This window comes from Kitasatospora sp. NPDC047058, from assembly GCF_040643935.1.
Lineage (GTDB): Bacteria > Actinomycetota > Actinomycetes > Streptomycetales > Streptomycetaceae > Kitasatospora.
Window position 1 is genome coordinate 1 of sequence record NZ_JBEYVJ010000016.1, and the last position, 53,787, is coordinate 53,787.

Annotated in this window: 45 protein-coding genes, 1 rRNA gene and 1 pseudogene; 29 read left to right on the forward strand and 18 right to left on the reverse strand. The window is 73.8% G+C overall.

The features are described 5' to 3' along the window. The coding region (gene manA / locus ABZ885_RS04040; protein WP_360183105.1) for a mannose-6-phosphate isomerase, class I at positions 1 to 1,137 on the forward strand (1,137 nt) is incomplete at its 5' end. A 53-nt stretch (positions 1,138 to 1,190) separates the two neighbouring features. Here the strand turns inward: manA and ABZ885_RS04045 are convergent. Then, a complete protein-coding gene (locus ABZ885_RS04045; protein WP_360183186.1) occupies positions 1,191 to 1,547 on the reverse strand; it encodes a helix-turn-helix domain-containing protein in 357 nt (118 codons plus the stop codon). A gap of 140 nt (positions 1,548 to 1,687) precedes the next feature. Between ABZ885_RS04045 and ABZ885_RS04050 the strand changes: the two genes are divergently transcribed. Further along, positions 1,688 to 2,356 carry an NAD(P)-binding domain-containing protein gene (locus ABZ885_RS04050; RefSeq protein WP_360183107.1) on the forward strand — a complete coding sequence of 223 codons (669 nt, stop codon included), beginning with the start codon at positions 1,688 to 1,690 and terminating at the stop codon, positions 2,354 to 2,356. A gap of 225 nt (positions 2,357 to 2,581) precedes the next feature. On the opposite strand, the gene ABZ885_RS04055 is transcribed toward ABZ885_RS04050, so the two are convergent. From ABZ885_RS04055 to ABZ885_RS04070, 4 genes are all read right to left on the reverse strand, one after another. Continuing rightward, positions 2,582 to 3,115, reverse strand: coding sequence for a thioesterase family protein (locus ABZ885_RS04055; protein WP_360183109.1), 534 nt, complete (start codon positions 3,113 to 3,115; stop codon positions 2,582 to 2,584). Further along, on the reverse strand, positions 3,112 to 3,405 hold the full coding sequence (locus ABZ885_RS04060; RefSeq protein ID WP_360183111.1) for a hypothetical protein: 294 nt from the start codon (positions 3,403 to 3,405) through the stop codon (positions 3,112 to 3,114). Before ABZ885_RS04060 ends, ABZ885_RS04055 begins: the two co-directional genes overlap by 4 nt. 199 nt (positions 3,406 to 3,604) lie before the next feature. Next, a complete protein-coding gene (locus tag ABZ885_RS04065; RefSeq protein WP_360183113.1) occupies positions 3,605 to 3,922 on the reverse strand; it encodes a hypothetical protein in 318 nt (105 codons plus the stop codon). Positions 3,923 to 4,008: 86 nt separating this feature from the next. Next, positions 4,009 to 4,905: a LysR family transcriptional regulator gene (locus tag ABZ885_RS04070; RefSeq protein WP_360183188.1), complete on the reverse strand. Its 897-nt coding sequence runs from the start codon at positions 4,903 to 4,905 to the stop codon at positions 4,009 to 4,011. 159 nt (positions 4,906 to 5,064) lie between these two features. On the opposite strand from ABZ885_RS04070, the gene ABZ885_RS04075 reads away from it, so the two are divergent. Then, positions 5,065 to 5,823, forward strand: a complete 759-nt coding sequence (locus ABZ885_RS04075) for a flavodoxin family protein (protein ID WP_360183115.1) — start codon at positions 5,065 to 5,067, stop codon at positions 5,821 to 5,823. Positions 5,824 to 5,989: 166 nt separating this feature from the next. Here the strand turns inward: ABZ885_RS04075 and ABZ885_RS04080 are convergent, their stop codons facing one another. Together ABZ885_RS04080 and ABZ885_RS04085 are read right to left on the reverse strand one after the other, a co-directional pair. Then, positions 5,990 to 7,405, reverse strand: coding sequence for an FAD-binding oxidoreductase (locus ABZ885_RS04080; protein WP_360183117.1), 1,416 nt, complete (start codon positions 7,403 to 7,405; stop codon positions 5,990 to 5,992). A gap of 243 nt (positions 7,406 to 7,648) precedes the next feature. Further along, complete coding sequence (locus tag ABZ885_RS04085) at positions 7,649 to 8,104, reverse strand: cysteine/serine endopeptidase inhibitor (RefSeq protein WP_360183119.1); 456 nt, start codon at positions 8,102 to 8,104, stop codon at positions 7,649 to 7,651. 385 nt (positions 8,105 to 8,489) lie between these two features. Between ABZ885_RS04085 and ABZ885_RS04090 the strand changes: the two genes are divergently transcribed. From ABZ885_RS04090 to ABZ885_RS04110, 5 genes are all read left to right on the forward strand, one after another. After that, positions 8,490 to 8,687, forward strand: coding sequence for a hypothetical protein (locus ABZ885_RS04090; RefSeq protein WP_360183121.1), 198 nt, complete (start codon positions 8,490 to 8,492; stop codon positions 8,685 to 8,687). 206 nt (positions 8,688 to 8,893) lie between these two features. Continuing rightward, the gene (locus tag ABZ885_RS04095; protein ID WP_360183123.1) at positions 8,894 to 9,205 is read left to right on the forward strand and encodes a type VII secretion target; all 312 of its coding nucleotides are present in this window, start codon (positions 8,894 to 8,896) and stop codon (positions 9,203 to 9,205) included. A 3-nt stretch (positions 9,206 to 9,208) separates the two neighbouring features. Next, a complete protein-coding gene (locus ABZ885_RS04100; RefSeq protein ID WP_360183124.1) occupies positions 9,209 to 10,792 on the forward strand; it encodes a peptidoglycan-binding protein in 1,584 nt (527 codons plus the stop codon). A gap of 25 nt (positions 10,793 to 10,817) precedes the next feature. Further along, complete coding sequence (locus ABZ885_RS04105) at positions 10,818 to 11,189, forward strand: hypothetical protein (protein WP_360183126.1); 372 nt, start codon at positions 10,818 to 10,820, stop codon at positions 11,187 to 11,189. Beyond that, entirely contained in the window at positions 11,186 to 11,650 is a 465-nt protein-coding gene (locus ABZ885_RS04110) for a protease inhibitor I42 family protein (protein WP_360183128.1), read from the forward strand. Before ABZ885_RS04105 ends, ABZ885_RS04110 begins: the two co-directional genes overlap by 4 nt. Before the next feature lie 128 nt (positions 11,651 to 11,778). On the opposite strand, the gene ABZ885_RS04115 is transcribed toward ABZ885_RS04110, so the two are convergent. After that, complete coding sequence (locus tag ABZ885_RS04115) at positions 11,779 to 12,750, reverse strand: polysaccharide deacetylase family protein (RefSeq protein WP_360183130.1); 972 nt, start codon at positions 12,748 to 12,750, stop codon at positions 11,779 to 11,781. Between the two features lie 112 nt (positions 12,751 to 12,862). Between ABZ885_RS04115 and ABZ885_RS04120 the strand changes: the two genes are divergently transcribed. The 3 genes from ABZ885_RS04120 (at position 12,863) to ABZ885_RS04130 (ending at position 16,191) form a co-directional block, all read left to right on the forward strand. Then, positions 12,863 to 13,732: an SMP-30/gluconolactonase/LRE family protein gene (locus ABZ885_RS04120; RefSeq protein ID WP_360183132.1), complete on the forward strand. Its 870-nt coding sequence runs from the start codon at positions 12,863 to 12,865 to the stop codon at positions 13,730 to 13,732. A gap of 137 nt (positions 13,733 to 13,869) precedes the next feature. Further along, positions 13,870 to 15,528: a CehA/McbA family metallohydrolase gene (locus tag ABZ885_RS04125; RefSeq protein WP_360183134.1), complete on the forward strand. Its 1,659-nt coding sequence runs from the start codon at positions 13,870 to 13,872 to the stop codon at positions 15,526 to 15,528. A gap of 141 nt (positions 15,529 to 15,669) precedes the next feature. Then, positions 15,670 to 16,191, forward strand: a complete 522-nt coding sequence (locus ABZ885_RS04130) for an ATP-binding protein (RefSeq protein WP_360183136.1) — start codon at positions 15,670 to 15,672, stop codon at positions 16,189 to 16,191. 159 nt (positions 16,192 to 16,350) lie between these two features. On the opposite strand, the gene ABZ885_RS04135 is transcribed toward ABZ885_RS04130, so the two are convergent. Then, positions 16,351 to 16,857 carry a DinB family protein gene (locus ABZ885_RS04135; RefSeq protein ID WP_360183138.1) on the reverse strand — a complete coding sequence of 169 codons (507 nt, stop codon included), beginning with the start codon at positions 16,855 to 16,857 and terminating at the stop codon, positions 16,351 to 16,353. A gap of 130 nt (positions 16,858 to 16,987) precedes the next feature. Between ABZ885_RS04135 and ABZ885_RS04140 the strand changes: the two genes are divergently transcribed. Beyond that, positions 16,988 to 21,631, forward strand: a complete 4,644-nt coding sequence (locus ABZ885_RS04140; RefSeq protein ID WP_360183140.1) for a P-loop NTPase fold protein — start codon at positions 16,988 to 16,990, stop codon at positions 21,629 to 21,631. Positions 21,632 to 21,663: 32 nt separating this feature from the next. Here the strand turns inward: ABZ885_RS04140 and ABZ885_RS04145 are convergent, their stop codons facing one another. Together ABZ885_RS04145 and ABZ885_RS04150 are read right to left on the reverse strand one after the other, a co-directional pair. Next, positions 21,664 to 23,112 (reverse strand): DUF692 family multinuclear iron-containing protein, encoded by a 1,449-nt coding sequence (locus tag ABZ885_RS04145; protein ID WP_360183142.1) that lies wholly within the window; start codon positions 23,110 to 23,112, stop codon positions 21,664 to 21,666. Positions 23,113 to 23,124: 12 nt separating this feature from the next. Then, positions 23,125 to 23,382 (reverse strand): hypothetical protein, encoded by a 258-nt coding sequence (locus ABZ885_RS04150; protein WP_360183144.1) that lies wholly within the window; start codon positions 23,380 to 23,382, stop codon positions 23,125 to 23,127. Between the two features lie 264 nt (positions 23,383 to 23,646). On the opposite strand from ABZ885_RS04150, the gene ABZ885_RS04155 reads away from it, so the two are divergent. The 3 genes from ABZ885_RS04155 to ABZ885_RS04165 all read left to right on the forward strand — a co-directional run bounded on the left by ABZ885_RS04155 (position 23,647) and on the right by ABZ885_RS04165 (position 26,252). Next, a complete protein-coding gene (locus ABZ885_RS04155) occupies positions 23,647 to 24,261 on the forward strand; it encodes a nucleoside-triphosphatase (protein ID WP_360183146.1) in 615 nt (204 codons plus the stop codon). A gap of 30 nt (positions 24,262 to 24,291) precedes the next feature. Beyond that, the gene (locus ABZ885_RS04160) at positions 24,292 to 24,687 is read left to right on the forward strand and encodes a hypothetical protein (protein ID WP_360183148.1); all 396 of its coding nucleotides are present in this window, start codon (positions 24,292 to 24,294) and stop codon (positions 24,685 to 24,687) included. 158 nt (positions 24,688 to 24,845) lie between these two features. Next, entirely contained in the window at positions 24,846 to 26,252 is a 1,407-nt protein-coding gene (locus ABZ885_RS04165) for a cytochrome P450 (RefSeq protein WP_360183150.1), read from the forward strand. Between the two features lie 114 nt (positions 26,253 to 26,366). Here ABZ885_RS04165 and ABZ885_RS04170 read toward each other — a convergent pair whose 3' ends face one another. Further along, positions 26,367 to 27,050, reverse strand: coding sequence for a Tat pathway signal sequence domain protein (locus tag ABZ885_RS04170; RefSeq protein WP_360183151.1), 684 nt, complete (start codon positions 27,048 to 27,050; stop codon positions 26,367 to 26,369). A gap of 432 nt (positions 27,051 to 27,482) precedes the next feature. On the opposite strand from ABZ885_RS04170, the gene ABZ885_RS04175 reads away from it, so the two are divergent. The 6 genes from ABZ885_RS04175 to ABZ885_RS04200 all read left to right on the forward strand — a co-directional run bounded on the left by ABZ885_RS04175 (position 27,483) and on the right by ABZ885_RS04200 (position 35,141). Further along, positions 27,483 to 27,791 carry a hypothetical protein gene (locus tag ABZ885_RS04175; protein WP_360183152.1) on the forward strand — a complete coding sequence of 103 codons (309 nt, stop codon included), beginning with the start codon at positions 27,483 to 27,485 and terminating at the stop codon, positions 27,789 to 27,791. Between the two features lie 123 nt (positions 27,792 to 27,914). Then, complete coding sequence (locus ABZ885_RS04180; RefSeq protein WP_360183153.1) at positions 27,915 to 28,727, forward strand: class I SAM-dependent methyltransferase; 813 nt, start codon at positions 27,915 to 27,917, stop codon at positions 28,725 to 28,727. A gap of 1,045 nt (positions 28,728 to 29,772) precedes the next feature. Then, positions 29,773 to 30,534, forward strand: a complete 762-nt coding sequence (locus ABZ885_RS04185; RefSeq protein ID WP_360183155.1) for a sigma-70 family RNA polymerase sigma factor — start codon at positions 29,773 to 29,775, stop codon at positions 30,532 to 30,534. A 369-nt stretch (positions 30,535 to 30,903) separates the two neighbouring features. Continuing rightward, a complete protein-coding gene (locus ABZ885_RS04190; RefSeq protein ID WP_360183157.1) occupies positions 30,904 to 31,632 on the forward strand; it encodes a response regulator transcription factor in 729 nt (242 codons plus the stop codon). Further along, positions 31,629 to 33,053 carry a HAMP domain-containing sensor histidine kinase gene (locus tag ABZ885_RS04195; RefSeq protein WP_360183158.1) on the forward strand — a complete coding sequence of 475 codons (1,425 nt, stop codon included), beginning with the start codon at positions 31,629 to 31,631 and terminating at the stop codon, positions 33,051 to 33,053. Before ABZ885_RS04190 ends, ABZ885_RS04195 begins: the two co-directional genes overlap by 4 nt. Before the next feature lie 375 nt (positions 33,054 to 33,428). After that, a complete protein-coding gene (locus tag ABZ885_RS04200; RefSeq protein WP_360183160.1) occupies positions 33,429 to 35,141 on the forward strand; it encodes an RICIN domain-containing protein in 1,713 nt (570 codons plus the stop codon). 30 nt (positions 35,142 to 35,171) lie between these two features. Here ABZ885_RS04200 and ABZ885_RS04205 read toward each other — a convergent pair. After that, positions 35,172 to 35,312: pseudogene (locus ABZ885_RS04205) on the reverse strand (NPCBM/NEW2 domain-containing protein); the annotation flags it as partial. Positions 35,313 to 35,448: 136 nt separating this feature from the next. On the opposite strand from ABZ885_RS04205, the gene ABZ885_RS04210 reads away from it, so the two are divergent. From ABZ885_RS04210 to ABZ885_RS04240, 7 genes are all read left to right on the forward strand, one after another. After that, positions 35,449 to 36,645: a M6 family metalloprotease domain-containing protein gene (locus tag ABZ885_RS04210; protein WP_360183162.1), complete on the forward strand. Its 1,197-nt coding sequence runs from the start codon at positions 35,449 to 35,451 to the stop codon at positions 36,643 to 36,645. Between the two features lie 117 nt (positions 36,646 to 36,762). Continuing rightward, a complete protein-coding gene (locus ABZ885_RS04215; RefSeq protein WP_360183164.1) occupies positions 36,763 to 37,608 on the forward strand; it encodes an RICIN domain-containing protein in 846 nt (281 codons plus the stop codon). Positions 37,609 to 38,088: 480 nt separating this feature from the next. Then, positions 38,089 to 38,367, forward strand: a complete 279-nt coding sequence (locus ABZ885_RS04220; protein ID WP_360183166.1) for a hypothetical protein — start codon at positions 38,089 to 38,091, stop codon at positions 38,365 to 38,367. Between the two features lie 240 nt (positions 38,368 to 38,607). Next, a complete protein-coding gene (locus ABZ885_RS04225; RefSeq protein WP_360183168.1) occupies positions 38,608 to 40,863 on the forward strand; it encodes an RICIN domain-containing protein in 2,256 nt (751 codons plus the stop codon). 150 nt (positions 40,864 to 41,013) lie between these two features. Then, positions 41,014 to 41,751: a hypothetical protein gene (locus ABZ885_RS04230; RefSeq protein WP_360183170.1), complete on the forward strand. Its 738-nt coding sequence runs from the start codon at positions 41,014 to 41,016 to the stop codon at positions 41,749 to 41,751. Positions 41,752 to 42,191: 440 nt separating this feature from the next. Next, a complete protein-coding gene (locus ABZ885_RS04235; protein ID WP_360183172.1) occupies positions 42,192 to 42,668 on the forward strand; it encodes a hypothetical protein in 477 nt (158 codons plus the stop codon). A gap of 132 nt (positions 42,669 to 42,800) precedes the next feature. Then, a complete protein-coding gene (locus ABZ885_RS04240) occupies positions 42,801 to 43,706 on the forward strand; it encodes an arginase family protein (RefSeq protein WP_360183174.1) in 906 nt (301 codons plus the stop codon). Positions 43,707 to 43,754: 48 nt separating this feature from the next. Here the strand turns inward: ABZ885_RS04240 and ABZ885_RS04245 are convergent, their stop codons facing one another. From ABZ885_RS04245 to ABZ885_RS04255, 3 genes are all read right to left on the reverse strand, one after another. Next, positions 43,755 to 44,486 carry a flavodoxin family protein gene (locus ABZ885_RS04245; protein WP_360183176.1) on the reverse strand — a complete coding sequence of 244 codons (732 nt, stop codon included), beginning with the start codon at positions 44,484 to 44,486 and terminating at the stop codon, positions 43,755 to 43,757. 154 nt (positions 44,487 to 44,640) lie between these two features. After that, complete coding sequence (locus ABZ885_RS04250; protein ID WP_360183178.1) at positions 44,641 to 45,381, reverse strand: DUF5995 family protein; 741 nt, start codon at positions 45,379 to 45,381, stop codon at positions 44,641 to 44,643. Between the two features lie 252 nt (positions 45,382 to 45,633). Next, on the reverse strand, positions 45,634 to 47,298 hold the full coding sequence (locus tag ABZ885_RS04255) for a peptide-N4-asparagine amidase (protein ID WP_360183180.1): 1,665 nt from the start codon (positions 47,296 to 47,298) through the stop codon (positions 45,634 to 45,636). 287 nt (positions 47,299 to 47,585) lie between these two features. On the opposite strand from ABZ885_RS04255, the gene ABZ885_RS04260 reads away from it, so the two are divergent. Further along, the gene (locus ABZ885_RS04260; RefSeq protein WP_360183182.1) at positions 47,586 to 51,689 is read left to right on the forward strand and encodes an AAA family ATPase; all 4,104 of its coding nucleotides are present in this window, start codon (positions 47,586 to 47,588) and stop codon (positions 51,687 to 51,689) included. An 83-nt stretch (positions 51,690 to 51,772) separates the two neighbouring features. On the opposite strand, the gene ABZ885_RS04265 is transcribed toward ABZ885_RS04260, so the two are convergent. Together ABZ885_RS04265 and rrf are read right to left on the reverse strand one after the other, a co-directional pair. Beyond that, positions 51,773 to 53,215 carry a glyceraldehyde-3-phosphate dehydrogenase gene (locus tag ABZ885_RS04265; protein WP_360183184.1) on the reverse strand — a complete coding sequence of 481 codons (1,443 nt, stop codon included), beginning with the start codon at positions 53,213 to 53,215 and terminating at the stop codon, positions 51,773 to 51,775. Between the two features lie 334 nt (positions 53,216 to 53,549). Beyond that, positions 53,550 to 53,666 (reverse strand): 5S ribosomal RNA (rrf, locus tag ABZ885_RS04270). Between the last annotated feature and the right edge of the window lie 121 nt (positions 53,667 to 53,787).

Sequence of the window (53,787 nt, forward strand, 5' to 3'; positions counted from 1 at the left end):
CGTCCCCGTCCGCGGGGGGCGGCCCCGCCGGGGCGGCGCGCCCGCCCCCCCCCCCCCGCCCCCCCCGACGCCGGGCCGCTCCCGCTGGACGGGCTGATCGCCGCGGATCCGGAAGGCCTGCTCGGGGCCGCCACCGTGCGGCGGTTCGGGCCGCAACTCCCCTTCCTGTTCAAGGTGCTGGCCGCCGACCGGGCGCTCTCCATCCAGGTCCACCCGACCCGCGCACAGGCGGAGGCCGGCTACGCCGCCGAGGAGGCCCGCGGCATCCCGCTCGACGCCCCGCACCGGACCTACCGCGACCGCGGCCACAAGCCCGAACTGCTCTGTGCTCTCGGCGACTTCGAGGCTCTCTGCGGCTTCCGCCCGGTCGCCGGGACGGCCGCCCTGCTCGACGGACTGGCCGTCCCGCTGCTCGCCCCCTGGGCCCGCGCGCTGCGCCACCGGCCCGCCGAGGAGGTACTCCCCGCACTGCTGCGACACATGCTGGCCGACGTCCGCCCCGGCCCCGCCGACCTCGCCGCCGTCGCCGAGGCCCTGCGCCGGGCCGCCTCCGCCGACGGGCCGTTCACCGCGGCCTGCGTCGCCTACGCCCGGATCGCCCGGGACTACCCCGGCGACCCGGGCCTGGTCGCGGCGCTGCTGCTCAACCACGTCCGGCTCCGCCCCGGCCAGGCCCTCGCCCTCGACGCGGGCGTGCCGCACGCCTATCTGCACGGCACCGGCGTCGAGTTGATGGCCAACTCGGACAACGTGCTGCGCGGCGGCCTCACCGCCAAACACCTCGACGTGGACGGCCTGCTGGCCGTGACGTCGTTCCGCACCGGCGAACCCGGCGTCCTCACCCCCGGACGGGCCCCCGGCGCCGACCCGGCCGAGGAGCACTTCCCCTCCCCCGCCGCGGAGTTCCGGCTCTCCCGGCTGCGCCCGACCGCCACTCCCGTCCGGATCGACCGCCCCGACGCCCCGCAGATCCTGCTCTGCACCGCCGGCCACGCCGGCCTCGGCACGCCCGACGGCCACCACCTCCCCCTGCCCCCGGGCCACGCCGCCTACCTCCGCCCCACCCCCACCCCCGTCCACCTCACCGGCCTCCCCGACCCCCGCACCGAGCTCTACCGCGCCACCACCGCCACCTGACCCGCCTCCCCCTCGTCCACGTTCCACCCCCGGGGCAGGTCCGCCGGCCGGCGCTACGGGCGGTCGAAGCGGTCCTGGGCGGCGAGGACGGCGTCGGCGTGGGTGGCGGCCCAGGTGCCGAGGGCGCGGATCGGGGTGAGGAGGGCGGTACCGGCCTCGGTCAGGGTGTAGTCGACCCGGGGCGGGGCCTCGGCGTAGCGGTGGCGCTCGACCAGGCCGTTGTACTCCAGGCGGCGCAGGGCCTCGTTGAGCACCTTGGGACTGATCCCGCCGATCCGGACCCGCATCGCCCGCGGCCGCATCGGGCCCTGCTCCCCGAGGATGTAGACCACCACGCTGTCCCAGCGGTTGGCCAGCACCTCGAAGGCGATCCGGGCACGGCAGTCCGCCGCGAACACGTCCCCGCCCATCCCGTCGGTCTCCTCCGCCTCTTCCACAGGGCCATCCTGCCGTGCCGATGCCTACCGGGCGGTGTGTTTCGGCCCGCCTACCGTCCTGGCTGCGGCGGTTCGCCGTTCACGACGTGACACGACTTCATGGGGAGCAGACGATGCGGATCGGCATTCTCGGCAACGGGGCGATGGCCGTGGCCCTGGGCGGGGCCTGGCTGCGGGCCGGGCACGAGGTCCTGGTGGGCGGCCGCGATCCCGGGGCGGCGGCCCGGGCCGCGGTGGCGGCCGGCGGGGCGCGCAGCGGCGGGCTGGTGGACGCGGCCGGGTTCGGCGAGGCCGTCCTGGTGGCCGTGCCCGCCGGCGTCGCGGCCGGGCTGGTGGGAAGCCTGGCCGCGGAGCTGGCCGGGCGGACGGTCCTGGACTGCACGGTGCCGATGGCGCCCGGCCCGGACGGGCCGGTCCTGAGCACAACCGGCGGGCGGGATTCCGGTGCGGCCCGGCTCGCCGCGGCGGCGCCGGGGGCGCGGGTGGTGAAGGTGTTCGGCGTCTGCCACGAGAGCATCTGGACCCTGCCGCAGCCGGTGTTCGGGGGCGCACCGCTCGCCGTCCCGTTCTGCACCGACGATCCCGGGGCGGCGGCCCTGGTGGCGGAGCTCGTCACGTCGATGGGCGGTTCGCCGCTCCCCTGTGGCGGCCTGGACCGGGCGGGGCTGCTGGAGGCGGCGGCCGTGTTCGCGATCGGCGTCTGGTGGTCGGGCGCCGAGGCGCGCCACGTCTTCCCGGCCCCCGCACTCGCCCCCGGCGCCGTGGACGACGACCACCTCTGACGTCCACGGCCGGGCCGGGAGGACGACGGGGCTCCGTGGGGCTCCGCCGGGACGGGCGGAGCCCCGGTGCCGACGCGCCGGGGCCGGCGGCTCCGTTGCCGCCGTCGGCGCGACCGACTCCTCTCTCTGTCCCTGCTGATCGGGTTACCGCTGGGTGTCGGGGGGGTTCCGGTCGGAGCGTTGATGCCGGCAGCGTCGTCGGTGCCGGCATCGTCACCGCCTCCGTCAGTGCGCCGAGGCGCGGCAGCGTCTCCGGGTGCGGTGGGCCGGGACGGCGGCGCGCGGGTCCTTCACCGGCACCCGCTGCGGCGTCGGGGGCAGCAGCTCGGCCGGGGCCCCGCCCGGCGCGAACGCCTCCAGGAACCGCCGCTCGGACTGGCTGAGCCGGCGGGAGCGCCCGGATTCCCGGTCCCGGGCGACCACCACGGTGCGTGCCCGCATATAGGTGAGCGGATCGCGGCAGACATTCACCTCGACGTGGGCGGAACTGCGGCCCAGCCGTTCCACGGTCAGCCGCACCACCAATGGTTCCGGCCGGTGGTGGAGCTGCTCCAGGTAATCGATCTCGTGCCGGGCGATGATGAATCCGGACGGGAAAAGGGATTCCCGGACGGCGACCGCGTGGTGGCGGAACAGGTCGTAGATCCCCTCCTGGACGTACGAGACCAGCCGGACGTTGTTGATGTGCCCGTTCTCGTCGACGTCGCTCCACCGGGTGGGGCAGGTCAGGACATGCGCGTTGGGGACCGGCGCGCTCACTGCTTCTTCAGCCCGGCGTCGCCCCGGCCGGCGGCCGCGGAGGGCAGCAGCGCCCGCTGCAACCTGGCGTAGTAGACGGCGTGTTCGGTGGCCATCCGGGCCGCGGTCCACCCTTCCTCGGCGGCTTCGGCGGCGGCCTGGACGACCAGGCTGTCGAGCACCCCGTCGACGGCGCGGCAGAGCTCGGCCACCGCCGCCAGTCGCTCGGGGACGTCGACGCCGTCGATGCCCGCCCCGCCCCGGGCCGGGAACGCCGCGAACGAGTCCACCGCGAGCCGCAGGCCGTCCACTCCACCGGGCCGGGTTTCCGAAAGGCAATTACGCAAGGTTTCTCCCGAATAGGATACGGCGTTGTCTGATGCGTTCGGATTCACCGGAGCGGTTCGGACGCTGATCGCGCACCCCCCGGCGCCAAGGACGCTATCCCAGCCCGGCACGGCATTCGCCGGTTTACGCGGGCGGACGGGAAACTGCCCACCATTGGAGTAGTTAGGCGGGGCATAAAATCTGCCGCATCAGCCGAATGCGCCCGGCGCGGCGCCACGGGCACCGGCCGGCGACACCCGATCGGCCGCACGCGGTCAGCGGACTCCGGCGGATCTCGCCGGACAGAACCCAGCCCGCCGCGGACAGGACGTAGGCCATCCCGACCAGTGCGCCCAGGACCACCACCACGGCCGCGGCCAGCACGAAGCCGAGCAGCCCGGTCGCCGCCGCGATCGACGCCCACCCGACCCGCTCCGCGACCACGGCCCGCTGCACCGCGTCCGCGTACCCGCTGTCGTCGTCCCAGCCGCCCGCGCCCACCGCGCCCCTCCGCCCCTTCGTTCGCTACGCCCCCGGCCGGGGGCCTACCGACCGGGTCCGGCGCGCCGGACCGCCCCCTCCCCTGCTCAGTGACCGGTGGCGGGCGGCTCCGCCGAGGCGTGCAGCAGCAGGTCGCGCAGGGCCGTGGCGGTGTCCGACGGCTCGGCGGCGGTGAGGACGACCTGGTCGGCGGTGGTCGAAGGGCCGGTGAGCGGGATGATCCGGAGGCCGGGCGGCCGGTGGTCGAGTGCGGATTCGACGGTGATGCCGATGCCGGTGCCCGCCGCGACGTGCGCGGCGATGGCGTGCACGCTGCCGGCGGTCCTGATGATGCGCAGGTCCGCTCCGCCGATGTGGAAGGCGGACAGGAGGCGGTCGCAGAGACCGCTGTTGATCTGGTGCGGCCAGGTGAGCAGACCGGTGGCGGACAGCTCGGACGCACTCAACTCGGCGTGGCCGGCGAGGGGGTGGGCGGCGGGCACGAGCGCGACGAACCGCTCGGTGGACAGCACCCTCGTACGGACGCCGGTCAGGTCGTCGGTCGCCCAGCCGATGCCCAGCCCGATCGCCCCGGCCCGCAGGGCGGTGAGCTGGGCCGTGGTCGGCATGGCCTCCGGAACGATCGTCACATCCGGGTACTGGTCGCGTAGTTGCGGCAGACAGCGCAGCAGCAGCCGGTGACCGGTGTACTCGGCGTGGGCGACGACGAGGGTGCTGCGGGCCCGGTCGCCGGCGGCCAGGGAGCGTCCGCGCTGCTGGAACCGGCGCAGCTGGGCCAGGGCGGCGTGGGCGTCGGGCAGCAGCGCCTCGCCGAGACCGGTCAGTGACACCCGGCGGCTGGTGCGGTGGAACAGCCGCCCGCCCAGGCTGCTCTCCAGCCGTCTCACCGCGTCGCTGACGGTGGGCTGCCCCCGGTGCAGGCGCGCGGCGGCGCGGCCGAAGTGCAGCTCTTCGGCGACCGCGACGAAGGCTTCGAGTTCCATCCTGTCCACGGATCCAGGCTAGCGCGATCGATCGGTGGGACCGATCGCTGCGTGCCGAAGTCCGGCGTTGATGCCGTGCCGTAGGCGGGGTGTGATGACTGGGCAAGCAGGGCCCCACGGCAACGAGCAGGGCCCCACGACCGGAAGCAGTGAACAGACATGACCGACCATGAGATCGACATCGCCATCGACACCGACGTCGCCCGTGAGCCCGGTGCGCCGGCGGTCACGGTGACGGTGGTCCACCACTCGGTGCACGGGCACACCCGGGTCCTCGCCGAGCACCTCGCCGACGGGGCGCGGCTGGTGCCGGGCGCCCGGGTGCACCTCGTCGAGATCCGGCCCGAGGACGTCACCGCGGGCCGGTGGCACGATGCCGAGGTGCTGGCGCTGCTCGACCGCTCCGATGCGATCGTCCTCGGCTGCCCGACGCTGATGGGCAGCGTGTCGGCGGTGTTCAAGGCCTTCATGGAGGCGGCGTTCACGCCGTTCACGACGCAGGCGTGGAAGGACAAGCTGGCCGGAGGGTTCACCATGTCCGCCTCGCAGAGCGGCGACAAGCTGGCGGTCCTGGAGCAACTGGCGGTCTTCGCGGCGCAGTTGGGCATGCAGTGGATCGGTGTGGGCGACATGCCGGGCAACAACTGGAGCGGCGGCACCCGCGACGACGTGAACCGGCTGGGCTCGTGGCTGGGTCTGATGAGCCAGAGCCACGCCGACCTCGGGCCGGAGCAGGCCGGATCGCGCGGCGACCTGGTCACCGCGGAGCGGTACGGCGAGCGGATCGCCCGGCTGACCCAGCGGTGGGTCAACGCGGTGCCGTACGAGACCCCCCGGATGACCGAGCACGAGGCGCGCGCCCTGTCGGCCTCCCTCCGCGAGGCGGGCGGGGCACCGGCGGCACTGACCGGCGCCTGACCTGCACCTCACCCGCGCCCGGCCACCGCCCGACCACCGCCTCACCCCGCGCCCAACCGCCTGGCCGGCGCCTCACCCCGTGCCCAACCGCCTGGCCGGCGCCTCACCCCGTGCCCGACCGCCGCCCGACCGGCGCCCGAGCGCGGCCCGCCCCCGGGCCCGTGCCTCAGTGCCGCCCCGAAACCAGGTCCGCGAGCCGGGCGATGGGCGAGGTGGTGGGCCGGCCGGCGGACTCCTGGTGGTCGGCGGCGTGGTACGCGGCGTACAGGGCGTGCACGCCGAGCCAGCGGAGCGGCTCCGGCTCCCAGCGCCGGACGGTGTGGCCGACCCAGGGCAGCCGGGTGAGTCCGGTGTCGTGGCCGAGGACGAGGTCACGCAGGGTGCGGCCGGCCAGGTTGGCGGTGGTGACGCCGCTGCCGACGTAGCCGCCGGCCCAGCCGAGCCCGGTCCGCCGGTCGAGTTCGACCGTGGCGCACCAGTCGCGCGGGACGCCGAGCACGCCCGCCCAGGCGTGGTCGATCCGGGCGTCCGCCGCGCCGGGGAAGAAGCTGTCGAGGATCGCGCGCAGCTGGCGGACGGTGGCCGGCTGGGTACCGCCGTCCGCGTCGGTGCGCGAGCCGAAGCGGTAGGGGACGCCGCGGCCGCCGAGCGCGATCCGGTCGTCGGCGGTGCGCTGCGCGTACATGTAGGCGTGCGCGAAGTCGCCGAGCACCTCGCGGCCGGCCCAGCCGGCCTGCTCCCAGAAGGACGGCGGCAGCGGCTCGGTGGCGATCATCGCCGAGTTCATCGGCAGCCAGGTGCGCCGTTCGCCGCTCAGCCCGGCGGTGAAGCCCTCGGTGGCGCGCAGCACGTGGTCGGCGGTGACCGTGCCGTACGGGGTGACGGCGCGGGCGCGGCGGCCGCCCGGCCCGGCCGGGTGGACGGCGGTGACCTCGGTCTGCTCGTGGATCCGCACGCCGAGGCCGGCGACCACCCGCGCGAGTCCGCGGGCGAGCTTGGCGGGCTGGATCCGCGCACCGTACGACGTCCAGGTGCCGCCGAGGGCGCCGGCGATCCGGATCCGCCCGGTGGTCTCCGCGGCCGTGAGCAGCCGGACGCGGTCGGGGCCGTAGGCCGCCTCGGCCGCGGCGAACTCCCGCAGCCGGACGAGCTGGGCGGGGGTGCGGGCGACCTCCAGGACGCCGCCGCGGACGAGGTCCGCGTCGATGCCCTCGGCGGCGACGGTGTCGGCCACCTCGCCGACCGCCCGGTCCATCTCGCGCTGCATCGCGGCTGCCGGACCCGGCCCGTACCGGCGGGCGAAGGCGGACCGGCCGGCGAAGCCGTTGTACAGCCAGCCGCCGTTGCGCCCGGAGGCGCCGTACCCGCAGAACCGGCGTTCCAGCAGGGTGATGCGCAGCCCCGGGTCGGCCTTCTTGAGGTAGTACGCCGTCCAGAGGCCGGTGTAGCCGCCGCCGACGATGCAGACGTCGGCGTCCGCGTCGCCCGCCAGGGCCGCCCGGGGTCCGGGCAGCCCGCTCTCCGCGTACCAGAACGACACACCGCCGTTGACGGCCGGGGTGTCCTCGCCGTTGCGCGCCACGGGAAACCTGCCTTCGCTCGTTGATCTCCCCGATCCCCCCGGACGCTACGCCCGGCCTCCCGCCCGGACCACCGACACGCTGCCAGGATCCGACGGCCCACCGCTGCACAGTGTCAGGCCCACCGCGGCCGGAGGGCGGGTGCGGGGCGGCCCGGGCAGCGCGGAACGGCCGGGACCACCTGGCCCCGGCCGTCCGCACGCGTCCCGCCCGATACCGGCCCGGGGGAAGCCGCGTCAGCCTCGTCAGCCGATCGTCGAGCCCTCGACGGGAGCGGAGAGCGGGATCGTCTCGCCGGCGAAGCCGGTCTTCACGAACTGCCAGGTGAGGCCGTTGAGCACGCCCTGGCCGAGCGGGGCGAACCGCGCGAAGGCCGGCTGGCTCAGGTCGATGTGGGTGGCATCGCAGGACGGGCACTTGTCCCTGACCGGGACGGTGACGGTCTTGCCCTGGTACGTCACCTTGACCGAAATCCCCTTGCAGAGCGGGTCGTTGTTGGGATTGGCGGTCGTCCACCAGGTATGCGAGACGGCGACCAGCATCTGCGTCGCGGCGTTGATCTGGGTACCGCAGGCGCCGAAGCCGGCGTCGTTGTAGTAGGTGGCCTTGCCGGTCATCGGCTTGTTGAGCGGGATCGCGGCGCTCGCCGATCCTGCCGTCAGCGCGACCAGCGCGGCGGCGGCGAGCGGTGCGCCGGCCATGATCCTGGCGCCCCTGCGGCTCCTGCGGCTGCTGAGGTTACTGAGACTCCTGAGGTTCTTGACGACTCGCATGGTTCCCCTCCGGTTGTCGGCGCGGTTGGGCGCACGTCGCGCACGTCGGCACACTTCGGCGCACTTCGACGCACTTCGGCGTACGGAGAACTCCAGGCAACAGCCAAGTCACATGGGGTGCACTGGAGTTCAACCCTGATGGGTTCGCCCGAAAAGGACGCTATGCCGGGCCGGAGGATGAGGTCCAGACCTTTGATGTGTTGTCATGAACACAAGTGAGGATGCTTTACGAGAACGGCCGAAGGCGGGACGATACGTGACCGCACGGTCGGCGGCGCGTTGTCAGTTCACCACCCCCGCCCCAGGAGGCCCCGTGCACCCCGCGCTCCGCTCCACCCTCACCGCCGCACTCCTCGGCGCCGCCGTCCTGGCCGGCACCGCCACGGCCACCGCCGCCCCGCGCGAGGCCAACCAGGGCTACAGCATCCCGGTCGGCGCGATCACCGATCTCGGCGCGCTGCCCGTCCTCGGCACCCTGGGGATGGACTTCGCCCGCCTGCTCGGACGGTAGCCGCGGAGGCGGCGGGGATCCCGCCCGCCGGGCCCCCGCCGCACCCATGCGGTTCCCGCCCGGTTCGTACCGATCCGGGAACATTCCCGTGCGCGCGCGGTAACGGTCGGTCCCCCGCGGCGTTCAGCGGCCAGACCCCCTCCGAACTGCGGTTAAGCTGTCCGGCGGCCTTCTGACGGGCCGTGGAAGAAACGGGGGATGGACAAATGAGCGACGATTCGGGGGCGGGCTTCACCGCCCACCCGGAGAAGCTGGACTCGGCGGCGGACAAGCTGACCACCGCGGGCAACGACGTGGGGACCGTCCGCGACACGCTGGGCCGGCTCGGCATGTCCGGCGAGGACACCTTCGGGCCGTACGGCGCGCCCGAGGCCGCCAAGGCCTTCTGGTCGGCCTGGCAGGACGAACTGGGCGTCAACACGGACGCCCTGCACGACCTCGGCGACAAGGTCAGGACGACCTCGGCCAACTACAGCGGTGTGGACGGCAAGATCTCCCAGCACCTCCAGGGGCGGTGAGCCGTGCCCGACCACGACGCGCACCCGCTCGGCATCGACCCCGGCAGCCACCGGGCCCAGGTCGACCGCCTCAAGAAGACGATCGACGAGTCGCACGGCATGTGGGGTGCCGGCGACCTCAAGTACGCCGTGCACGACGCCCTGCAGCTGGACGCACCCAAGGGTGATCCCGGAAAGCTCGGCGAACTGGCCGCGGCCTACCACAATGCGGGCAGTCAACTCGACCAGGTCCAGCTGGAGGTGGCCCGGACCGCGTCCGAGCGGCTCCCGGAGGCCTGGACCGGCCAGGTCGGCGAGAAGGCCGCCGAGGTCGTCAGGGCCTCCGCCGACGACCTGCAGCGCTGCCGCGACACCCTGGCCAAGGGGCGCGACCACCTGAAGACGCTGGCCACGGCCCTGCGCGAGGCGCAGTCCCTGCACGGCCAGGGCGACGCCCCGCTGCGGGAGGCGCTCAAGCTGCTGCACGACATCACCGTCGCCGGCGCGCCCGACCCGGTGCACTGGGACGACGACAAGATGCACTCGGCGCACGCCAAGGCCAAGGACGGCATCAAGTCGATGCACGACGCGGCCGTGAAGGCCGAGGAGGCCGGTCGCGCCGCGGCCCGCGAGCTGAACGGGCTGGCGGGCAAGGCGCTGGCCGGCAAGTTCAAGAACAAGGGGCTGAGCGCGGCCGACAAGCTGGTCCTCACCGACGCCTCGCTCATGGGCAGCGACCGGGCCGGTGCGATCCTCACCGCCAACGACGTGACCCGGGCCGGCCAGTTCATGGACAAGATGAGCGACGCGGACCGGGCCCGGTTCGACGAGCTGCTGGCCGGCGCGAAGTCCCCGGAGGAACGCGCCTACCTGATGAAGGCGCTGGCCGCCGGCCACAGCTACGAGGAGGTCAAGGCCTTCGGCGCGCAGATCCACGAACACGGCGACGACCCGAACTGGCTGGCCCAGCGGATCTCCCCGGTGCAGCTCAACTCCCTCTCGTCCGACCAGGCGCCCACCGGCTACGGGGGCGTCGCGTGGAACCAGGGCCAGCACCCCACCTGTGTGGCCGCCTCCACGGTCACCGCCCGGGCCATGGTCGACCCGCTCTTCGCGTTCCAGCTCACCACCGGCGGCCACCCCGGTGACCCGAAGTACGACAACGGGCAGGCCGCGAAGGAGCGTTGGGACAAGGAGACGAACCGGGTCTACGACTCCGAGGGCTCGTGGCACGAGTTCATCGCGGACGGCCGGTACAACTACGAGTCCAAGGACATGGCCAACGCCGAGATCGCCCAGCACACCGGCGCCGAGTACCACACCGTGGACCTGGAGGGCGCCGAACAGCGCCGCAACGTCCTGGCCCAGGTCGAGGCGGCGGTCGACCAGGGCAAGCCGGTGCCGGTGGGCGTCAAGGAGGACACCTGGTTCCGGCCGGACGGGCACCAGATGATGATCATCGGGCACCGCGGCGACCAGCTGGAGATCTACAACCCCTGGGGCTACACCGTCTGGGTCAGCGAGAGCGACTTCGTCAACAACCACATGGAGGGCGCCGCCGCCGGCGGCAACATGCCCGTCGCCGACCACGTCCAGCTCCCGAAGTGAGGCCACTGTGAGCACCCCGCACTCCATGAGCGACGACCAGCTGGCCGCGCTCGACGTCGAAATCCTGCTGCGCTTCGGCCTGCCCGCGGAGGGACCGCACCGCTCGGCCCTGTTCGGGGACGGCGCGGTCGCCGCCGCCATCACCGCCGATCGCCTGGGCGTGCTGCCCCGCGCCCTGGTCTTCCTCGGCGAGGTGGTCAAGGCGGGCGGCACCCGGTTCGCGGCGGCCCTGCCCGAGCCGCTGCCCGGCCCGGCGGCCGCCCCGGCCCGGGGCTGGCTGGAGGCGGCCGCCCTGGTCGTCCACGACCCGACGGGGGACCAGCTGGTCGCCCGCTGGCTGGACGCGGTCGCGGCCGTGCTGGCCCTGCGGGTCACCAACCGGCCGGGTGCGTCGTGACGCGTCGGCGGCTCCTGCTGACGGTCGCCGGCGCGCTGACGGTCGTGGTCGCGGCGGGGGCGGTGGGCGTCCACCTGACGACCCGGGGCGAGCTCGACCACGGCAAGGTGTTCACCGCCGCCTCCGGAGAACTCAGCGTCCGGCCCGGACAGCTCTTCTCGATCGAGGTCGACGAGCACCCCTCCTGGGGCGACCACTGGACGGTGGTCACGCCGGGCCCCGACCCGGCCGCCGTCCGGGTGTCGGACGACGAGTACGTCCGGAACCTCCGCCTCCTCGACAAGACCGGCCTGGGCGTGCTCGGTTCGGGCGGCCGGCACTACTTCGTCTTCCGCGCGAACGCCGCCGGCCGGACGGAGATCAGCCTGCGCAACGCTCCCGCGGGCGGAGCGGTCGGACCGCCCGCCGGCCCGGCACCCGCCCAGGCCGAGCGCCACTACACCGTGGAGGTACGGGGGTAGGGCTGTTCGCCGAACGCATCCCGTGGGGGCGGCCTGTGGCAGGCCGCCCCCACGGGCGTCCGCTCAACACGTCCGCTCAACACGTCCGAACAACACGACCGAACAACACGTCCGCTCAACACGTCCGCTCAGCCGGGGAGCACGTCCGAGAGGCGGGCGAAGCGGCGGCCGGCGGCGAGGAAGGCCGGGAGGGCGGCGGCGAAGCCGGGGGCTGTGCCGCCGCCCGGGTGGTTGAAGTGGGCGATGACGACGGCGCCGGGCGGGGTGGCGTCGACCTCCGCGCGGACCTGCGCGGGGGTGAAGGTGGCTCCGCCGTCGGCGTTGACGGTGAAGCCGGCGATCCGCTGGCCGAGGTCGGCGGCGATGCGGGTGGCGACGTCGTCGTAGTGGGCGGTGCCGGAGCGGAAGAACCGGGGCGGCCGGCCGAGCAGGGCGGTGAGCTTGCCGAGGTTGCCGGCCACCTCGTCGTACGCCTCGCCGGCGTCGCCGGTGCCGGCGATGCCGTAGGCGGAGCGGCCGGTGACGGAGAGCGGGCGGTGGAGCGTGCCGTGGTTGGCGATCTCGAACAGCGGGTCACCGGCCAGGCTCTCGAACTCGGCCGGGTTGGCGTCGATCCAGCGGGCGTTGAGGAAGAGGGTCGCGGGGACGTCGTGGGCCCGCAGGAAGTCGATCAGGTCGGCGTCGTAGCCGGAGCCACCCGGGCCGCCGCAGGCGTCGAAGGTGAGCGCGGTGGCCCGCTGCCCGGCCGGGAGCTCCGTGATCACCCCGGGCACGTCGAGGCCCCACTCGGTCGGCCCGACGCCCGCGTACCGGTCCAGCACCTCGGCCCGGCCGATCAGCACACCGGGGGCGGAGGCCGGGACGGGGTTCGGGGCATCGGCCCCGGCCACCGGCTCAGGACTCCCCGCCGGTGAGGAAGCGGGCGAGGAGGTGGCCGGCAGCGATACGGCCGGCACCGGCTCAGCCGGCCCGGGCCCGGCGGGCGCCGGAGCGGCGGGCACCGCCCCCGCCACCCGTTCGGCGGGCTTCGCGGCCGCCTGGCACCCCGCCAGGGCGCTGCCCGCCGCCGCCAGCAGCAGGGTCCGCCGACTCAGCGACATGCCCACCTCCATGCATATCGGACATTCCGATCATCTGTTTCTATGAACCGATCGATCGTCACCTGCCGCAACCCCACCCGCCCGTCCCGGCACCCCGCCCAGGGAGCACCCGATGCCCGACACCCCCGCCCCGGCCCCCGCCCCGGCGCCCGCCCCGCCCCCGCTCCTCACCGGCCTCGTCCTCGGCGAGTCCCCCCGCTGGCACGACGGCCGGCTCTGGGTCTGCGACTGGGGCGCGCAGGAGCTCCTCACCGTGGACGCCGACGGCAGCCCCACCGTGGTCGAGCGGGTCCCCTCGTTCCCGTTCTGCATCGACTGGCTGCCCGCGCCGGACGGCCGCCTGCTGGTGGTGGCCGGCGGCGACCGCCGGCTGCTGCGCCGGGAGGCGGACGGCAGGCTCGCGCCGTTCGCGGACCTGCGGCCGGTGCGCGACCGGCCGTGGAACGAGGTGGCCGTGGACCGCCGGCGCGGCAACGCCTACGTCAACTGCATCGGGTTCGACCTGATGGGCGGCGAGACACCCGGGCCGGGGCTGATCGCCCTGGTCACGCCGGCCGGCGCCGTCCGGCCGGTGGCGGCGGGGCTGGCCTTCCCCAACGGCATGGCGGTGGCCGGGGACGGCACCACGCTGATCGTCGCCGAGTCGTACGCCGGCCGGCTCACCGCGTTCACCATCGCGCCCGACGGCGGCCTCACCGACCGGCGGGTGTGGGCGGCGGTCCCGGGGTCGGCGCCGGACGGGATCAGCCTGGACGCGGAGGGCGCGGTCTGGTTCGCCGACGTGCCGGGCCGCTGCTGTGTCCGGGTGCGCGAGGGCGGTGAGGTGGTGCAGCGGATCACGCTCGACCGGGGCTGCTTCTCCTGCGCGCTGGGCGGTCCGGACGGGCGGACGCTCTTCCTGACCGCCGCCGAGTGGCCGACGCCGGAGGGCGCCCGGACCGGGCAGGTGCTGGCCGTGCCGGTCGACGTGCCCGCCGCCTGACAGCTCTCCCGGCCCCCTTCACCGACCCGCCGCACGCCGGTGGGGCCCGGCTCACCGCGGGTTCACCGGCGCGGGTAGGGAGGCGGGCGAGCCGGCCGGGAGCCCGCCCCGCCGCCGTCCGAGACCGGAGGCCACCGATGACCGCCAGTGACGAACCCGCCGCCGAGCGACCGCAGTTGGACCGCCGCGACCTCCTGCGGACCGGTCTGGCCACCGGCGCCGTGACCGCCTTCGGCCTGGCGGCCGGCGCCGGTCCGGCCTTCGCGGCGGAGCCCGCACCCGACCGGACCATCACGCTCACCGGCCATCTCCCCACCGGTGCACCGGACTTCGTCTACCTCCCGTTCGAAGTCCCGGACGGCGTCCGGGAGATCGCCGTCTCCTACGGCTACGACAAGCCGCCCGTCCCCGCCGGCGCCCCCGGCAACTCCTGTGACGTCGGCCTCTTCGACGAGCGCGGCACCGGCCTCGGCGGGCGCGGCTTCCGCGGCTGGTCGGGCGGGTTCCGCACCGAGTTCACGGTCGCCCGCGACCGGGCCACGCCCGGCTACCTCCCCGGCCCGGTCCGCCCGGGCCGGTGGCACGTCGTCCTGGGCCCGTACCAGGTGGCGCCGCAGGGGCTCGACTACCACGTCACCATCACGCTCCGGTCCGGCGCGCCGGGCCCGGAGTTCACCCCGTCGTACCCGCCGGAGCGGGCCCGGGGCCGCGGGCGCGCCTGGTACCGGGGCGACTGCCACCTGCACACCGTGCACTCCGACGGCCGCCGGCTGCCGGACGAGGTGGCGGCGGGTGCGCGGGCCGCCGGGCTGGACTTCATCGTGTCGACGGACCACAACACCACCTCCTCGCACGGGGTCTGGGGCCCGCTGGCCGGCCCGGACCTGCTGATCGTGCTCGGCGAGGAGGTCACCACCCGCAACGGGCACTGGCTGGCGCTGGGCCTGCGGCCGGGGCAGTTCGTCGAATGGCGCTACCGCTCGCGCGACGAGGCGTTCCCGCGCTTCGCCCGGCAGGTCCGCCGCCAGGGCGGCCTGGTGGTGCCCGCGCACCCGTACTGCCCGTACGTCGCCTGCCAGTGGAAGTTCGGGTACCAGGACGCCGACGCGGTCGAGGTCTGGAACGGGCCGTGGACGTACGACGACGAGTCGGCCGTCGACAGCTGGGACGCGCAGCTCGCGACCGCCCTGCGGGAGGGCCGGTCCTGGCTGCCGGCCGTGGGCAACAGCGACGCGCACAGCGCCCCGCAGGTGATCGGCTCCCCGCACACCGTCGTCAGGGCCGAGGACCTCACCCGCGACGCGGTCCTCGACGGCCTCCGGGCCGGCCGCAGCTGGCTGGCCGAATCGGCCGCCGTCCGGTTGGAGTTCACCGCCACCGGGCACGGCCGGCAGGCGGGCATCGGCGAACGGCTCACCGTCCCCGCGGACGCCCCGGTGGACGTCCGGCTCGACGTCTCCGGCGTGCCGGGCGGGACGGTCCGCTTCCTCACCGACGAGGGCCAGCTGCACCAGGAGTCGCTGCCCGCCGACGGCACGGGCACGGTGGTCTGGCGGACGACCGCCTCGCTGGCCGCGTTCGTCCGGGCCGAGGTCCGCCACCCCCGGGCCGACGGCTCGCCGGGCCGGGGCAACGCGATGGGCCCCGAGCTGCCGTGGGGTCCGATGGCGGCGCTCACCAACCCGATCGTGCTGTGTATGGCGGGCGAAGGCGCGGGGGAACCGGCCGAACAACCGGCCGAACAACCGGAGGGACAGCCGGAGGGACAGTCCGATGAGCAGTCCGGGGAGCGGTAGGGGACGACTCGGGGCACCGCCGTGGACTAGGTTGATCTCCGACCGTAGTCAGTCGTAGGGACGAGGCGCTCGGCTGTCCGTACCCGGGCCCGATCCTGCCCCGGCCCCGTCCGTCCCCGGCCCGCGAGAGGACCAGCAGCCGTGAACCGTACGACCGTAGGTGGGCCGGAGCTCGGGGGCGGCCGGGGCGCCGGCGGCGTCGTCGTCCTCGCCGACCCGGCCGGGGCCGGGGCCGGGAGCGGCACGGTCGCACCCCTGCTGGCCGACGCCCTCCACCCGAGCGTCCACCTGCGGGTGGACGACTTCCAGCGGGCCGTCCGGCAGGGGTACGTCCCGCCCCACCTGCCGGAGGCGCGGCGGCAGAACACGACGGCCCTGGCGGCCACCGCCCAGGCCGCGTTCGCCTTCGCGACCGGCGGCTACCAGGTGGTGGTCGAGGCGGCGGTCCCGCCCGCGGCCCTGGACGCCTTCCGCCGGGAGAGCCGCACCACGGGAGCGGCCCTCCACTACGTCCTGCTGCGCTCGCCGGACGCCCCGGCCGGGCTCGGCGCGCTGGGCCCGCTGGAGCGGCACGCGGTGGACGCCGGGCCGGCGGCGCCGGAGGCCACGGCCGGGGCCGTCCTGGCCGGGCTGGCGCAGCGGGCGTTCCTGCTGGGCTGGTGACGCGCGGCCCGGGCCCGGCCGGGAAACGTGAACCGGCGCCCGTACGGGGGAGCCGGGCGCCGGTGGCGTGACCGCCACCCGGTAGGACGGCCGAGCGGCGCCCTCCGGTTCAGCGGTTCCGGAAAAAACTTCGCCCGGGCCGCCCCCGGACCGCCGGTCCTACGCGCCGACCTCGCCGTCGATCGCCTCGCGCAGGAAGTCGGCGTGCCCGTTGTGCCGGGCGTACTCGTGGATCAGGTGCAGCATCACCAGCCGCAGCGAGACGTCCGACTCCCACCTCGGCATGTAGCCGGTCACGTCCAGCGACTCCGCCTCCCGTTCGATCCGCCGGGCGTGCTCGACCTCCTGCTGCCAGGCCGTGAACGCCTCGGCCCGGTCGGCGCCGGTCGCGTCGTACGCGACCTGGTAGTCGCCCTCGGGGGACCAGACGAAGGCGACGTCCTCCTTGTCGATCACCCGGCGGAACCACGTCCGCTCGACCTCGGCCATGTGCCGGACCAGCCCGAGCAGCGACAGCGTGGACGGCGGGCTGGACCGCAGCCGCAGCTGCTCGTCGGTCAGGCCGTCGCACTTCATCGCCAGCGTCGCCCGGTGGAAGTCGAGGAATGCGCGCAGCATCTCCCGCTCGCCCCCGGTCAGCGGCGGCGCGATCCGTTCGGTGGTCATGTCGCTCTCCCCTGCTCCTCATCGGCGGAAGCCCCAGCCCCCGCCGCCCCGTCGGACCCCCCAGTCTCCCCCACCCCGCCCCCGGCCCCCGAACGGCGGAGCCAGATTGCGGGGTTCCACAGGTGCCAGGATGTCGCCAGACTGGGAGGTGGAGGCGATATCCATGCGACGGGCCCTCCTCATCCTCGTCGTCGGCGGGCGCTTCGCGGATTCCGACGCCGAGATCGCCGACGAGTCTCCCCCCAGCGACGACCAGCGGTTAACCTCCGCCAGTTCCCGAGTGACGGAGTTGGCCAACGTGCTCGGTCGTTTCGGCTACGAGGTCTCGATGGTGGTTGACGGCACGGCCCGAAAGATCTCTGCCGCAGTCCGCGAAGCCATCCAGGCCGCCGGCAGCGATGACGCCCTCGTCGTGCACGTGCTCAGCCACAGCGTCGTCGATCGGTCTGGGGCACTCTCCGTGCTCGGAGCCGACGGACGACTGTCGTCCGTCAACGAATGGATCCAGCACGCCTCACACCGTGCCGACACGGCCGGCACCTTGTTCCTTCTCGATCTCGATGTGGGCGATCCGGACCTGAACCGCGAAGGAGCACGCACCTGGATAGTCGCCAGAACCGGCCCCGAGAACGCCGTCCTTAACGGGGCCCTCACCACGGCGACCACTACAGCTCTGACCAAGGTACTCGACGACGGACACGCACTCGGTTCGGACATCCGCTTCGTGCCGTTCGACGCATTCGCAACGGAAATCAGTCTCGAGTCGGGGTTTACCTGGCTCGACGGCCCTGCCGAAGAACCTTTCCCGTTCTTCCCGAACCCGGCCTATGACGCGACGGCCACACCACCGACACCGCTCGTGGTCACGGTTCTACCGGACACCGGCCGGGCGCGGTCACTCGCAGCCTACAAACTGGATGACGGACGGCCGGTCGTCGCGGTGGGCAGCGACTCCCTGATCAGTCTGTTCGATCTCCGTACCGGCCAGCGACTGGCTCGGACCAACGCCAATACCGTCCGAGGACTCGTGCAACCGCCCGGTTCCGGCCTGCTGATTTGCGCCAGCCGGCGCGGGACCGTCGAGGCTCGCTCCTACCGCGACCTCCTTCCCCGTGGCACGCTCTGGGAGCAACACCACCCGGTCAACGCGCTGGCCACCTCAACCGCCGACTCGCGATGGCTGGTGTGCTCGGCAAGCGACGACGGGTCGATCCAGGTCAGGGACCAGACAGGTGCCCCCGGGCTAAGGGTGACGCAGACCCGCGAGGGGGCCGTGAACGCGGTCGCTTTCGTCGGCCCGCGCATCGTTTCGGGGAGCTCGGTCGGCACCATCGCAGCGTGGGATATCGAAACCGGCAACCACCTTTGGTTGAGACGCCTGAACGGGTCCGTGAACTCTCTGGCAGTGATCACACTCGGCGGCCAGCAGTTGGTCGTGAGCGGCAGCCAGGACGGGCAACTCGGTATCTGGGATCCGGAAAGCGGTGAGCCTGTCGACGTCAGCCCCTCGTGGTCAGGCCCGATCCACGCGGCGGTCTCTCTACCGCGGCATCCTTGGGTCGCCATAGGCGGAGCGAATGGCATCGTGCGTGTGTGGGACGCCGGCCGCCGCAAGCAGCTGGCCGAGATACAGACTGGCCATGCGGTCCTCTCCCTGGCCGCCGCTGAGGTCGATGGCCAGACCGTCGTAGTCATCGGCGACGACCGGGGCGCCCACATCTGGCCCCTCACGAAGACCCCAGCCGTGCCCCCGCCGCCTCCCGCCCTCCACGCCGGATACGCGGCGGACACCGTCCGGGGCCCCGACCAGCTCGGCATCTCCGCCCAGGTGGACACCCTCTGCCAGTTGATCATGGCTCGCAACATCGAACCACCGTTGTCCATCGGTCTCTTCGGCGACTGGGGAACCGGCAAGTCCTTCTTCATGTCCGAGATGCGCAAAGGCCTCGACCGGCTGGCCGAACGGTCGCGGCGGGCCGAGCTGCAGGGCGTCGAGTCCGGCCTCTGCAGCGGCGTGTGCGCCATCGAGTTCAACGCCTGGCACTACCTGGACGCCAACCTCTGGGCCGGCCTGGGCTCCGTGATCTTCGACCGGCTGGCGGCCACCGAGGCCGACACCGACGACCTGGTACAGGACCTGCCCTCGGTCCGGGCCCTTCGTGCGGAGCTGGAGGGCCTGCGAGACCGCGCCGAGCACGGACTCGACAAGCTGGCCCGCGATCTCGCCGTCGAGGAGCGGATTGCGGTCGGGCAGTTGCTCACCATCGACACGTTGAGGCAGAAGGCCGACGACGCTACGGAAGAGGCCCTCGACGAGGTCGGAACCGCACTGGAGCAAGCGGGCGTCGCACAGGTCGACCGGGCGGACCTGCGGACCGTTTCCGAGGCCGCCGACATCACACGGCGGGCCTGGTACCTGCTGCGCCGGGGCCAGCTCCTCACCCGATTGTCGCTGCTGGCGGCGTTCGTCCTCGCCGTGGTCGCAGGTCCGCTCCTCGGCTGGCTCCTGGTGGACGCCCTGGATTCCGGCGTCGCCGCGCTCGCTCCGCTGCTGCTCTGCGGCGCCGCCGGGCTCCGACTTGCCGGGCCCGCGTTGAACCGATTGCGCGGGGTGGTCGAGCAGGTCGAGCCCCTGGTGGCACGGGTGGACGAGCGCCGTCGCATCGCCCTGCGGGCCCGCGAGGAGAAGCTCAACGCCCAAATCGCCCAAACCACCGAGCAGATAGCCTCGCTCGACGACCAGCTCCGCACCCTGAACGAGTCCAGGAGCGTCCAGGCGTACGCCATGAAGCGTCTCAGCGACGACGAGTACCGCCGCAACGAGGGCCTGATGGCGGTGCTGCGCCGCGACCTGGAGGAGCTCAGCCGCCGCCTCACGCCGGCGTCCGCTCCGAAGGCACGCTCGCCGTCCTCGCCGGCCGACCTGGAACGCATCGTCCTGTACATCGACGACCTCGACCGGTGCCCGCCCGCCCGCGTCGTGGAAGTGCTCCAGGCGGTGCAACTCCTGCTCGCCTTCCCGCTGTTCGTGGTGGTCGTCGGCGTCGACTCGCGATGGCTCCTGCGTTCGGTCCAGGCGCACTACAGCGATGTCCTGGGCGCGGGCGAGTCGCCCGTGGCCGGCTGGGAGGACACCCGGCACTGGGCGTCCACGCCGCAGAACTACTTGGAGAAGATCTTCCAGATCTCGGTCTGTCTCGCGCCCATGTCGGAAGCCGGGTACGCCCGCCTGGTCGAGGCCGACCTGGGCGAATCGCTGCCGGCGGAACCGGACGGCGCATCCGACCGCGTCCTCCCGGTACCCATGACGCCCGGCACGCGCGACAGGCGGGTACCGCCCACGGACGAGCGTCCACAGCCAGGGGTCACCGAACCGCCGCCCACCCGCGAGCCTCAGCCGCCGAGACGGACCGCGCCCTCCGTCCCCGCCACGGAACTGGTCCGCTACCGGGCCGAGAAGCCGGTGGTGGCCCTCGGCCTCAGCGGCGACCGGCCGCTCCTGATGGTGGTCGACAAATCGACCCGCCTCTATCTCGGGGACCCCCGTGCACGGGGGGACCTCGAACTCCAGCAGAAGATCGCCCGGAGCGACCTCAGCACTGCGAGCATCACCACCGACGGACGCGTGCTGCTCACCGGATGGTTCGACGACGGCATCGCGCTGGCCGCCGCCAGTACCGGCGAGGTCGTCGACAGGGTTGGTCGTCCGTTCCCGCCGTCGTCCGACGTCGAGCTGGAGGCGGTCTTCTCCGCGAACGGTTCCGCCGTCGGGCTGACGCGGGTCGAGACCGCGAGGAAGTCCGCGGCCCACCTCACGCTGCCGCTCGGCCGTACACCCGACTCAGCCGACTTCGACGACGCTGCCCCGGGCCGGCTACTGGCGTTCACCGCAGCGGGTGCGGTGATCCAGTACCCGGACGCCGTCACATGGCTCGGTCCGGACGGCGAGCCGACGCTCCGGAGCGATCCCGCCCGAGTCGACCGGGCGGTCACCGACCCCGACGGCCGATTCCTGGCTCTCGTCGGCGACGGCACGGTCCTCGGCCTCTGGGCCCTCTCCGGTACCGCTCCCCCGACGTCACTCCCCATCCCCGAGCCGCCCCCTTCGGGCGTCACCGCCCTGGCCCTCGGCACCTCCGGGCTCCTCGGCGCCGCCGCAGGCTCCCGCTTCCGCGCATGGGACCTGAACACCGGCGACCTGCGCACCGAAGAATCCGCCGCAACGACCGTCACGGCCATGGCCTTCTCACCCGACGGCCGCCGGCTCGCCACCGGTTGCGAGGACGGCACCGTGCAGGTCTGGCTGATCGACGTGCCCGACCCGGACGTCGCCGTGAAGCTGGAGGCGCTGCGGCTGATGCACGACGAGCACCGGATGATCATCGCCGTCCAGCCCCTCATCGGAACACCCCGGACCGCGAGGCGGCTGGTCAACACCTACCGTCTCCTACGATCCACCCTCGACGGCGAACGGCTGCGGCAGCTGCACGCCGGCGGCTACCGGCCGGTGATCCTGCTGCTCGCCGTCCTGGTCGGCCACCCCGCCCAGGGCGCCGCAGTGCTGGAGGAGCTGCTCGCGCCGCAGCCGGAGCCGACGACGAGCGGCTTCGCCGCCCTCTTCGCCGACGTCCGCGACCACCTGCCCTCACCGGGCCTGGCGTCGGCCGTCAAGGCCGTCGCCCTCGCCACGGGCGCCACCGACGAGGTCGCCGAGTACCGGGAGTGGGCCCCCTACGTCGCCCGGTTCTCCTTCCGCACCGCCCACTTGCTCTGATCGGCAAACGCCCGCCCCGGCAGCTCAGGCCATCAGACCGTGAGCCGGACCAGGAAGCTGCCCTGTGCCGGGGCGACGGGCAGGCGGCCCGCGCCGAGTGCGGCCAGCAGGTCGTTCGGGTCGGTGCCGAGGCGGACCGTCCGCGGCGCGTCGTCGAGCCGCACGTGGACGAGGCCGAGGTCCAGCTCCAGTACGTCGGCCAGCCACGGGACGCGCGGGCGGGTGCGCCGCAGGTGGGCGGCGAACGCCATCGCCTCCTCCGTGGCGAACAGCTCCGGCGGGTGGGAGCGGGTGTAGTCGTCCAGCAGGGCGCGCACCCCGGCCTCACCGAGGGTGAGCAGCAGCAGCCGTACGGTGTGCACGAGCGTCCCGGCCAGCGCGCTCGCCCGGAACTCCGTGACCAGCTCGCGCAGCAGCGCGATCGCCGGGTCGGCCGCCAGCTCCCGGGCGAGCGTGCCGTCCGCCTCCCGGCCGATGGTCAGCGCGCCCAGTGCGTGCTCCCACTCCTCGGGGCCGGGCCCGTCACCCGGCTCCAGGGCGGGCGACGGCCACGGCACCGGTGCCGCCAGGGCCAGGCCGGCCGGCGACGGCTGCGGCCGCCACTGCTCGCGGACGCGGACCAACAGGTCCCGGACGGCCTGCGGGTCGAGCCCCGGCAGGGCCGAGCCCGTCACCTCGAACAGCACCGCGCGCAGCGCGGGCAGCCGGGGCAGCACCCGCTCGGCCAGGGCGAGCAGCTCCTTGTCGGGCAGCCCGCTGTGCGCGTCCAGCCAGTAACCGCGGTGCTCGAAGCCGCCTGCCAGGTGCACCTCCCAGACCCGGTCCAGCGGGAGTTCGTCGAGCAGCCGGCCGACCGACGCCCGGCCGTTCCGCTCGTTGGCGAGGACGTTGTGCAGGTCGAGCAGCAGCCCGCAGCCCGCGCCCTCGGCCACGCTCGCCACGAACCGGCCGTCCGGCAGCTCGTCGGCACGCGGCCGCAGGTAGTTGGTGCCGATCTCGACGGCGAGCGGCACCGGCAGGGCATCGGCCATCGCCCGTACGGAGGCGACGCTGCGCCGGACGCCCTCGAGGGTCTGCCGGGGCGGGAGCATGAAGCCGGTGCGGAACCCGTCCTCGCTCCGGCCGCCCCGGCCGGTCCGCCCGGTCGGGCCGGCCGTCCGCCCGGTGGTCCGGTTGAAGGCCAGGTGTTCGCTGACCCAGGGTGCCCCCAGCCGTTCGGCCAGCTCGCCGACGAGGGCGGTCTGCCGGGGGTCGGGCGGCCGGCAGCCGCCGACCGGGTTGCCGACGCCGTGCAGCAGCCGGGCGCCGGGGAGGTCCGCGAGGCGGCGGAGGGCCTCCTCGTCGCAGCCGGTCGTGCCGTCCGGCCGCGCGCGCCAGAGCGCCTGCGGTTCGATCTCGACGACCTCCAGCAGGTCGGCGCAGGCGTCGAGGAGCGGCTCGGCGCCGGGGACGTGGGTGAGCCCGACACCGAGCCCGGTCACGGCGTCGCCGCCCTAACCCACGAACGGCTGGGCGATGCCCTGCGCGACCTCGCCCTTGGGCGAGACCACGAAGTCCAGCGACTGCCGGAACCGCAGGTCGAACCCGGAGTGGCAGGTCGGACACCCGAGGTGGGTCATCACCTTCTTGATCACGTCGGTCATCCGGTCGAGGTCACCCGCCACTCCCACCGGCACGGTGATGTTGATCTCCCGCCCGGTCGCCCACGGGTCCGGCTCTCCGGGCCCCCGGTTGAATCCGCCGTTCGACATCGCGCCTCCTCGCTGCACGCCGCAGCCCCGCACCGGTGGGCACCGGCACACCCTGAGCCCCGGCCGGGGCACAGCCTTCCGCCCGTCGGGCGGGCCCACAACGTACGCGCCCGAACTGTCACCCGGACCGGCTACGTCCCCGCTGGAGCCGCCCGGGTGGGAGGCTGGAGAGGAGGAGTACCCGGAGCACCGGCAGGGGCCGGGAGGCGCCAGGAGCACCCGGCGCCCCAGGGCCCCACCGTCGTCCCCGGCGTGGAGCGCGCGATGCCGACGAGGATCCTGATCGAGGGCCGCCCCGGCAGCGGGAAGACCACCGCGATCCGCCGGCTGGCGGCGCTGCTGCACACCCGGGAGGCGGCCGGCTTCACCACGGAGGAGATCCGTGCCGGCGGAGCCCGGGCCGGCTTCGCGCTGGAGACGCTGGACGGGCGGCGGGCCGTGCTCGCCCACGTCTCCTTCCCCGGGCCGCCGCAGGTCGGGCGGTACGGCGTCGACCTGCGGGTGATGGCCGAGCTGGCGCTGCCGTCCCTGCCGCCGCTGCCCTCCCTGCCCGCGCCACCCTCCTTCCCGGAGCCGCCCTCCCCGCCGCCCCCGCCGGCGGCCCCGCCCGTCGCCCCGCCCGTCACCCCGCCCCGGGAACGGCTGGTGCTGATCGACGAGCTCGGGCGGATGGAGCTGGCGTATCCCCCGTTCCGCGACGCCGTGCAGGCGCTGTTCGCCGCCGGGGTGGACGTGGTCGCCACCGTGCAGGCGCAGCACGGCCCGCTCACCGACGCGCTGAAGCGGCGGCCCGACGTCGAGCTGATCCGGCTCACCCCGGCGAACCGGGACGCTCTCCCGGCACGGCTGGCGGCGCGCCTGGAACCGGCGGGCCACTGAGCCCGGCCGGCGTGGGAGAGGAGGCACCCGATGGCCCGCCACGACCGGACCCCGGCCGCAGCCCCCCGCCGGCACGGCGAGCGGCGCGACGGGCGGCCCGACGGGCGGCGCGACGAGTGGCGCGCCCGGCTGCTGGACGCCGCCGCCCGCTGGGCCGACCGGGCCGACCGGTGTGCGGGCTGGACCGGGCGGGGCGTCGAGCGGTGCCGCCGCTGGGCGCGGGAGGGTGCCCGGCGGCCGGGTGAGCTGGCGCCCCCGTCCTGGTTCGCGATCGCCCTGCCGTTCGGCATCGCCTGGTACCGGGTGCTCGGCGGCGCGGGGCGGACCTGGTGCCGGGCGGCCCGCCGGGCCTGCCGACTCCTCGCCCGGGCCTTCGGCCGGGCCGTTCCCGCCGACCGGGGGCGCGGCAGAGGAGACGTTTCCTGACAGCTTGCCTCGCTCCGGCCGAAAACCGCCCCAGAACAGATTTTCGGGGCGGCTCCGGGCTTCTCAACTCCGTACGCGGAGTGCCAGATTGACTGCCCTCGGGTGGCCGGTCACACCGCGCGCCGCCACCTGTTCCAGCCTGCGCCGATCGAGGACACATGACCGCACCCACCGCCGCCGCCTCCCACCGCACCGCCCGGGCGCCGGGTGCGCTCCCACTCCTCGGCCACGCCCCGGCGCTGGTCCGCGATCCGCTGCCGTTCCTGCGCTCGCTCGCCGGGCAGGGCGACCTGGTGGAGCTCCGGCTCGGGCCGAAGCGCGCGGTACTGGTCTGCTCCCCCGAGCTGTTCCATCAAGTCCTCACCGACACCCGGCACTTCGACAAGGGCGGGCCGCTCTTCGACAAGCTGCGGCCGTTCCTGGGTGACGGCCTGGGCTCCACACCGCACGACGTGCACCGCCGCCAGCGCCGGCAGCTCCAGCCAGCGTTCCGCCCGGAGGCGTTCACCCGCTACCTGGCGGTGATGCGGGAGGAGGTGCTGGCCGCCTCGGCCGGCTGGCGGGACGGCGCGGTGATCGAGGTCGAGCAGCACGCCTACCCGCTGATCGCCAGGATCATCACCCGGACGATGTTCTCCGCGGACGGTTCCTCCGCCGCCGTGGCGGCGATAGCCGCCGCCTACCCGGACTTCCACCAGGGCATCGGCCGGCAGATGCGCTCGCCGTTCCGGCTGCTCGACCGGCTGCCGACGCGGGCCAACCGCCGCTTCCGCCGGGCGTGCCGCGTGGTCGGCCAGGTGGTCGACGGCGCGATCGACGCCCGCCGGCGCGGCCGGGACACCGGCACCGAGCGGGATCTCCTGACCCTGATGGCCGGGGAGGGGCTGACCGACCGCGAGATGCACGACCAGGTCGTCACCATGCTCACCGGCGGCATCGGCACGTCCGCCTCGGCGCTCGGCTGGGCGCTGCACTTCCTCTCCCGGGACGAGGTGCTCGCGGACGCCGTCGCCCGGGAGGCGCGCGCCGTCCTCCCGCCGGACACCAGCGGCAGAACCGACCGCGACGACGGCTCCCGCCCGCCGGCCGCCCTCCCGCCGCTCACCCTCGCCGACGTCAACCGCCTGGACCTCGCCCGCCGCGTGGTGGCGGAGACGCTCCGCTACTACCCGTCCGCCTGGTTCTACAGCCGCACTGTCACCGCCCCGGTCGAACTGGCCGGCGAGCATCTCCGCCCGGGCACGCCCGTCCTGCTCTCGCCCTACCTCGTCCACCACCGCCCCGACCTCTACCCCGAGCCCGAACTCTTCGACGTCGACCGCTGGTTGCCCGAGCGTCACGCCGGTCTCCCGCGCCAGGCCTACGTCCCCTTCGGCACCGGCTCCCGCAAGTGCATCGGCGACGTCTACGCCCTCACCGAGATCACCCTGGCCGTCGCGGTCATCGCCTCCCGGTGGCGGCTGGAACCGCCGCCCGGGCCGGTGCCCCGGCACCTGGTCGAGCCCCGGCCCTGGACCGTGATCCATCCGGCCCCGCTGCGCCTGCGGCTGCACAGCCGCGCCTGAACCCGCGCCGGCGGCCCCTGCCCTGATCCCCGCGCGCGGCCCCGGTCCGGCCCGCCCCCGGGGCCGGCGGCGGGCCGGACCCGGGCGGCGGCCGCAACCGCGCGGATCAGGGCGTCAGTTGACGTGGACCACGGGGCCGCCGGCCTGGCTGCTGTCGGTCAGCGGCCCGTACGTGGCGGAGAAGTACCCGTCGCCGGGGCACAGGCTCGAACCGCCGCTCTTGACGAAGTGCTCGTTGCGGAAGGCCAGGCTGTGGGCGGTGTTGTCGGCGTTCCCCGTGAAGGTGCCGCTGAGCTGGTAGCTGCAGGTGAGGGTGCCGAACCACGAGTTCAGCACGGCCGTGGCCTGGAACGGTCCGGCCGCCCCGGCCGCGATCGCGACCGGGTAGCCCGCGGAGTCGCCGACCGAGACGGTGTACGGGAGGTTGCCCACCGTCAGGCTGCGGACCGAGGTGACCCCGGTGACGTTGCTGGTGCACGAGCCGAAGGTGTGCCCGGTCAGGGACTCCGTCGCCGTGCCGGGGGCGGCGGGGTTGCCGAGCACCCGGGCGGTGAACTGCGAGACGGCGCAGGTCACCCCGGTCGAACCGGCGGCGGTCGAGTAGAAGGTGGCACGCGTGCCGGCGGCGAGCGGCGCGACCAGCACGTCGCCGACCGCGACCGGGGTGCCGCCGGCGCCGCCGGTGGTCAGCACCGGCGTGTCGGCCGCCGCGCTGCCGGCCGGGGCGGGTGCGGGGGCGGCGCCGACGGCCAGCGTCGCGGCGACGGCGGCCAGTGCCAGACAGGTGCGAGTGCGCATGGGGGAGCCTCTTTCTCGGCGGGGGATACGAGAAGACGAACTTCCTTGGCTTCCCGAGCAGTTGGGGCCACTCGGCAGCTGACAACGTTGTAGAGCCGTGTCCGTGCACCGTCAACCCATTGCGCAGGACTTGCTGACACATTCGTCAGCAAGGAGCCCCTCCCGGCCGCTACGGCGGGCCGGACATCCGACACGGAGCGTCACCGGCCGCAGTCACCACCCGCGCGCGACACGCCGTACGGCCCAGGCCCTGCTTGACTCTATTGGCCTAGACCATTGACGTCAGCCCGTGGGCCGGTTTAGATTGCCGGACCACCAGTACGCAGGGGGACGTACCGACCGAAACGGTACGACGGACTGGAGCAACAGCCGGCCTCCAGCCGGTCACCCTCGGTGAGGGACCGGCGGAGCCCCCGAAAGGCGGTGCCATCCGTGGACGCTGTTCCCTCCGACGCTGCGCGCGCGCGAGGCCGTTCCCCCTTCGCCACGCCACCGGACCGGGCGGCCTGGCGGGCCACCCCGCTGTGGATCGTCGAGATCCCGATGGCGGCCTGCCCCCGCACCGGGCGGCGGAACGGCCGGCAGATCTGCGCCGTCCGCGCGCGGTCCGACCGGGAGGCGCTCCACGAGGCGCTGCGCCGCACCCACGACCCGGCCGCCGTGGCCCGCCGCCGCGGCGCCGCCCTGGACCCGGGCCGTGCCACGGTCACGGCGTGGGACTCACGGCAGAGCCTGCTCTGAGCACTCCCCCGCCCGGGGGCCCGCGATCCACCCGGACGTGGTGTTCGGCCGCGATCCCGTTTGGGTACGTACTGCGGCGCCCCCGAAGACCGGGGCGAGGACCCACGAGGAGACGAGCCGCCCATGAGCCAGGACCGCATCCCCGCAGCCGTACGGCGGACCTACGGCGCCGACGACCTGTCCCAGGCCGCGAGCTTCGCCGGCGGCTTCATCAACTTCGGCGACTGGAGCGGCATCGACCTCACCGCGCCCACGCCCGATGACCGGGTGCGCAGCCAGGAGCAGCTCTACCGGCGGGTGTTGCGCACCTTCCCGGAGCCGCGTGACCGGCTGCGGCTGGCCGAGGTCGGCTCCGGGCGTGGCCTCGGCGCCGCCCTCGCCCTGCGCGAGTTCCGCTTCGCCGCCGTCACGGGCGTCGACATCCACCCCGACCAGGTCGAACGGGCCCGGGCCGTCAACGCCAGGGCCCTCGCCACCTACCCCGACCGCCTCGCCTACACGCTCGGCTCCGCCGACGAACTCCCCTTCGCCGACGCCTCCCTGGACGGTCTCTACTCCGTCGAGGCCGCCCAGCACTTCCGTGCGCTCGGCGGCTTCGCCCACGAGGCCGCCCGCGTCCTGCGTCCGGGCGGCCGCCTCGCCGTGACCACCTTCTTCGCCGCCGACGGCCCCGACGTCGCGGAGCGCCTCAGCATCCTCCTCGCCAGCTTCGCCGACGGCCTCGACGTCCCGCACACCCTCACCGGGTTCACCACCGACCTCGGCAGGGTCGGCTTCGCGGACGTCCGCACCGAGTCCGTCGGCCGCGACGTCTGGCCCGGGCTCGACCGCTACCTCGCCGACACCATCCCGCCCGACCACTGGGCCCGCAACTTCCTCCACGCCTGGCGCGACGGCCTGTTGGACTACCACCTGGTCACCGCCGGCCGGCCCTGACCCCGCACGGCAGGCGCCCCCGTTTCCCCGGGCCCCAGGCCTGTCCGGACACACCCGGAGCGGCCTGGGGCGCAGGCGCGCGATCCGGCTTCCCGAGGAATCCGTCCGGGACCGGAATCTCCCGTGACGGACTTCGGCGCGCGCCGGGGCGCCGGGCAACCTCCCGGGCCGGGCCCGGGCCAGCCAATCACCACCCGGGAGACCGCCCCTCCCGAGCGGTTTGCCGGCCGTCGGCGCGGCTCGGCCGCCGGGGCGCGGAAGCGGCGTACCAGGTCGCGTCGGCCGAAGAGCGCTGCCGGCGCTCACCATGCGCGGACACCGCACCGAGAAGCCGCACGAGGATCTCCGTCCGCTTCGGCAGGACCACGAACTTCGCGCGGGCTCCGGAACCGTCTCCGGCAGCGGAAGTCACCGGACGACCGGGGCGGCCGGTGCCGTGGCGCGACCGTTGCCGCCTGACAGGGTCGGCCCGGGCCGGTCGACACGAATGATCGTAGGAGTGGTGGGACGGCGACTCCGCCCCCCGGAGAGCCGCGTCATGGACTCCTAAGGCTCCGCTCACCGTTCAACCGGTGCTTCTCGCGGCTCCACCGGCCCTCCGCCGGGTGCGTCCACGCCCCACCCGGACGGACCCTGCCGCCGCGCGCCTGGGGGAGGAAGCCCCCGGGCGGCCACCCGCGGCGTCCACGGACCGCGTAAGCGGAACCTTAGGGGTTCCTCAGGGGCACCTCTGCAACGGCTCACTTCCGGCGGACGGCGCCTACGATCATCGATCACCGGCCTGGGAAGGCCGGGCACCCGAGCCGCGCGAGCGCACCGCAGGTGACACCGGCCTGCGCCCCGTGCTCCCTCACCCGGACCGTCGACGGCGCGGCAGCCGGCCCGCGGACCTGCGCCTCCGGGCGCCGTCGCGGCGGTCCGCGAGCACTCGGAGTCCGCGGGTCCGGCCCGCCGAATCCCTTCCGCCGGAACGGCCTTGGGCCCGGCGCCACCGCACACGACGCGTCACAGGACCGACCCCGGTCCGTGCAGAGAGGAACAGCCCATGGAACGCGCCGCCACGCACCTGGCAGACGTCGTCGCCGCGCAGGCCGGGGACGCTGCAGCTCTCGACCGGCTGGTGATCGAAGCGCTGCCGATGCTCTACGGGGTCGTCGGCCGGGCCCTGAAGGGGGACAGCGAGGTGGACGACATCGTCCAGGACACCATGGTGCGCTTCGTCACGGGAATCGACACCCTGCGCAACGCGAGCGCGCTCCGTCCGTGGCTGATGGCCATAGCGATGAACGAGGTCCGCCGCCGCCGGGCCCACCGCGCCCGGCAGCCGGCCCCCCTGGAGTCGGGCGAGCACCTGGCCGACCCGGGCGCCGACTTCGTCGGCCTCACCGCGCTGCGGGTGGACCTGTCGGGGCACCACCGCGAAGTCGGCAACGCCGCCCAGTGGCTGGGCGACGACGACCGCCGGCTGTTCGCCCTGTGGCGCATGGAGCAGTCGGGCAGCGCCACCCGGCTCGCGGTGGCCCGGACGCTGAGGATCTCGGCTCGTCACGCCGCGGTGCGGATCCAGCGGATGAAGGAACGGCTCTCCACCGGCCGCCTCGTGATCCGGGCCCTGTCGTCCGCACCGGGGTGCCGGGCCCTCACGGCCGCGACCGGCAGCTGGGACGGCGTCCCGTCGCCGCTGTGGCGCAAGCGCATCACCCGTCACATCCGCGGCTGCGCCGCCTGCCGGGCCGACCGGCGGCACCGGATCCCGTTCCAGAGGCTCCTGGAAGCAGAGCCCGACCTGGCCGGCGCGCCGAGGTGAGCCGCCGGCACACCCGGCGCCGCGGCCTTTCACGCGGGGCGTACACGATCGACCCGGTCGAACCGAAGAATGTGAAAAGCTTCGCCGCGCGTTGCCGGAAAGCGCCCTGGATCGGTCCGGCGGATGAGGGGACGGAGAACTCCGCCTCGCGACGGACGATTTCAGCGCGTGGGACGCCTTGGACGCCGCCTCCTCCCGCGCGCACAAGAAGAACTGAGCGACCGTGACGTGGAAAGCCCGCGTGCGCGGGTTCTTGCATCCTGCACCCATAAGCATCAGGCTGACGTTCCATAAGACGGGGATGTGCCTCAATCCCGCCACCCGGATCCATCTGTTCCGAATTCCGCGAACACCGCTACGGTGTGCGCCATGACCTCCGTTCTCGTCGTCGAAGACGACCCCGCAATCCGCGCTTCCCTCATAGAGGTGCTGACCAGTCACCACCTCGTGGTGCGCAGTTCGCCGAACGGCTTCGGCGCGCTGCGCGAGATCACCCGGCGGCCGCCGGACGCGATCGTCCTGGACCTGGGACTGCCGGACCTGGACGGTGCCGACGCCCTGCGGATGATCCGCGGCCTCTCCCAGGTCCCCGTGCTGGTGGCGACGGCCCGGGACGACGAGCGGGAGATCATCAAGCTTCTCCACGCAGGAGCCGACGACTACCTGGTGAAGCCGTTCTCCGGCGGGCAACTGGTCGCCCGCCTGATCGCCGTCCTACGGCGCTGCTCCGGTCCCGCCTCCTTCGCCGCAGCCGGCCCGGGCGCACACGCGGTCCCGTTGCCCGGCATGGACCAGGGCGCGATCGTCGTGGGCGAGCTGAGCATCGACCCGACGGCACGGACCGCCCGTCTCGCCGGCGGCGATCTCGGCCTGACCAGGCGCGAGTTCGACCTCCTGGAGTTCCTCGCCCGGAACGCGGGCCGGGTCGTCTCCCGCCAGCTCATCCTCGCCGAGGTCTGGCGCCAGCCGTACGTCGACGAGAAGACCGTCGACGTCCACCTGTCCTGCCTGCGCCGCAAGTTGGGCGAGCGGGCCACCCGGCCCCGCTACCTGCACACCGTCCGGGGCGTCGGCGTGAAGCTGGTGGCACCCCAGTGAGATCCACCCTCGCCACCGTCGCCCTGGTGGCGACCTCCATGGTCGCCCTCTCCTTCCTCGTCCCCCTGGCCCTGCTCCTGCGCACCCAGGTGCAGACGCAGGCCTCGCTGGGCGCCGAACAGCGGGCGGCGGCCCTGGTGCCCGCCACCGTGACCCTGGCCGCCCGGCCCGCGGACCTGGAGCAGGTGGTGGCGCGTCTGGACATGACGGGCCGGCACGGCGTCCACCTGCCGGACGGCCGGACCGTCGGCACCGCCCACGCCCCCGCGGACCTGCTGGACCGGGCCGGGCGGGAGCGGATGTCCTTCACCGGCGCGATCCCCGGCGGCTGGACCTACCTCCAGCCCGTGCCCCTGGACGCGAACCGGGTGGCCGTCGTGGAGGAGTTCGTACCGCAGGCCGAACTCAACCAGGGGGTGGCCCGGGCCTGGACGGTGATGGCCCTGCTCGCCGTCGGGCTCGTGATCGGCTCGGTCCTGCTGGCCGACCGCCTCGGTGCCCGCGTGGTGCACGCCTCCCGCTCCCTCTCCGACGCCTCGGCGGCGCTGGGCGCCGGCGACCTCGACGTCCGGGTCGAACCGAGCGGGCCGCCGGAGCTCCGGGCGGCCGGACTGGCGTTCAACAGCATGGCCGATCGCGTGACGCAGCTCCTCGAAGCCGAGCGGGAGCTGGTCGCGGACCTCTCGCACCGGCTCAGGACCCCGCTGACGGCGCTACGCCTCACGACCGAGCAGGCCGGCGCGGTCGCGGCCTCCGAACGGGTGAGCGCGGCCATCGACCACCTGGAGTCCGAACTGGACTCGATCATCGTCACGGCCCGGACGCCGCTGTCCGGCAGGCCGCCCGGGGCCAAGGACGGCACGGGTTCCCGCGCCCAGGGGGCCGTGAACCCCGGCCGGCGCTCCGACGAGCCGTGCCGGGTGTCGGAGCTGGCCGCGCACCGCGTCGGCTTCTGGTCGGTGCTCGCCGAGCAGGAGGGCCGGTGGTGCACCTTCGAGGCGACCGACGAACCCACGCCCGTGCTGCTGCCGGACGACCACCTGGCCGCCATGGTGGACGCCCTGGTCGGCAACGTCTTCCGGCACACCCCCGAAGGGACCGCCTTCGCGGTGAGCGTGCAGCGGACGGCGCAGAGTGTCGTGCTGATCGTCGAGGACGGCGGTCCCGGCATCCAGGACCCGGGCAGCGCACTGTCCCGGGGAGTCAGCACCGGCGGGTCGACGGGTCTCGGGCTGGACATCGCCCGCACCGCGGCCGAGTCGACCCGGGGGCGCCTGTCGATCGGCCGCAGCACGCTGGGCGGGGCGCGCGTGGAAGTGACCCTCGGCCTCGCCCCGGACTCACGGCGCGCCCTCGGCCGGCCTTGGCGTCACCGCCGCCGGCGCACCGCGGAGGCCCTCCGCCGCAGCCGGCCGGCCTGAGGCCCCGCCCCTGTCGGCCAATTCACAGGCCCCGGATCACCCGGGGCCCTGGAATTCATCTCAGATGCCGGCACCCGTTGTTGACGCATTGTCTTGCAAAGATTCGAACGCTCACAATATTCACATGTTCGGGCCTTGACGCGGGAAGATCATCGCGGCCAAGATCCTCTACCGGCGGGTAGGGAAGTCGCCGCAGAAACCCCGGCGCGCGCCCGACAGCTCGTCGGGGGCGCGATTCCGGCACCCACCACCGCCTCCGCGACATTCACGTCCGTGGCGTTCCGGTCACGGCCTGCAATGCCCCCGGCCTGCCGGCCGTTCCGCGCGGTGACCGTTCGATGACAAACGCCCACCGGGGCGCACAGAGGAGCAGAGATGTCGGATTCGGTGACCGGCGTAACCACGACGGATGCCGAACTGGCACGCCTGATCCGCGACGGGCACGAACGGGACCGTTCCCCGGCGGCCGCAGAGCTGACGCACCGGCACATCGCCGCCGTACGCGCCTACGCCGGTCTGCTCTGCGCGGACGAACGCGCTGCGGAGGAGCTCGCGGACGAGTCCTTCGAGCGGACCCTGGAAGCCGTCCGGACCGGCACCGGGCCGACGGCGGGCTGGCGGCCGTACCTGCTGGCCGAGGTGCGGAGGACCGCGGCCGGCCGGGCCGACACCGGACGCGGAGCGGCGCTGAGCACCGGCTTCGCCTCCTGGCTCGAAACGCTCCCCCAGCCGGATCCCGCGGCCCCCTCGGCGCGCGACGCCGCCACCGCGGCGGAAGCGGACGCCTTCCTCCTGCGCGGGTTCCTCGGCCTGTCGGAGCATCAGCAGGCCGCGCTGTGGGACTGCCTGGGCGATCCCGCCGACCAGTCGACGACACCTCGGCCGGTACCGGAGGCACCGGCCCGTCAGATCCTCTACGAGGCCTACCTGCAGGCGTACGCCGCGCGCGTTCCCGATCGGTCGTGCCGTCACCTGACCGCCGCACTGGGCGAGTTCGTCCGGGACGGCGCCGCCGACGACACCGAGAAGCTCGGCGGCCACCTGTCGCGGTGCGACGGTTGCGGTCGCGCCCGGGCGGAGCTGACCGCCATCGACCTCTGGCAGCGACCGGTCCTGCTCCGGGGGCTGCTGCTGTGGGCGGGAGAACCGTCGTCCACCGCCCTGCCGGTGGCCGCTGCCGGCACCCTCCCGGCGCCGGCAGCCGCACCACGACCCGCCACGCGAACCCGCGCGCGTCCGCCGCACGACGGCGGCCGGCGCCCCGGCGGGCGGCGCGCCATGACGTCCTTCGCCGCGGCCGGGGCCGGCGCAGCGGCGGCGCTGGTCATCGCCGGGGTGGTGCTCACGACGGTGCAAGCCGCGGGAACGCACCCTTCACCGGCCGGCGCCCTCACGCTGCCGAGTTCCGTGGAACCGGCCTCCCCCGCGGGTCCCGCGAGCACGGGTCCGGTGACCATCGCGGACTCGCCGTCGGACGGCCCGTCGGCCACCCCGTCGCCCACGGCCCCGACCACCCCGGCATCGGCCGGCCCGTCACACGTCAAGCCGGCCACGTCTGCACCGGCAACGCCGTCCCCCGCCCCGTCGAGCCCCGCACCGACGACGGAGGCCGTGGCACCGCCACCGAGCCAGCCGACCGGCCTCCCGCTCGTCAACAGGGTCTCGGGGCTCTGCGTCGGCCTCACCGACCGGAATCCCGGCAGCCCGCTGCAGCTCCAGCAGTGCACCGGCCAGGCCGCCCAGCGCTGGGAACGCCTGACGGTCGGCCAGGACACCTACCAGCTCCGCAATGCGGACACCGGGATGTGCCTGGACGGGACCACCGCCGGCGGAAACTCGGTCACCGTCGTCATGCGGAGCTGCCGATCCGGCGCGCAGGCCGCGCAGCAGCTCTGGCGGTTCGAACCGGACGCCAAGACCGGCGCCGTCCGCCTCTGGTTCGTGCCGCCCGTCCCGTCGAGCGACTACGCCTCTCATCTGTTCGGCCCGTACAACTGGCCGGAGGCCGACCCGCCGCGCATCGGATCGGCCCTCGTCCAAGAACCCGACTACTACCACTCCAGCAGCTTCCTGTTCACCCTCGGCTGACGGGAGGACGGGGGCGCGCCCGGGGGGGACCACCAGGCGGAGGGTGCTGCCGCCGGTGAGGTCGGCGCTCAGGTGCTGGACGGCGGGCTTCCCGGTCAACGTGCCGCTGTCGGCGACCTTCGTGGTGTCCCGGTAGATCTGGAAGTCCACCGAGCCGTTGCCGCGCGCCACCGCCGACCGCGGGGTAAGCGGAACTTTAGGGCTTGGTTAGCCGCGTCTTCGCGGGGCGGTTCGGGCCCCGTCACGGCTCCTACGATCGGCCGGGCACGGCGAGTCGTCGCCAGTGCGGATCAGTAGGGAGAGCAACATGGCACGTCACCGTCGCACCAGGCGCATCACCGGCGCCGCCCTGGCCGCCGCGACCCTGATCGGTGGCGGTGTGTACCTGAGCACCGGGTCCGACCCGGCATCGGCCGCGATCGCGGAGTCGGCCGCGAGCTGCAAGTTGCGGGCGACGGACGCCAATCTGTCGGAGGGTTTCGGCAGCCAGTCCGGCCTCGTGCCGTCCACCGGGACCGTGAACGCCAAGATGATCTTCGTGGACTTCCCCGACGCCCAGGCGAACGACGACACCACCTCCTTGTACGACCAGCTCGCGCCCGGCGCCACCGACTGGTTCTCCACCGCCTCCTACGGCCGGCTGAACCTGCACATCTCGGCGGACACGAGCCGCTTCTACCGCATGCCCGACTCCTCCGACAGCTACGGCTACCAACGCGGCCTGAGCTACGAGAGCCACCAGCAGTACATCCAGGACGCCGTGCGGGCCGCCGGCCGCTCGGTGGACTTCAGCGGTACCCAGATCCTCTACATCGTGCCGACCAGGCGGGCCTCGGCGATCTCCTTCTCCCCCACCTTCATGGGCAGCGTGACCACCGCCGACGGCACCGTCATCGACAAGACCGTCACCCTCGGGCAGGACCTGTGGGCCTGGGGATCGGGCGTGATGAACCACGAAACCGGCCACGCCATGGGGCTGCCCGACCTCTACTCCCTCGGGTCCGGGGACGCCCACGGCTACGTCGGCGGCTGGGACATGATGGGCCTCATCTCCGGCCCCGACCCGGACCGCTTCGGCTGGCACAAGTGGAAGCAGCAGTGGATCGACGACAACCAGGTCGGCTGCGTCACCGGCCAGGGCGGCAAGACCGTGACCCTCACCCCGCTGGAGACGAACGGCGGCAAGAAGATCGCCGTCGTCAGGACCGGTTCCACCCGCGCCGTCGTCGCCGAGGTCCGCGGAAAGCAGGGCGTCGACGGCGGCGCCTGCAAGACGGGTGTCCTGATCTACACCGTCGACACCACCGTCAACAGCGGCGACGGCCCCGTCCGCGTCCAGGACGCCCGCCCCGACTCCGGCGGCTGCGGGGGGCACGAACTCAACGACGCCACCTTCGGCTACGGCGGCGACGCCGTCACCCACTACCGCGACGCCGAGTCCGGCGCGACGATCGACGTCACCGGCCACAGCGGCGGCAACTACACCCTGACCATCCGCAAGTAGCCGAAGCGGCACCGGTCGGCACCGGGCTCCTGGGGCATCCACCGGTTCCTGCCGGTGCCCAGTACGCACCCCGCGCGGCAGTGGACCCGTCGTGGGATGTCGTGGGATGGAGAAGAGATGGCGGATCCGGTGACTGACCCGACCACGTATCCCGGACCGGCACACCCGGTCCGGGAGGAACCCGCACCGCGCTCCGCACCGTGCACCCGGGCCCGTCCGCCGTACACCGACGGCCGGCGCCCCGGCGGGCGCCGCGCGCTGACGTCCCTCGCCGCCGTCGGGGCCGGCGCGGTGGTGGCACTGGTCATCGCCGGAGTGGTGCTCACGGCCGTCCACTCGGCGGGAACGCACCGTCCGCCGGCCGGCGCCCTCACGCTCCCCGGCTCCACGGAGTCAGCGCCCTCCCCGAGCGCCACGAGCGCGGGTCCGGAGACCGTCTCGCAGGCGCCGCCGGCCGCCGCCCCGTCCACGGTACCGACGGTGGCCGTCACGCCGACGCCGGCCGGACAACTCGGCGCTCCCCTCGTCAACAAGAGCTCGGGGCTCTGCGTCGGCATCACCGACCGGAAGGCCGACAGCCCGCCGCAGCTCCAGCCGTGCACCGGCCAGGCCGGCCAGCGATGGGAGCGCCTGGCCGCCGATCAGGACACCTACCAACTCCGGAACGTGGACACCGGCATGTGCCTGGACGGCACCACCGCCGGCGGGGACACGGTCGTGGTCGTCGTCCGGAGCTGCCGCTCCGGTGCGCAACGCGCGCAGCAGCTCTGGTGGTTCGAACCGGACGCCAGGACCGGCGCCGTCCGCCTGTGGTTCGTGCCGCCCGTCCCGTCGAGCGAGGACGCCTCCCACCTGCTCGGCCCGGAGCACTGGGCGCATGCCGACCCGACCCGCGCCGGATCGGCCCTCGTCCACCTGCCCGACTACTACCACTCCAGCAGCTTCCTGTTCACCCTGGGCTGACCGGGCGGATCCGCGCCCACTGCCGAACGCGGCTCAGCCGCATCGGAGTTGACGGTCGGCCCGGCCTGCGTGGTCACGGCCGGCAGAACGAGGCCGACGACGCCGCGGTACACCGGCGAAGCGGGCCTCCTCGCACAGGGCTCCGGATCCACCGCCGGCGGCGTAACGGCCGCCGCGTGAACGGGAGTTGCTGCCACCGGACGGCCGACACCGCCTGGCGAAGCCGCACCCGGGGCGGGCGTGCCGCGGACTCACCCGCGGTGCCGGTCGCCGCGCCGGGCAGGGGTGGCCGTGTCCCCGTGCCCGTTTCTCCGCACCACCCCTCCAACCGCTGGCGCAGCACTGTCGATCACGGGTTAAGCGGAACGTTAGGGCTTGGTTAGCCGCGCCTTCGAGGGCCGGTTTCGGCCACATCACTGCTCCTACGATCAGCCAGGCACAGCGAGTTGTCGCCATTTCGGACCAGCAAGGAGATCGACCATGGGACGTCATCGCCGCACTGAAGGCATCATCGGCGCCGCTCCGAGCGTCGCCACCGTGACCGGTCACGGTGTGTATCCGGCCGACGGTCCCGCCCCGGTCGCCTGCGACCAGGACGCCCGCCCCGGCTCCGCCGGCAGCGGAGAGCACGGACCCGACGACACCGCCTCCGGCCACGGCGGCGACGCCGTCATCCACGACGGCGGTGCCGGGTCCGGTACCACGATCGAGGCCACCGGCCGCAGCGGCGGCACGTACTCCTTGGCCGTCCGGCCGTAGCCGGAGCGGCACCGGGTGGTGCCGAACTCCCGCCGCCCGAAACGCCGTCGGCCGCGGCAGCGCTCACCGTCCGGGCCGGGCACGGGGCGCCAGGCGCCCCTCCGAAGAGCCACCCACTGCCGCAACCGCCCCACCGCTCGCGGCCGGCACCCGCCCGACCCGGGCGAGGAAGCAAGCCCGCCGCAAGCGCGGGCAACCCGAAGGGCCACCCCCGGGCCCTCACCGAAGGAAAGGAACGTGATGGGACACCGGAGCAGCGAGCTTCGCCGTCGCCGGCAGAAGCGCTCGACCCGCACGACGGCACTGGTCAGCCTGGCGGTCGCAGCCGGCATGATCGCAGGCGTGCTGGGAATCCAGACCGCGTTGGACACGCCCTCCCGAAACTCGGCCGTGGCGTCGGCCGACGGTCTCGGCGCGGGCCAGATGGTCGGTCTGGTCACCGACGACGACGGCGAGACCGGCTCCGCCGAGAGCGGCACCAAGGCGCCGGCTGCCCCGAAGCGTGACACCAAGGCGACGCCGCTCAAGGAGATACCCAAGGAGCAGCCCGACCGTGGTCTCGTCTACACCGGTCTGAGCCTGCCCAGTGACGACGGCTGTGCCGGGCAGCTGCAGGTCAGCGGTGGTTCGCTGTGCAGCCACGGTCCCGACGCGCCGCCGCAGGGCGTCGACATCCACAAGGACGTCGCCCCGGTCGCCGCGGCCGCCGCGCAGCCGGCCGCGCTGACCCCGCCCGCGAACGCCCAGCCGCCGTCCGCCGCCGACCTGTTGAAGGGCGGTGCGCCGGCCCTGGACGCCGGGAGCAAGGCGGTGCTCGGCGACGCGGCCGGCGCCCCGCAGCAGAACCCGGCCGCCGGTGCGGCCGCGGGCGGCTCGGCCGTGGTCTGCGACGGCGACGGCAGCAGCGGCAACCGCGTGCAGGTGGTGTACGTCCACGCCCCGGGCAACGACCGCTTCGCCCAGTACCTGGCCTCGTTCAAGAAGTGGGCCGCGGACGTCGACACCATCTACAACGCCAGCGCCCAGGAGACCGGCGGCGAGCGGCACGTGCGCTTCGTCACCGAGTCCGACTGCACCGCCGCGGTGCTGAACGTCCAGATCTCCGACGCCGAGATCAGGGACTTCAACTCGCAGAACAACGCGCTGGCCAAGCAGGGGTTCAACCGCAAGGACCGCAAGTACATGATGTTCACCGACGCCAAGGTGTACTGCGGCATCGGTACCTTCGCCGGTGACGAGCGTCCCGGCGCCGACAACCAGAGCAACTTCGGCCCCTCCTACGGTCGTTCCGACTCGGGTTGCTGGGACGGCGCCACCGCCGCGCACGAGCTCGGCCACAACCTGGGCGCCGTCAACGACAGCGCGCCGAACTCCAGCAAGGCCGGCCACTGCGTCGACGAGTGGGACCTGATGTGCTACTCGGACGCCCCCAACTACCCGGCGATGAAGACCGTCTGCCCGGACAACAAGCACGACGAGCGGCTCGACTGCCGCCACGACGACTACTACAACACCAGCCCCGCGGCCGGCAGCTACCTGGCCACGCACTGGAACGTCGCCAACAACCGCTTCCTGATCGCGGGCGGCGGCACCGGCCCGAACCCCAACCCGACCCCCACCCCGACCAAGACCGCCACGCCGTCGCCCACCGCGACCGCCACGCCCACCAAGAACCCGACGCCGACCCCGACCCCGACCGCGACGGCCACCGGCACCTCCACGCCGACCCCGACGCCGACGGCGACGGCCACCGGCACCTCCTCCCCGACCGCCACGCCGACCCCGACCGCCACCCCGACCACCGGCTCCACCGGCCCTGACGTGACGGTCAGCCAGGTCACCCAGAACTCCGCCATGCTGAGCTGGCCCGCCGTCAACGGCGCCGCCGGCTACGACGTGCTGCTCAACGGCCAGTCCGTCGGCACCGTCCGCACCACCGTGGTCGGCCTGGTCCGGCTCGCCCCGGGCACCCAGTACAGCGTGGCCATCGCCTCCCGTGACGCCGCCGGCAAGGTCTCCAAGCCGGGCCGCACCGTGACGTTCAAGACCACCGCCGACTCCGGCAAGCCGCAGCCCGGCACCCGCTACACCCTGGTGAACGGCCTCACCGGCCAGGCCGCCGACCTGTGGGGCAGCTCGATGAACGACGGCACCGTCGCCATCGCCTACCAGCGCACCGGCTACGCCAACCAGAAGTGGACCTTCGAGGACGCCGGCTCCGGCGCCGTCCGGATCAAGTCCGCGCGCTCCGAGAAGTGCCTCCAGCTGGGCGGTGACGCAGTGGCCGGCCAGTACGTCGCCCAGCAGCCCTGCTCCGACGCGCCCGCGCAGAAGTGGCAGGTGAACTCCTCCAACGGCGGCGTCACCATCACCGCCCAGAGCTCCTCCCTCGTCCTCGGCATCAGCAACCGCTGGTACTACGGCGGCTGGCTGCTGGAGCTCCAGCAGCCCAACGGCCAGGCCTTCCAGAACTGGTCGCTGCAGAAGGCCTCCTGACCCGAGGCAGCCCGCCGACCGCTGAGGTCCGCCGTCAGCCCTGACAGGGCCTGCGGCTCCGGGCAGGACCGATCCGGCCGGGTGCGGCCGCCGTGAACCCACGGCGGCCGCACCCGGCCGTCCCACTCACCGCACGAGGAAGCACCGCCCATGCGCATCCGTTCCACCGCCGCCGCCCTGGCCGTCGCCGGGGCGGCCGTTCTCACAACCGGCACCGTCACCGCCTCCGCCCACGGCGACACCGTCCACCTGGAGATCACCGGGGCGGACAACGGGCACGTCACCACCGCCGCCAGCTTCGAGAACGACCGCGACCCGGTCACCGAGGGGTTCGCCGGCTCGCTCGCCGCCACCTCCTCCGACGGGCGCACGGTGGGCCCCTGGCGCCTGGTCGCCGTCCCGGGCCGCCCCGGCAGCTACACCACCCGGGAGATCCTGCCGGCCGGCCACTGGAAGATCACCGTCGACTGCGCCTTCCCCGACCTCGGCCACGGCGAGCGCGAACTCGACGTGCAGGCCGCCGCCATCACCGACCCGGTCGGCTCCATGCCCACCACGGCCCCCACCTCCGGGCCGACCACCGTCCCGTCCCCGGTCGTCACCCTCGGCCCGACCGCCGGCCCGACGGCCCCCGCCCCCACCGGCACCACCATCACCGACCCCATCGGCTCCATGCCCACCACGGCCCCCACCGCGGCCCCCACCTCCGCGCCCACCGACCCCGCTCCCCCGGCCGCCACCGCGACGTCCGGCCCCCGGACCGAGCACACCGCGGACGACCACGGCCCGTCCGTCGCCATCTGGGCCGCCGGCGGCACCGCGGTCGTCCTCGCCGTCCTCGTCGCCGTCGGCCTCCGGCTCCGCCGCCGCAACGCCGGCCGCGACTGAGCCACCGCCCGGCCGAAGCGCCGATCGCGGGGAGCCGGGCCCGCCCCGCCGGTGCGACGCGCCGAACCGCACCGACGCGGCGGGCTCACCGGCCCGTGACCGTGCGCTGCACCCCGTGGTGCGTTTCGACGCACTGCAGGCCATTCCCGGTCACGCGAAATTCACAGATCGGGGTCTACTCGCATAGACAACGGTGGGGCATCCTGGTGCGACGCCGACGCTCGAAGCCCGCCCCTCGTTCCCCGGGAACCGCGGGCGGTGGTGCCGGCCGGATCGACCGGCCCTCGCGCCGGAGCACCGCCGCGTCACAGCACTGCGTACGACCCCTGCGTCCGGGCCGGTTCCGCGGGCCCGGCGCCGGACTTCCCGCCCTCCCGCCGAGGCGCGGCAGGAGGGCGGGGGTCGAGTCGGAGGCACACCATCCTCACCGGGAGATGCAGATGAAGCCACGCACCGCAGCCACCGTCGTCGCCCTGGCCCTGGCCGGCCTCGCCGTCTCGGCGCCCACGGCCGGCGCCAGCGGTACCAAGCTGTCGCAGTCGGCGGCCGCCGGTCAGCTGAGCAACGCCGGCATCACGTGGAGCTCCAGCGGGGGCTGCACCACCAGGTCCAACTCCACCTGCACCTCGTTCGAGCAGATCAACTCGGGCACGGTGAGCGCCGTCATCACCCTCAAGCGGGCCAGCGGCTGTGCCATCAACATCACGGGCGGGACCGAGGTGGGCCACGCCTCCGGCACCTACAGCCACTACAACGGCTACAAGGTCGACATCTCCCGCAGTTCCTGCATCGACGGCTACATCCAGAACAGCTTCACGTACATCGGCTACCGGGGCGACGGCTACCCGCAGTGGAGGGCCGCATCGGGCAACCTGTACTGCAACGAGGGCAGCCACTGGGACATCCTCGTCTACTGACACCGGCCCCGGGTGCCGGCGTCCCGAGGGGCGCCGGCACGCCTCGGTGCGCACCGGCCCCGGCCGTGTCGGCACCCGAGGCGCAGGCGCAGCCCGCTCGCGCCCGTCCGGGCGGCCCGCGATGATGGGTGGATGCGACGGGATCTCGTTGTGGTGGGCGCGCCGACCAGCGCGGGCAGCTACGCACCCGGCCAGGAAGCCGCACCGGGCGTGCTGCGCGAGCTGGGCCTGATCGACCGCCTGAGGGCGGCGGGCCGCCGGGTGCGGGACGCCGGGGACGGGCCGCTGCAGGTGTGGGCCCCGGACCCGCAGCACCCGCGGGCCCAGAACCTCGCGGCCGTGGTCCAAGCCGCCAAGGCGGTCGCCGACCACGTCGCCGGAGCGCTGGAGGAGGACGCGGACGTCCTGGTCATCGGCGGCAACTGCACCGTCGCACTGGGCGTGATGGCCGCTCTCACGGCGCACGACCCGGACGCCGGTCTGCTCTACATCGACCGGCACTTCGACCTCAACACACCCGCGAGCACCCGCGACGGCGCCCTCGACTGGATGGGGCTCGCCCACGGACTGGACCTGCCCGGAGCCGAGGAGTCACTGGCGGACGCCTTCGCCCGCCGCCCGCTGCTCACCCCGGACCGGCTCCACCTCCTCGGCGTCGACCCCGGGGCCGCCACCTCCTGGGAACGCGAGCAGGCGAGCGGCCTGGGCCTGCGGTGGGGCTCGCACAGCGATCTCGCCGCGTCACCCGCCACCGAGGTGACACGGGCCCTCGGTACGCTCCCGTCCGGTCCGCTGGCCGTGCACGTCGATGTCGACGTCCTGGACTTCACCGACGCGCCGCTGGCCGAAAGCACGGACGGCCGCAACAGCGGCCCCACGCTCGACGCCCTGTCCGAGGCGCTGGACACCGCCTGCCGGGACCCGCGCTTCCGGGCCCTCTCGATCTGCGAGCTCAACCCTTCCCGCGCCGCCGGACACCCCGCCGTCCTCCACCGGTTCGCGGCGAGCCTTCAACACGCCCTGCGCGCAACCCCGTGAACCCCCTGGGACGCGCCGTGCGACGGTGCTCTCAAGCCCGGCCCGCACCTACCGGTGCTCGGGGTTGTCGGAGTCGAAGCGGCAGCCGGCGTCCCACTCGGAGCGCTGGTTGCCGTGGGCGGGGATGCCGCCGGCGTCCTTGAGCAGGCGGGCCAGGTGGAGCAGGTTCCAGGTCATGAACGTGGTGTTGCGGTTGGTGAAGTCGTTCTCCGGCCCGCCCGACCCCTCGTCGAGGTAGGACGGCCCGGGGCCCGCCTCGCCGACCCAGCCGGCGTCGGCCTGCGGCGGGACGGTGTAGCCGAGGTGCTGGAGGCTGTAGAGCACGTTCATCGCGCAGTGCTTGGCGCCGTCCTCGTTCCCGGTGATCAGACAGCCGCCGACCCGGCCGTAGTAGGCGTACTGGCCTTCGGAGTTGAGGATCGACGAGCAGGCGTAGAGGCGCTCGACGACCTTCTTCATCACCGAGGAGTTGTCGCCGAGCCAGATCGGGCCGGCCAGGACGAGGATGTCGGCGGCCATCACCTGGCTGTAGAGGACCGGCCAGTCGTCCGTCTCCCAGCCGTGCTCGGTCATGTCGGGCCAGACGCCGGTGGCGATGTCGTGGTCGACCGCCCGCAGGACGTCGACCTGGACGCCCTGGCGCTGCATGATGCCGGTGCTGACGTCGATCAGGCCCTGGGTGTGGCTGCGTTCGGGTGAGCGCTTGAGGGTGCAGTTGAGGACCAGGGCGCGCAGGTCGTCGTAGCGGCGGGGCGGGGCGGACATCGGCGGGGTGGACATCGACGGGGCCTTTCGACGGGGCGGCGGCACGGGCGGGTCTCGTCCACCAGTCCACCCGGCCCGCCCGGCCGCCGCCCGCCGGGCTGGGCCGACTGCCTGAGCGACGGCGCCGTTCGCCCGCGCCCTCGCGCCACCGCCCTGCGCTCGCGGACCGTCAGGCGGAGCCGTCAGCCGGACCGTCGGGCCGCTCGGCCGGCGGGAGGACGGGCGTGACGAGCAGCCGGCCCGCCAGTTCGGTGCCGGAGGTGACGGCGGTGAGGGTGGCGTCGAAGACCGGGCGCAGGTTGCGCTCGTGCCAGAGGGTCTGGGTGGTGGCCCAGGCGCCGTCGCGGGCGCGGGCGACGGAGAAGCCGGCGACGATGTGCCGGAGCGGCCCGGCGGCCCGGGTGCCGGCCCTGCCGACCTCCGCCTGGAAGGAGGCCCGGGCCTCCGCCTCGGCCTGTGCGAGCAGCTCGTTCAGCTTGAGGTAGTCGGCGTGCACGGGCGGGGTGTCCGGGGTGGTGCGGTGATCGATGCAGGCGGCCACCACGGCGAGCGGGAGGTCGTGGCCGATGTGGGCGTTCATCCCGGCGAAGGCGAACTGGACCGGCCGGACCATCCGGTCGTCCCGGGCCTCGAACAGCGGTTGCCAGGCCGGGCTCACCGGGCGGCCCGCCTCGGCGGCGTCCAGCGCGTCGAAGTAGAGGTTGGCGAAGACCACGTCCAGCCGCTCGATGAAGTCCCGGTCCTCGAAGTGGCCGGCCCCCAGCCGTTCGCCGACGAGTTCGGTGAACCGCAGGGACGTCCGGTTGAAGCAGGCGACGCCGTCACGCGGGTCCAGCCGGTCCCTGATCGCCCGCATCCGCTCGACGACCTCCGCGAGGCTCTGCGCGGCCCTGGTCCGCGACTGGGTCATGGGTTCCCCTTTCGAGGCTTTTGGGTGGGTCTGTCCGGCCCGACTGTCACGTTGACACACCGGCCGGTGCCGACACGCCCGGCGCCGGCCCGGACACACCGCCGCCGGTCACCCGAACCGCCCCACGCCACCCCGTACCGCCGCCCCGCCCGGACACCCCGTACCGCCGCCCCGCCCGGACACCCGGCAACGGCCGGAGCCGGCCCCCGCCCCAGCGGTGACCGGCTCCGGTCTGTCTCTCCTCCCGGCCGTCTACCCCACGGGCCAGCCGTCCACCGTCGTGATGCTCCGGTGGTAGGGCCCCTCCGGTCCGGTGCTGCGGTAGTCCTCGGCCGAGCCGCCGCTGCGGACGGCGCTGTCGCCGTCGTGCCGGTGCGCGGTGGGACGCAGCGTGTGGTCGACGGTCGCGCGGTCGGTGATCCGGGCGCCGACGGCGGTGGTCGCCTCCCGGTGGTAGCCGAGGTCCATGGCCGTCCGCTGGTCGGTGTTCCCCGCCGCGTCGTGCGTGACGCGGTAGCTCACCTCCAGCGGCGCGCCCTCGCGCACGGTGCTGGTGCGGTGCGGGCCGGAGCCCCAGCTGGCGGTGGTCCGGGTCAGGTCGGTGCGGTTGTGCAGGGTCAGGTCGTTGCCGCTGTCCCGGAACTGCTGGGCGGAGCCGAAGGCGAGGTCGTCGCGGACCTCGGTGGTGACCCGTCCGTGCGAGGTCTGCACCCAGCCGCGGGCCAGGTCGTGCCGGCTCGCGGTGACGTTCCAGTCCCCGCTGCCGCCGCCGTGGTCCGCCAGGACGGTCCCGACCGCGGCCTCCGGGGCGACCCGGTACTCCGTGAGCTGTCCGGTGGTGCGGGCGGCGCCGTGGTCCACCTCGGCGAACAGGTTGACCTGCCCGGTCCAGAGGTCGTTGGCCTGCGCCTCGGCGGCGTTCACGGCGATGCCGACGACGTGCGGGCGCCCGTCCAGCAGCAGGCCGACGTAGGGCGTCAGGTCGATCCGGTAGGCGGGCAGGTCGAACGCGAAGATCCCGGGGGTGGGCCGCCAGAGCAGCGGGTCCCAGCCGCCGGTGTAGATCACCGGGTACGGCCAGACCGCGCCGGCCACCCGCCCGTCGATGCTGAGCCGCAGTTCGCGGAACGGCCCCTTGCCGCACACCCCGGTCCCGGTGTTGCCCCGGGCGAACTCGTCGGGCGCCGAGGCGTAAGCGAACTCCTCGCAGGCCCCGCCGCCGCGGGTGTACACCTCGGCGGTCAGCCGTTCCAGGTTCGGCGGGAAGGTGAGCTCCCGGGCGGCGGCCGGCGCCGCCTGGGTGAGCCCGAACGGCCCGGTGGTCAGCACCCGGTCGGCCGTCCGCGCGGCCGGCCAGCGCCCGGAGGCGGTGTAGAAGGTGAGGCTCGCCGAGATCCGGAAGACGCCCGTGTACGTGGCGTCGGTGACGTTGGCGAGGTCGAAGGAGAACGGCTGCGCGCCGCCCGCGAACAGCGGCGCGTACCGGGTCACGTCCCGTTCGACGGACCACTCGATCCCGTCCTTGGACGGCTCGGGCGTGGAGGAGAGCAGCACCTGCACCCCGCCGACCCGCACGCTGAACAGCCGGTCGAACTGCCGCCCGGCCACCTGCCCGTGCAGGTCCAGCACGACCGCCGACCACGGCCCGGCACACTCCGCCGGCGGCGCGACGGTCGCGGTGTACGGCGTGTCCGGCGGGTTGCCGTACCCGTTCCGGAACGGCTGGTCGTGCATCACCTCGACGGTGCACGACCGGGTGTCCGGCCTGCTGAGCGGCTTCGCCGCACTGAACGGGTCGTGGTAGTCGGTCCCGAAGTCGGCCTGCGCCGGCCCGGCGGCGGCCACCGCCCCGGCGAGCGCGAGCACGAATGCGCCGGCCACCCGGCCGGCTCGGCGGATCAGCGTACGGACAGCCAACGGTGCCCCTCTCCTCAGCCCGGACGGGCGGCCCCGGCCGGACGCCCCGGCCGGAAACGGCCCCGGCATCCTCCCGACACTGGCATGCCACCGTCAATACGGCGGACCCTTCCGGCCGACCGGCTCCCCGACGGCCTGAGCCGGTATCACCCCCGGCACCCCCCACAGACGTTCAGTAACGAATGCGGCATTCCACACCCGATGTCCGTGCACGTTCTGATAGGCATGTGGCCGCTGCAGGGGCGCGTGTTGGCGCCGTGCAGCACCCGTGGGAGGGGAAGCAGCACGTGAGCACGACATCGAAGGCGGCCGTGATCGCCGCCGAACAGCAGGCCGTCGACCGGGCGTACGCCTGCTACGAGGCGGCACTCGCCGAACTGGCGGGCGGCGCGTCCGCCCGGGCGGCGGCCAGCGGCAAGGACGGCATCGCCGCCCGGGCGGAGTCCCAGGCCCGGGCGGACGTCTTCCGCCTGGAGGGCGAGAACCTGGTCACGATGCGTGTGGACGCCCAACCGGACGGCGCGACCGAGCCGGAGGTCTTCTACCTCGGGCGCCGGACGGTCCACGACGCCGAGACCAGAGACGCCGTGGTCATCTCGTGGACCAACAAGCTCGCCACCGCGTGGCGCCTGGCCACGCCCGGCTCCCCCGGCGAGGTACGCCTGCGGCGGCGGCTGGACTGCGACCGTCGGACGGTCACGGACTACCGCGACGAGATCACCCGGCACGTCCCCGCTGCCACCGGCGCCGGCGACCGCCGCATCCCGTCCCCCGGCGACCTGTTCCGCGACGGGAACGTCCGGCAGCCCGCCGTGGACGACCTCCTCCTCCGGGACCTGCAGCGCTCCCGGCGCACCCGGATGCGCGACATCGTCGAAACCATCCAGCCCGACCAGATGGCACTGGTCGCCGGCCCGTCCACGGACGTCCTGGTCGTCCAGGGCGGCCCCGGCACCGGAAAGTCCGCCGTCGGCCTGCACAGGGTCACCTGGCTCGTCGACAACAAGCACTTCCGGGCCGAGGACATCCTGGTCGTCGGGCCGCACCGGCGGTTCCTGGAGTACGTCGGCAAGGTCCTCCCCACCCTGGGGACGCGCGACGTCACCGCGGTCGAACTCCCCCTGCTCTGGCCGGGCGGCGTACGGGCCGAGGACGAGCCGCCGGTCCGCCGGGTCAAGTCCGGCGAGCGCATGGCGGAGGTGCTGCGCCGCCGGGTGGAGGGCCACTGCCGGCCGACCGCGGTCGACGCCGCCATGACCGCGCCGGCGGACGAGCAGGCGGAGCCGGTGTTCACCGTCGTCCTGGGCAGCGCACCCCTGCGGGTCGCCGCCTCCGAGGTCCACCGCGTCTTCGAGGACGCCCGCAACGGACCGGGCCACTACCGGGCCCGCCGGGACCGCTTCCGCGACCTGCTGGTGGACCGTCTGCTGGTTGCGCTGCAGGAGGGCTTCCCCCAGCGGGCCCGTGACCGGACCGTTCGGCGGGACATCGAACGCCACCGGCAGGTGGCCGCGCTCGTCGAGCGGGCCTGGCCTCCCCTCAGTCCGGAGGAGGCCCTGCGGAGCCTGTTGAACTCCCCCGGCAAACTGGCCGAATGCGCCTCCGACGTGCTCGACGCGGAGGAGCAGGCACTGCTGCGACGAGCGCCCGCCGAACGCGCGGAGGACGAGCCGTGGACCCTCGACGACCTGGTGTGCCTGGAGGAACTGCGTTCCCTCATCTCGGGGGAGACTCCGCAGCGCTACCCGCACATCGTCGTGGACGAGGCCCAGGACCTGACCCCCATGCAGGCCAGATCGCTGCAGCGGCGCAACCCGAAGGGGTCGATGACCGTTCTCGGTGACCTCGCGCAGGCCACCGGGCCGCACAGCTACGGGGACTGGGAGCGGCTCGGCCGGATCCTCGCAGGTGCCGGCGGCTGGCACCTCGAACAGCTCACCACCAGCTACCGGGTGCCGGCCCAGATCATGGACTTCGTCGCTCCGCTGGCCCGCGCGGTGGCCCCGTCCGTGCCGTTCCCCGCTGCGATCAAGGAGGCGGACGGGGACGCCGTGCGCATCGTGGAGACCGCGCCGTGGCAGCTGCTCGCCGAGGCCGTCGGTCACGCGGCGAGGCTGGCCGGATCCGACGGCCGTACCCAGCGCTCGATCGCCCTGGTCGTACCCGACGATTCGGACTGGCTCCAGCAGGTGCGACTGCTGGTCGACTCCACCGCGGAGATGACCGAGGAGGTCCGGGAGGCGGTCACCGTCCTGACCGCCGGCGAGGCCAAGGGCATGGAGTTCGACCACGTCCTCGTCCTGGAGCCGGCCACGATCACCGCCCGCGGCCCCGAAGGACCGCGCCAGCTGTACGTCGCGCTGACCCGCAGCACCCAGACCCTGACCGTCCTGCACACCTCGCCGCTGCCCGCGGTGATGCTGCCCGACACGGACCACGGCTCGTCCGCCGACGACGGCAACGACGGCGGCGGCGGCAACGACGGCGGCGAGGCCGAAGAGCTGCCGGTTCCCCCGTCCGCGCAGCCGGCTGAGGGCTGCTGCTCGCGCTTCCACAGTGACGGCACCCGGTGCGAGCTGCCGACCGGCAACGCCGACGGCTGGTGCCGGGACGCCTCCTGCGGCGGCTACCGGACGAGTTCACCCCCGGAACGGCCGCCCACCCGCTACCTGCCCCGGGTACCCGCCGACGCCGACCTCGGCGCCGGGCTGGAGCCCTCCGAGGAGTTCTTCGCCGGGCTCCGGGTGACCCGGGCCGCCTCCCAGGCCTTCGTGACCGCCCACGGTGGCAGCCCCCAGGAGGCCGAGGCCGAGATCCGCTCCGTCCTCACCGCCTTCCTGACCGAAGGGCGCCAGGCCCAGCAGCCGGACGGCTACCGGCTCGTCGACCTCCACGGCTACCGGTTCGTCCTGAGCCCCGACGGAACGGCCCTCACCGGCTACCGCAGCGTGCACGGCGAGCGGAGCCCGGCCCAGTTCATCGCCGGCGTCCCGTCCAGGTACCGGGGCCCCGGGTCCGGCAACGACGCCGGCCGCGGTCCCGGCCTCGACGACGTGGCAGCCGTGCGGGCCCTGGCCGCCGAGGACATCCAGGTGAGCAGCGACACGCGCACCGTGTTCGCCGGCCTCACCCCGGACCAGCCGGGCACCTCGGCCCCGGGCTTCCTCGGCAGGCTCCAGCACTCCCTCGCCGCGGACCTGGCCGACGGCCACATCGAGATCGCTTCGCGCGGCAACCTCATGGTGCGCGGCCGCACGCTCACCTGGACGCTCACGCCGGACGGCCGGGCGGTCGTGTTCGTCCGCCGGCACACCCCCCTGGATGCGGAGATCCATGCCGCCCACGGCCTGCCGGAGGCGGACGAACTCGACCCGGGTACCGCGTTGAGGGTCCGCGCCCTCGCCCACGGTGACCAGCTGCACTGGCGGGTCACTCCGGTCACGCCCGACCGGAACAGGCGGTACATCCTGCAGCTCCGGCCCGACGACCCGCGGCCCGAAGCCGGAACCGAACTGGACGTCTGGGTCGTCCGACGGCGCTCCGGCGTCCACGTCGTGTCGGCCAACGACTTCGGACGCCACCCGGTCTCCGCTCCGGCCGCCGAACGCTACGCGCACGCGCTGGCCGTGCTGATCGCCCTCGACGAAGGCTCGCTCACCGGAGGCACGGACACCGGCCTCGCCGAACTCACCAGGCTGGCCAACGGCTGCCTCCGCCGGGACCAGCTCGACTGGCTCGCCGTCCGGCGACTGCTGGGCTCGCCGTCCACCGAGGAGCTGGCAGCACTGCGGGACGCCTCCCGGAAGCTGCCGGCAGCCGTGCACGCCGGCGACACCACCCGGCTGAAGCAGCTCAACGAGGAACTGCGGGCCGGCGACTGGCAGCGACGAGCGGCCACCGCGCTGAGCTCGCTCCGGCAGCAGGACGCGTCCGGAGCAGTCGCCGCACCGTCGCCGGAGGACGTGCTGACGGCTGCACTCACGGCTGAGCTCACGGCCGCGGCGGAGGAGGACCGGACGTGCCTCAAGCACGAGGCGGTCCGCCACCAGCTCAAGAGCTCGCTCCTGTTCGCCGGGCACCGGCTGGTGGACTCCCCGATCGCCGACGTCATCCGCCCCGGAGACCGTGGCCCGGTCGTCTACGAGGTCCTCCCGGCCGGCCGCACCTCGTACCACGCGGTGCGCGCGGGCGCCGTCCGCCTGCGGGAGATCGGCCAGTTGACGGACGCCCCGCCCGAGCAGCTCTACCTCGTCCTCCCCGAGCCGCCGGACGAGCCGTGGATCCCCGGCCTCGTCCACCGCGTCCTGGAGGTCTCCGTCCTGTGGCACTCCGCCACCGGCTGGCAGGGCCCCGACAGCCCCCGCGCCACGGGCAGCCCCGGGGACGCCTGAACCGTCGGCAGGCGCCACGACGAACGACAGCGGGGCGGCAACCGGAAGACCGGTTGCCGCCCCGCTCGTCGGTTGCCCGGGGATCAGACCGCCGGGGCCGGGTAGGTCGGGTACTCGACGCCCGAGACGTACTGGACGACCCGGATGACCTGGCAGGAGTAGCCGAACTCGTTGTCGTACCACAGGTAGAGGATCGCGTTGTCGCCCTCGACCTTGGTGGCGCCGGCGTCGACGATCGAGGCGTGGCGCGAGCCGATGAAGTCGTTCGACACCGCGTCGGGGGCGGTGGTGAAGTCGATCTGGCGCCGCAGCGGCGAGGTCAGCGAGACGTCGCGGAGGTACTCCAGGACGTCCTCGCGGGTGGTCTCGCGGGCCAGCTGCAGGTTGAGGATGGCGATCGAGACGTCCGGCACCGGCACGCGGATCGAGCTGCCGGTGATCTTCGCCTTGAGCTCGGGCAGCGCCTTGGAGACGGCCGAGGCGGCACCGGTCTCGGTGATCACCATGTTCAGCGGTGCCGAACGGCCGCGACGGTCGGCCTTGTGGTAGTTGTCCAGCAGGTTCTGGTCGTTGGTGAACGAGTGGACGGTCTCCACGTGGCCGCGCAGCACACCGTACTGGTCGTCCATCGCCTTCAGCGGCGGGACGATCGCGTTGGTGGTGCAGGAGGCGCAGGACAGGATCTGCTCGTCGGGCTTGATCGTGTCGTGGTTGACGCCGTGCACGATGTTCGGGACGTCGCCCTTGCCCGGAGCGGTCAGGACGACCTTGTCGATGCCGGGGCGGAGGTGCTTCGACAGGCCCTCGCGGTCGCGCCACTTGCCGGTGTTGTCGATCAGGATGGCGTCGTTGATGCCGTACGCCGTGTAGTCGACCTCGGACGGGTCGTTGGCGTAGATCACCTTGATCGCGTTGCCGTTGGCGACGATCGTGCTGGTCGCCTCGTCGACGGTGATGGTGCCCTGGAACTGCCCGTGGATGGAGTCGCGACGCAGCAGCGAGGCGCGCTTCACGATGTCCTGGTCGCCGCCCTGGCGGACGACGATGGCCCGCAGCCGCAGACCGTTGTCCGAGGCCTTCTCGATCAGCAGGCGGGCGACGAGGCGGCCGATGCGGCCGAAGCCGTAGAGCACGACGTCGCGCGAACCGGCACGCTCGATCTTGTTGGCACCCGTGGCACCGGCCACCGCCCGGGCGGTGAACTCCTCCACCGACAGGCCCTGGTCGTCGGCCGCGTAGGTGGCGGCGAGCATGCCGATGTCGATCTGCGACGGACCGAGGTCCAGCGTGGTGAGCGCCTGCAGGAAGGGCAGCGTCTCGGTGACCGAGAGCTCCTCGCCGGCGATCTGGCGGGCGAACCGGTGGGTCTTCAGAATGCTGACCACCGACTTGTTCACCAGGGAACGGCTGTGCAGCAGGACGGTGACGTCCCGCTCCCGGTGCAGTCGGCCGATGACCGGAATCATCGACTCCGCGATCTCCTCGCGGTTCTTCCAGTCCGTGAACACGTCGTCGTTGACAGTCACAAGTCCATCTTTCGAGCTAGGGAGGGTGCCGCCATCCTAGCTTTCGGCCGCATCGGCCCTTCACACGGACCCCCACGGACCCCCTCTGAGCACCGGCTTCCCCCCACCGCGGCACTGCTGCACACCCCCTAAATCCCTTGGCAGAGCCGCCCGGTGGGACCTGGGCGGCCGGCCCCGGCGGACCGAACGTGAAGTTCGCCACCCTCGGCGGTGAACCCGGGATGACGGCCCGCGGGACGGCGATCTCCGCTCTCGGAAAGGGGCTCGGAATCGGGGCGGGAAATGCAGAGAACCCCCGTCCGGTTTCCCGGGCGGGGGTTCTCTGTGAATGATTGTTCGGCGGCGTCCTACTCTCCCACAGGGTCCCCCCTGCAGTACCATCGGCGCTGTGAGGCTTAGCTTCCGGGTTCGGAATGTAACCGGGCGTTTCCCTCACGCTATGACCACCGAAACACTATGAAACTGTCGACCCGCCGGCAGGGCGGTCGTTGTTTCAGAACAACACAGTGGACGCGAGCAACTGAGGACAAGCCCTCGGCCTATTAGTACCGGTCAACTCCACCCCTCACAGG

Excerpts from the sequence above, each read along its gene's own strand:
- ABZ885_RS04045 (WP_360183186.1), bottom strand. The coding sequence starts at position 1,547 with ATGGGCGGGGACGTGTTCGCGGCGGACTGCCGTGCCCGGATCGCCTTC.
- ABZ885_RS04050 (WP_360183107.1), top strand. The coding sequence starts at position 1,688 with ATGCGGATCGGCATTCTCGGCAACGGGGCGATGGCCGTGGCCCTGGGC.
- ABZ885_RS04070 (WP_360183188.1), bottom strand. The coding sequence starts at position 4,905 with ATGGAACTCGAAGCCTTCGTCGCGGTCGCCGAAGAGCTGCACTTCGGC.
- ABZ885_RS04075 (WP_360183115.1), top strand. The coding sequence starts at position 5,065 with ATGACCGACCATGAGATCGACATCGCCATCGACACCGACGTCGCCCGT.
- ABZ885_RS04085 (WP_360183119.1), bottom strand. The coding sequence starts at position 8,104 with ATGGCCGGCGCACCGCTCGCCGCCGCCGCGCTGGTCGCGCTGACGGCA.
- ABZ885_RS04095 (WP_360183123.1), top strand. The coding sequence starts at position 8,894 with ATGAGCGACGATTCGGGGGCGGGCTTCACCGCCCACCCGGAGAAGCTG.
- ABZ885_RS04105 (WP_360183126.1), top strand. The coding sequence starts at position 10,818 with ATGAGCGACGACCAGCTGGCCGCGCTCGACGTCGAAATCCTGCTGCGC.
- ABZ885_RS04115 (WP_360183130.1), bottom strand. The coding sequence starts at position 12,750 with ATGTCGCTGAGTCGGCGGACCCTGCTGCTGGCGGCGGCGGGCAGCGCC.
- ABZ885_RS04120 (WP_360183132.1), top strand. The coding sequence starts at position 12,863 with ATGCCCGACACCCCCGCCCCGGCCCCCGCCCCGGCGCCCGCCCCGCCC.
- ABZ885_RS04125 (WP_360183134.1), top strand. The coding sequence starts at position 13,870 with ATGACCGCCAGTGACGAACCCGCCGCCGAGCGACCGCAGTTGGACCGC.
- ABZ885_RS04135 (WP_360183138.1), bottom strand. The coding sequence starts at position 16,857 with ATGACCACCGAACGGATCGCGCCGCCGCTGACCGGGGGCGAGCGGGAG.
- ABZ885_RS04140 (WP_360183140.1), top strand. The coding sequence starts at position 16,988 with ATGTCGCCAGACTGGGAGGTGGAGGCGATATCCATGCGACGGGCCCTC.
- ABZ885_RS04150 (WP_360183144.1), bottom strand. The coding sequence starts at position 23,382 with ATGTCGAACGGCGGATTCAACCGGGGGCCCGGAGAGCCGGACCCGTGG.
- ABZ885_RS04155 (WP_360183146.1), top strand. The coding sequence starts at position 23,647 with ATGCCGACGAGGATCCTGATCGAGGGCCGCCCCGGCAGCGGGAAGACC.
- ABZ885_RS04160 (WP_360183148.1), top strand. The coding sequence starts at position 24,292 with ATGGCCCGCCACGACCGGACCCCGGCCGCAGCCCCCCGCCGGCACGGC.
- ABZ885_RS04165 (WP_360183150.1), top strand. The coding sequence starts at position 24,846 with ATGACCGCACCCACCGCCGCCGCCTCCCACCGCACCGCCCGGGCGCCG.
- ABZ885_RS04170 (WP_360183151.1), bottom strand. The coding sequence starts at position 27,050 with ATGCGCACTCGCACCTGTCTGGCACTGGCCGCCGTCGCCGCGACGCTG.
- ABZ885_RS04180 (WP_360183153.1), top strand. The coding sequence starts at position 27,915 with ATGAGCCAGGACCGCATCCCCGCAGCCGTACGGCGGACCTACGGCGCC.
- ABZ885_RS04185 (WP_360183155.1), top strand. The coding sequence starts at position 29,773 with ATGGAACGCGCCGCCACGCACCTGGCAGACGTCGTCGCCGCGCAGGCC.
- ABZ885_RS04190 (WP_360183157.1), top strand. The coding sequence starts at position 30,904 with ATGACCTCCGTTCTCGTCGTCGAAGACGACCCCGCAATCCGCGCTTCC.
- ABZ885_RS04200 (WP_360183160.1), top strand. The coding sequence starts at position 33,429 with ATGTCGGATTCGGTGACCGGCGTAACCACGACGGATGCCGAACTGGCA.
- ABZ885_RS04210 (WP_360183162.1), top strand. The coding sequence starts at position 35,449 with ATGGCACGTCACCGTCGCACCAGGCGCATCACCGGCGCCGCCCTGGCC.
- ABZ885_RS04215 (WP_360183164.1), top strand. The coding sequence starts at position 36,763 with ATGGCGGATCCGGTGACTGACCCGACCACGTATCCCGGACCGGCACAC.
- ABZ885_RS04220 (WP_360183166.1), top strand. The coding sequence starts at position 38,089 with ATGGGACGTCATCGCCGCACTGAAGGCATCATCGGCGCCGCTCCGAGC.
- ABZ885_RS04225 (WP_360183168.1), top strand. The coding sequence starts at position 38,608 with ATGGGACACCGGAGCAGCGAGCTTCGCCGTCGCCGGCAGAAGCGCTCG.
- ABZ885_RS04230 (WP_360183170.1), top strand. The coding sequence starts at position 41,014 with ATGCGCATCCGTTCCACCGCCGCCGCCCTGGCCGTCGCCGGGGCGGCC.
- ABZ885_RS04235 (WP_360183172.1), top strand. The coding sequence starts at position 42,192 with ATGAAGCCACGCACCGCAGCCACCGTCGTCGCCCTGGCCCTGGCCGGC.
- ABZ885_RS04240 (WP_360183174.1), top strand. The coding sequence starts at position 42,801 with ATGCGACGGGATCTCGTTGTGGTGGGCGCGCCGACCAGCGCGGGCAGC.
- ABZ885_RS04245 (WP_360183176.1), bottom strand. The coding sequence starts at position 44,486 with ATGTCCACCCCGCCGATGTCCGCCCCGCCCCGCCGCTACGACGACCTG.
- ABZ885_RS04250 (WP_360183178.1), bottom strand. The coding sequence starts at position 45,381 with ATGACCCAGTCGCGGACCAGGGCCGCGCAGAGCCTCGCGGAGGTCGTC.